This is a genomic window from Halorubrum sp. Hd13 (assembly GCF_002252755.1).
Taxonomy (GTDB): Archaea; Halobacteriota; Halobacteria; order Halobacteriales; family Haloferacaceae; genus Halorubrum.
The window spans coordinates 1-53777 of record NZ_NHOY01000105.1 but is presented as its reverse complement, the minus strand read 5'-3'; the positions used below and the strand labels follow the sequence as shown (position 1 = coordinate 53777).

60 protein-coding genes, 2 tRNA genes and 2 pseudogenes (1 of these 64 running past the window's edge) are annotated in these 53777 nt (G+C 70.6%); 35 read left to right on the top strand and 29 right to left on the bottom strand.

The features are described 5' to 3' along the window. Positions 1–11 carry the 5' end (the start) of a cupin domain-containing protein gene (locus DJ81_RS13960; protein ID WP_094590192.1) on the bottom strand. It extends 376 nt beyond the left edge of the window, so the window shows 11 of its 387 coding nt (coding positions 1–11); the start codon lies at positions 9–11; its stop codon lies beyond the left edge, outside the window. A gap of 184 nt (positions 12–195) precedes the next feature. On the opposite strand from DJ81_RS13960, the gene DJ81_RS13955 reads away from it, so the two are divergent. Continuing rightward, a complete protein-coding gene (locus DJ81_RS13955) occupies positions 196–429 on the top strand; it encodes a DUF2249 domain-containing protein (protein ID WP_094522543.1) in 234 nt (77 codons plus the stop codon). 14 nt (positions 430–443) lie between these two features. Here DJ81_RS13955 and DJ81_RS19465 read toward each other — a convergent pair whose 3' ends face one another. After that, positions 444–794, bottom strand: coding sequence for a glutamyl-tRNA reductase (locus DJ81_RS19465; protein WP_176451349.1), 351 nt, complete (start codon positions 792–794; stop codon positions 444–446). 144 nt (positions 795–938) lie between these two features. Here DJ81_RS19465 and DJ81_RS13945 point away from each other — a divergent pair, with 144 nt between their 5' ends. The 4 genes from DJ81_RS13945 (at position 939) to DJ81_RS13930 (ending at position 4677) form a co-directional block, all read left to right on the top strand. Continuing rightward, positions 939–1304: a group 1 truncated hemoglobin gene (locus DJ81_RS13945; protein WP_094522545.1), complete on the top strand. Its 366-nt coding sequence runs from the start codon at positions 939–941 to the stop codon at positions 1302–1304. A 48-nt stretch (positions 1305–1352) separates the two neighbouring features. Continuing rightward, positions 1353–2672: a phosphoribosylamine--glycine ligase gene (locus DJ81_RS13940; RefSeq protein WP_094590190.1), complete on the top strand. Its 1320-nt coding sequence runs from the start codon at positions 1353–1355 to the stop codon at positions 2670–2672. An 81-nt stretch (positions 2673–2753) separates the two neighbouring features. Further along, positions 2754–3323 carry a transcriptional regulator gene (locus DJ81_RS13935; RefSeq protein ID WP_094590188.1) on the top strand — a complete coding sequence of 190 codons (570 nt, stop codon included), beginning with the start codon at positions 2754–2756 and terminating at the stop codon, positions 3321–3323. Positions 3324–3438: 115 nt separating this feature from the next. Next, positions 3439–4677 carry an HD domain-containing protein gene (locus tag DJ81_RS13930; protein ID WP_094522551.1) on the top strand — a complete coding sequence of 413 codons (1239 nt, stop codon included), beginning with the start codon at positions 3439–3441 and terminating at the stop codon, positions 4675–4677. Positions 4678–4710: 33 nt separating this feature from the next. On the opposite strand, the gene DJ81_RS13925 is transcribed toward DJ81_RS13930, so the two are convergent. Then, positions 4711–5115, bottom strand: a complete 405-nt coding sequence (locus DJ81_RS13925) for a universal stress protein (protein WP_094527491.1) — start codon at positions 5113–5115, stop codon at positions 4711–4713. A gap of 103 nt (positions 5116–5218) precedes the next feature. On the opposite strand from DJ81_RS13925, the gene DJ81_RS13920 reads away from it, so the two are divergent. From DJ81_RS13920 to DJ81_RS13905, 4 genes are all read left to right on the top strand, one after another. Beyond that, positions 5219–6481, top strand: coding sequence for an HD domain-containing protein (locus DJ81_RS13920; protein ID WP_094590186.1), 1263 nt, complete (start codon positions 5219–5221; stop codon positions 6479–6481). 66 nt (positions 6482–6547) lie between these two features. Continuing rightward, entirely contained in the window at positions 6548–7612 is a 1065-nt protein-coding gene (locus tag DJ81_RS13915; protein WP_094590184.1) for an amidohydrolase family protein, read from the top strand. 27 nt (positions 7613–7639) lie between these two features. Continuing rightward, a complete protein-coding gene (locus DJ81_RS13910; protein ID WP_094522559.1) occupies positions 7640–8095 on the top strand; it encodes a hypothetical protein in 456 nt (151 codons plus the stop codon). A 79-nt stretch (positions 8096–8174) separates the two neighbouring features. Continuing rightward, positions 8175–8897 carry a thymidine kinase gene (locus DJ81_RS13905; RefSeq protein ID WP_094522561.1) on the top strand — a complete coding sequence of 241 codons (723 nt, stop codon included), beginning with the start codon at positions 8175–8177 and terminating at the stop codon, positions 8895–8897. A 100-nt stretch (positions 8898–8997) separates the two neighbouring features. Here the strand turns inward: DJ81_RS13905 and DJ81_RS13900 are convergent, their stop codons facing one another. The 3 genes from DJ81_RS13900 to DJ81_RS13890 all read right to left on the bottom strand — a co-directional run bounded on the left by DJ81_RS13900 (position 8998) and on the right by DJ81_RS13890 (position 10451). Then, positions 8998–9258: a hypothetical protein gene (locus tag DJ81_RS13900; protein WP_094522563.1), complete on the bottom strand. Its 261-nt coding sequence runs from the start codon at positions 9256–9258 to the stop codon at positions 8998–9000. A 76-nt stretch (positions 9259–9334) separates the two neighbouring features. Next, positions 9335–9835 carry a hypothetical protein gene (locus DJ81_RS13895; protein ID WP_094590182.1) on the bottom strand — a complete coding sequence of 167 codons (501 nt, stop codon included), beginning with the start codon at positions 9833–9835 and terminating at the stop codon, positions 9335–9337. Continuing rightward, the gene (locus DJ81_RS13890) at positions 9828–10451 is read right to left on the bottom strand and encodes a bifunctional 2-polyprenyl-6-hydroxyphenol methylase/3-demethylubiquinol 3-O-methyltransferase UbiG (protein WP_094522567.1); all 624 of its coding nucleotides are present in this window, start codon (positions 10449–10451) and stop codon (positions 9828–9830) included. Before DJ81_RS13890 ends, DJ81_RS13895 begins: the two co-directional genes overlap by 8 nt. A gap of 59 nt (positions 10452–10510) precedes the next feature. Here DJ81_RS13890 and DJ81_RS13885 point away from each other — a divergent pair, with 59 nt between their 5' ends. After that, positions 10511–11029, top strand: coding sequence for a CinA family protein (locus tag DJ81_RS13885; protein ID WP_094522569.1), 519 nt, complete (start codon positions 10511–10513; stop codon positions 11027–11029). Positions 11030–11100: 71 nt separating this feature from the next. Beyond that, positions 11101–11520, top strand: a complete 420-nt coding sequence (locus DJ81_RS13880; protein ID WP_094522571.1) for a universal stress protein — start codon at positions 11101–11103, stop codon at positions 11518–11520. Positions 11521–11555: 35 nt separating this feature from the next. On the opposite strand, the gene DJ81_RS13875 is transcribed toward DJ81_RS13880, so the two are convergent. Further along, positions 11556–11762, bottom strand: coding sequence for a hypothetical protein (locus DJ81_RS13875; protein WP_094522573.1), 207 nt, complete (start codon positions 11760–11762; stop codon positions 11556–11558). Between the two features lie 584 nt (positions 11763–12346). On the opposite strand from DJ81_RS13875, the gene DJ81_RS13870 reads away from it, so the two are divergent. Further along, complete coding sequence (locus DJ81_RS13870; protein ID WP_094522575.1) at positions 12347–13135, top strand: winged helix-turn-helix domain-containing protein; 789 nt, start codon at positions 12347–12349, stop codon at positions 13133–13135. A 109-nt stretch (positions 13136–13244) separates the two neighbouring features. Here DJ81_RS13870 and DJ81_RS13865 read toward each other — a convergent pair whose 3' ends face one another. From DJ81_RS13865 to DJ81_RS13840, 6 genes and pseudogenes are all read right to left on the bottom strand, one after another. Beyond that, positions 13245–14237 (bottom strand): MvdC/MvdD family ATP grasp protein, encoded by a 993-nt coding sequence (locus DJ81_RS13865; protein ID WP_094590180.1) that lies wholly within the window; start codon positions 14235–14237, stop codon positions 13245–13247. Between the two features lie 124 nt (positions 14238–14361). Beyond that, positions 14362–16116 (bottom strand): serine protease, encoded by a 1755-nt coding sequence (locus DJ81_RS13860; protein ID WP_094590178.1) that lies wholly within the window; start codon positions 16114–16116, stop codon positions 14362–14364. A 373-nt stretch (positions 16117–16489) separates the two neighbouring features. Beyond that, positions 16490–17222 (bottom strand): annotated as a pseudogene (locus DJ81_RS13855) (IS1595 family transposase); the annotation flags it as partial. A gap of 65 nt (positions 17223–17287) precedes the next feature. Next, positions 17288–17361 (bottom strand) — tRNA-Thr (locus tag DJ81_RS13850). Between the two features lie 68 nt (positions 17362–17429). Further along, positions 17430–17963 (bottom strand): GNAT family N-acetyltransferase, encoded by a 534-nt coding sequence (locus DJ81_RS13845; RefSeq protein ID WP_094527495.1) that lies wholly within the window; start codon positions 17961–17963, stop codon positions 17430–17432. 96 nt (positions 17964–18059) lie between these two features. Next, a complete protein-coding gene (locus DJ81_RS13840; RefSeq protein WP_094590176.1) occupies positions 18060–18689 on the bottom strand; it encodes a cyclic nucleotide-binding/CBS domain-containing protein in 630 nt (209 codons plus the stop codon). Between the two features lie 237 nt (positions 18690–18926). Between DJ81_RS13840 and udk the strand changes: the two genes are divergently transcribed. Continuing rightward, positions 18927–19625, top strand: a complete 699-nt coding sequence (gene udk / locus DJ81_RS13835; RefSeq protein ID WP_094522585.1) for a uridine kinase — start codon at positions 18927–18929, stop codon at positions 19623–19625. Positions 19626–19690: 65 nt separating this feature from the next. On the opposite strand, the gene DJ81_RS13830 is transcribed toward udk, so the two are convergent. Together DJ81_RS13830 and DJ81_RS13825 are read right to left on the bottom strand one after the other, a co-directional pair. Then, positions 19691–19894, bottom strand: coding sequence for a hypothetical protein (locus DJ81_RS13830; protein ID WP_094522587.1), 204 nt, complete (start codon positions 19892–19894; stop codon positions 19691–19693). Positions 19895–20175: 281 nt separating this feature from the next. After that, on the bottom strand, positions 20176–21612 hold the full coding sequence (locus DJ81_RS13825) for a DEAD/DEAH box helicase family protein (RefSeq protein ID WP_094527496.1): 1437 nt from the start codon (positions 21610–21612) through the stop codon (positions 20176–20178). A gap of 49 nt (positions 21613–21661) precedes the next feature. Here DJ81_RS13825 and DJ81_RS13820 point away from each other — a divergent pair, with 49 nt between their 5' ends. After that, complete coding sequence (locus tag DJ81_RS13820; RefSeq protein ID WP_094527497.1) at positions 21662–22615, top strand: alpha/beta hydrolase; 954 nt, start codon at positions 21662–21664, stop codon at positions 22613–22615. 76 nt (positions 22616–22691) lie between these two features. Here DJ81_RS13820 and DJ81_RS13815 read toward each other — a convergent pair whose 3' ends face one another. Beyond that, entirely contained in the window at positions 22692–23048 is a 357-nt protein-coding gene (locus DJ81_RS13815) for a hypothetical protein (protein ID WP_141212590.1), read from the bottom strand. Positions 23049–23298: 250 nt separating this feature from the next. Between DJ81_RS13815 and DJ81_RS13810 the strand changes: the two genes are divergently transcribed. Next, complete coding sequence (locus DJ81_RS13810; RefSeq protein WP_094522595.1) at positions 23299–24696, top strand: APC family permease; 1398 nt, start codon at positions 23299–23301, stop codon at positions 24694–24696. A gap of 86 nt (positions 24697–24782) precedes the next feature. After that, complete coding sequence (locus tag DJ81_RS13805; protein ID WP_094522597.1) at positions 24783–25013, top strand: hypothetical protein; 231 nt, start codon at positions 24783–24785, stop codon at positions 25011–25013. Between the two features lie 78 nt (positions 25014–25091). Here DJ81_RS13805 and DJ81_RS13800 read toward each other — a convergent pair whose 3' ends face one another. Further along, positions 25092–25541 (bottom strand): universal stress protein, encoded by a 450-nt coding sequence (locus DJ81_RS13800; protein ID WP_094522599.1) that lies wholly within the window; start codon positions 25539–25541, stop codon positions 25092–25094. A gap of 81 nt (positions 25542–25622) precedes the next feature. On the opposite strand from DJ81_RS13800, the gene DJ81_RS13795 reads away from it, so the two are divergent. The 5 genes from DJ81_RS13795 to DJ81_RS13775 all read left to right on the top strand — a co-directional run bounded on the left by DJ81_RS13795 (position 25623) and on the right by DJ81_RS13775 (position 31420). Further along, positions 25623–27200: an amidohydrolase gene (locus tag DJ81_RS13795; RefSeq protein ID WP_094527498.1), complete on the top strand. Its 1578-nt coding sequence runs from the start codon at positions 25623–25625 to the stop codon at positions 27198–27200. A 293-nt stretch (positions 27201–27493) separates the two neighbouring features. After that, positions 27494–28627, top strand: coding sequence for a quinolinate synthase NadA (nadA, locus tag DJ81_RS13790; protein WP_094522603.1), 1134 nt, complete (start codon positions 27494–27496; stop codon positions 28625–28627). Then, positions 28624–30291, top strand: a complete 1668-nt coding sequence (locus DJ81_RS13785) for an L-aspartate oxidase (protein ID WP_094590174.1) — start codon at positions 28624–28626, stop codon at positions 30289–30291. The genes nadA and DJ81_RS13785 overlap by 4 nt, the downstream gene beginning before the upstream one ends. After that, positions 30285–31112: a carboxylating nicotinate-nucleotide diphosphorylase gene (gene nadC, locus DJ81_RS13780; protein WP_094590172.1), complete on the top strand. Its 828-nt coding sequence runs from the start codon at positions 30285–30287 to the stop codon at positions 31110–31112. Before DJ81_RS13785 ends, nadC begins: the two co-directional genes overlap by 7 nt. Positions 31113–31168: 56 nt before the next feature. Next, positions 31169–31420 (top strand): hypothetical protein, encoded by a 252-nt coding sequence (locus DJ81_RS13775; RefSeq protein ID WP_094522609.1) that lies wholly within the window; start codon positions 31169–31171, stop codon positions 31418–31420. Between the two features lie 30 nt (positions 31421–31450). Here DJ81_RS13775 and DJ81_RS13770 read toward each other — a convergent pair whose 3' ends face one another. The 4 genes from DJ81_RS13770 to DJ81_RS13755 all read right to left on the bottom strand — a co-directional run bounded on the left by DJ81_RS13770 (position 31451) and on the right by DJ81_RS13755 (position 34257). Continuing rightward, positions 31451–32299 (bottom strand): agmatinase family protein, encoded by an 849-nt coding sequence (locus tag DJ81_RS13770; RefSeq protein WP_094522611.1) that lies wholly within the window; start codon positions 32297–32299, stop codon positions 31451–31453. Between the two features lie 7 nt (positions 32300–32306). Beyond that, on the bottom strand, positions 32307–32684 hold the full coding sequence (locus DJ81_RS13765) for a translation initiation factor IF-5A (RefSeq protein ID WP_094522613.1): 378 nt from the start codon (positions 32682–32684) through the stop codon (positions 32307–32309). 114 nt (positions 32685–32798) lie between these two features. Beyond that, the gene (locus DJ81_RS13760) at positions 32799–33083 is read right to left on the bottom strand and encodes a hypothetical protein (protein WP_094522615.1); all 285 of its coding nucleotides are present in this window, start codon (positions 33081–33083) and stop codon (positions 32799–32801) included. 1 nt (position 33084) lies between these two features. Then, entirely contained in the window at positions 33085–34257 is a 1173-nt protein-coding gene (locus tag DJ81_RS13755) for an aminotransferase class I/II-fold pyridoxal phosphate-dependent enzyme (RefSeq protein ID WP_094527502.1), read from the bottom strand. A gap of 154 nt (positions 34258–34411) precedes the next feature. Here DJ81_RS13755 and DJ81_RS13750 point away from each other — a divergent pair, with 154 nt between their 5' ends. From DJ81_RS13750 to pyrF, 5 genes are all read left to right on the top strand, one after another. Next, complete coding sequence (locus DJ81_RS13750) at positions 34412–35431, top strand: AI-2E family transporter (protein ID WP_094590170.1); 1020 nt, start codon at positions 34412–34414, stop codon at positions 35429–35431. A 94-nt stretch (positions 35432–35525) separates the two neighbouring features. After that, positions 35526–37232 carry a succinic semialdehyde dehydrogenase gene (locus DJ81_RS13745; protein WP_094590168.1) on the top strand — a complete coding sequence of 569 codons (1707 nt, stop codon included), beginning with the start codon at positions 35526–35528 and terminating at the stop codon, positions 37230–37232. A gap of 70 nt (positions 37233–37302) precedes the next feature. Then, positions 37303–38070: a hypothetical protein gene (locus tag DJ81_RS13740; RefSeq protein ID WP_094522623.1), complete on the top strand. Its 768-nt coding sequence runs from the start codon at positions 37303–37305 to the stop codon at positions 38068–38070. Beyond that, complete coding sequence (locus tag DJ81_RS13735; RefSeq protein WP_094590250.1) at positions 38028–38837, top strand: class I SAM-dependent methyltransferase; 810 nt, start codon at positions 38028–38030, stop codon at positions 38835–38837. Before DJ81_RS13740 ends, DJ81_RS13735 begins: the two co-directional genes overlap by 43 nt. A gap of 65 nt (positions 38838–38902) precedes the next feature. Next, positions 38903–39733, top strand: coding sequence for an orotidine-5'-phosphate decarboxylase (gene pyrF, locus DJ81_RS13730; protein ID WP_094590166.1), 831 nt, complete (start codon positions 38903–38905; stop codon positions 39731–39733). Between the two features lie 36 nt (positions 39734–39769). On the opposite strand, the gene DJ81_RS19330 is transcribed toward pyrF, so the two are convergent. Further along, entirely contained in the window at positions 39770–39913 is a 144-nt protein-coding gene (locus tag DJ81_RS19330; RefSeq protein ID WP_170938334.1) for a hypothetical protein, read from the bottom strand. Positions 39914–39963: 50 nt separating this feature from the next. Here DJ81_RS19330 and trmY point away from each other — a divergent pair, with 50 nt between their 5' ends. The 4 genes from trmY (at position 39964) to DJ81_RS13710 (ending at position 42255) form a co-directional block, all read left to right on the top strand. After that, positions 39964–40584 (top strand): tRNA (pseudouridine(54)-N(1))-methyltransferase TrmY, encoded by a 621-nt coding sequence (gene trmY, locus DJ81_RS13725; protein ID WP_094527505.1) that lies wholly within the window; start codon positions 39964–39966, stop codon positions 40582–40584. After that, a complete protein-coding gene (locus DJ81_RS13720; RefSeq protein WP_094590164.1) occupies positions 40565–40945 on the top strand; it encodes a CHY zinc finger protein in 381 nt (126 codons plus the stop codon). Before trmY ends, DJ81_RS13720 begins: the two co-directional genes overlap by 20 nt. Before the next feature lie 95 nt (positions 40946–41040). Further along, positions 41041–41113: transfer RNA gene (locus DJ81_RS13715), tRNA-Pro, on the top strand. A 440-nt stretch (positions 41114–41553) separates the two neighbouring features. After that, complete coding sequence (locus tag DJ81_RS13710; RefSeq protein ID WP_094522631.1) at positions 41554–42255, top strand: TVP38/TMEM64 family protein; 702 nt, start codon at positions 41554–41556, stop codon at positions 42253–42255. A gap of 23 nt (positions 42256–42278) precedes the next feature. Here the strand turns inward: DJ81_RS13710 and DJ81_RS13705 are convergent, their stop codons facing one another. Together DJ81_RS13705 and DJ81_RS13700 are read right to left on the bottom strand one after the other, a co-directional pair. Next, complete coding sequence (locus DJ81_RS13705; protein WP_094527507.1) at positions 42279–42701, bottom strand: GtrA family protein; 423 nt, start codon at positions 42699–42701, stop codon at positions 42279–42281. Beyond that, positions 42701–44149, bottom strand: coding sequence for a sulfatase (locus tag DJ81_RS13700; protein ID WP_094590162.1), 1449 nt, complete (start codon positions 44147–44149; stop codon positions 42701–42703). Before DJ81_RS13700 ends, DJ81_RS13705 begins: the two co-directional genes overlap by 1 nt. 252 nt (positions 44150–44401) lie before the next feature. Between DJ81_RS13700 and DJ81_RS13695 the strand changes: the two genes are divergently transcribed. From DJ81_RS13695 to DJ81_RS13685, 3 genes are read left to right on the top strand one after another with little or no spacing between them, the layout of a single operon-like run. Next, the gene (locus DJ81_RS13695) at positions 44402–45358 is read left to right on the top strand and encodes an alpha/beta fold hydrolase (protein WP_094527509.1); all 957 of its coding nucleotides are present in this window, start codon (positions 44402–44404) and stop codon (positions 45356–45358) included. A gap of 43 nt (positions 45359–45401) precedes the next feature. After that, positions 45402–45728: a cupin domain-containing protein gene (locus DJ81_RS13690; RefSeq protein WP_094522639.1), complete on the top strand. Its 327-nt coding sequence runs from the start codon at positions 45402–45404 to the stop codon at positions 45726–45728. Then, the gene (locus DJ81_RS13685; protein WP_094522641.1) at positions 45728–46171 is read left to right on the top strand and encodes a rhodanese-like domain-containing protein; all 444 of its coding nucleotides are present in this window, start codon (positions 45728–45730) and stop codon (positions 46169–46171) included. The genes DJ81_RS13690 and DJ81_RS13685 overlap by 1 nt, the downstream gene beginning before the upstream one ends. On the opposite strand, the gene DJ81_RS13680 is transcribed toward DJ81_RS13685, so the two are convergent. The 4 genes from DJ81_RS13680 to gnd form a co-directional block, all read right to left on the bottom strand. Next, on the bottom strand, positions 46172–48352 hold the full coding sequence (locus DJ81_RS13680) for a PGF-CTERM sorting domain-containing protein (RefSeq protein WP_249269136.1): 2181 nt from the start codon (positions 48350–48352) through the stop codon (positions 46172–46174). Between the two features lie 217 nt (positions 48353–48569). Continuing rightward, positions 48570–49478 (bottom strand): Vms1/Ankzf1 family peptidyl-tRNA hydrolase, encoded by a 909-nt coding sequence (locus DJ81_RS13675; protein ID WP_094590160.1) that lies wholly within the window; start codon positions 49476–49478, stop codon positions 48570–48572. Between the two features lie 563 nt (positions 49479–50041). Next, positions 50042–50386 carry a DUF5802 family protein gene (locus tag DJ81_RS13670; RefSeq protein WP_094522647.1) on the bottom strand — a complete coding sequence of 115 codons (345 nt, stop codon included), beginning with the start codon at positions 50384–50386 and terminating at the stop codon, positions 50042–50044. A 113-nt stretch (positions 50387–50499) separates the two neighbouring features. Beyond that, positions 50500–51405 (bottom strand): phosphogluconate dehydrogenase (NAD(+)-dependent, decarboxylating), encoded by a 906-nt coding sequence (gnd, locus tag DJ81_RS13665; protein ID WP_094522649.1) that lies wholly within the window; start codon positions 51403–51405, stop codon positions 50500–50502. Positions 51406–51501: 96 nt separating this feature from the next. Between gnd and DJ81_RS13660 the strand changes: the two genes are divergently transcribed. Next, a complete protein-coding gene (locus DJ81_RS13660; protein ID WP_094590158.1) occupies positions 51502–51978 on the top strand; it encodes a cupin domain-containing protein in 477 nt (158 codons plus the stop codon). Positions 51979–52025: 47 nt separating this feature from the next. On the opposite strand, the gene DJ81_RS13655 is transcribed toward DJ81_RS13660, so the two are convergent. Beyond that, positions 52026–53267, bottom strand: a complete 1242-nt coding sequence (locus DJ81_RS13655; RefSeq protein ID WP_094590156.1) for a threonine synthase — start codon at positions 53265–53267, stop codon at positions 52026–52028. A gap of 173 nt (positions 53268–53440) precedes the next feature. Between DJ81_RS13655 and DJ81_RS13650 the strand changes: the two are divergent. After that, positions 53441–53777 (top strand): annotated as a pseudogene (locus DJ81_RS13650) (bacterio-opsin activator); the annotation flags it as partial.

Below are 53777 nucleotides of genomic sequence, written 5' to 3'. Positions count from 1 at the left end.
GTCGCGGGCACGTCACTCACCTCCGCGGAACGAGCCGCATCGGCCGTGCGAGCGGCGGGGGCTGTTCGCGTCCTGTTCGATCGGTTGCGTCGATGAACCCGTCACGTTCGGATCCACGGGTCTCGGCGGGGTGTGGCTGTGCCCGAACGTGTTCGTCTCAACACGGATGCGGAGGCGTCGCGAACGCTCGGACGCATGCCACGACTAGACGTTCGCGACATTCCGCCGGTGAACAGACACGACCGGATCCACGAGGAGTTCGACGGGATGGAACCCGGCGAGACGCTCACCATCGTCAACGACCACGAACCGAAGCCCCTGTACTACGAGATGGCCGCCGAGGTGCCCGCGTTCGACGAGGAGCGCTACGAGGTCCGGCAGGAGGCGGCGGACGAGTTCGTCGCCGAGTTCCCGAAGGTCGAGGCGTAGGGGCGGGGTCGCGGCTACTCGCTCTCGACGTCGAACAACCGCGCGACGGCCCGAACGGCCGCCGGTTCGTCCCGCGCGGTTCCCTCTAGGGCCGACTCGGGCGCCGCCGTCAGCTCCCGGGCTATCGCGGCTCCGAGGAGACGGACCGTCTCGCGCTGCTCGTCGGTGAGGCCGCCGCGCGCCTCGAGCGACGATATCGCCTCCGCGACCTCGCGGCGCTCGATCCGCTCCGCTCGGCCCAGTATCTGCCGCCGGACGTGGTCCGGATCTTCGAAGTCGCCGTCGGCCGACTCCTCGTCGGCCGAACCGTCGTCGGGCGCTCGAACGGCCGATGTCCGTCGCGCGTCGAGCCGTTCGTGTCGCATATCGGATCGCCGGCCGCCACGCGGATCAGGATTCACCCGAACGTGTTCGACACGCACGCGTCGCCCGCCCGGCGGATCGCGGACGATATCACCGAACATGTTCTTTCGAACCAGTCTTATGCCGCAAGAAATGCGATCGAATTGATGACCGAGAGCCAATCGATCTATGCCGACATCGGCGGTCGCGAAGCCGTCGAGGCCGTCGTGTCCGACTTCTACGACCGCGTCTTCGACGATCCGCTCCTCGAACCGTACTTCGAGGGCGTCGATAGGGAGGCGCTGTACGCCCATCAGGTGCAGTTCGTCAGCGCCGTCGCCGGCGGCCCGGTCTCGTACGAGGGGGCCGACATGCGGGAGGCACACGAGGGGATGGGAGTCACGGCGGAGGCGTTCGGTCGCGTCGCGACCTACCTCGGCGAGGCGCTCCGGGAGAACGGCGTCGACGAGGGGGACGTCGAGACGATCCTCGAGGCGGTCGGCGCGCTCGAACCGGACGTCGTCGGACAGTAGCGCGGGACCGACACCCACACTCAAGTCCTCGCCGCGTGAGACCGCCGTATGGACCCCGCTCGCTTCCTGTTCGTCTCGGCCGAGGCCGCGCTGATCACCGACCTCGCCTGGCAGGTCCACCGCGAGGGCCACGAGGTGAAGTACTACATCGAGGCCGAGAGCGACCGGGAGATCGGCGACGGGTTCGTTCGGAAGACCGACGACTGGGAGGCCGAGGTCGACTGGGCCGACGTCGTCGTCTTCGACGACATCTGGGTCGGCTCCGACGTCGGCACCGGGGCGCTCGCCGCGGAGCTCCGCGAGGACGGGAACGCCGTCGTCGGCGGGACGCCGAACACCGACCGCCTCGAAGAGGACCGGGGGTACGCGATGGAGGTCCTCGAAGACCACGGCGTCAACACGATCGAACACCACGTCTTCCGCGATTTCGACGACGGCATCCGACACGTGGAGGAGAACCCCGCCCCGTACGTCATCAAACCGCTCGGCGAGGTCCAGAACGTCAAGCGGCTGCTGTACGTCGGGAACGAGGGCGACGGGAGCGACGTCGTCGGCGTCCTGAACGCGTACAAGAAGGCGTGGGGCCACCGGATGAAGGGCTTCCAGCTGCAACGCAAAGTAGAGGGCGTTGAAATCGCTATCTGCGGCTTCTTCAACGGCGACGAGTTCATCGACCAGGTCAACTTCAATTTCGAGCACAAGAAGTTGTTCCCAGGGAACATCGATCCCTCGACCGGCGAGATGGGGACTTCGATGTTTTGGGCGGGCCAGAACGAGTTATTCGAAGAAACCTTCGGCAAAATCGAAGGCTGGCTCGCCGACGAGGGGTACGTCGGCAGTATCGACATCAACTGCATCGTGAACGAGCACGGGATCTACCCGCTGGAGTTCACGCCGCGGTTCGGGTACCCGACGATCGCGTTACAGGAGGAGTCGATCGAGTCGTCCACCGGCGAGTTCTTCTACGACCTCGCGCACGGCAACGACCCCGAGGTGGAGGTCCACAACGGCTACCAGATCGCCGTGCGCATCGTGCTCCCGCCGTTCCCGTTCGACGACGAGAAGACGTACGACGAGAACTCGCGGAACGCCGCCGTGGTGTTCGAGACGGAGAGCAGGGAGGGAATCCACCTCGAAGACGCGAAGCGGGTCGACGGCCAGTGGCGGGCCGCCGGCGAGAGCGGGATGCCGATCGTCGTCACCGGAACGGGCGAGACGATGCAGGCCGCTCGCGAGCAGGCGTACGGTCGCATCGACGACGTCGTGATGCCGAACATGTACTACCGCGACGACATCGGCGAGCGGTGGGTCGACGGCGACGGCGACCGACTGCTCGCGTGGGGGTACCTCGGACCGGGCGGGGCGTGAGACAGTCGCCGTCGACCCGCCGCTCGCCCGATGGGCCGCCCCTCCACGACTTTTTAACCGTCCAGGTCTACCACTCGCGGTATGACGAAGTACTCAACGGGCGGTGGCGGCGGCGGCGACGACGGCGACGCCTGTGAGCTCTGCGGGCGGGAGACCACGAAGCTCCAGCGGGCCACGGTCGCCGGCGCGAAGCTGCTGGTGTGCTCGGACTGCCGGCCGCACGACGACGCGGGCAACGCGCCGCAGGGCGGGGGCGGCTCCGGCTCTGGCGGCAGTCGCGGCGGTAGCTCCGGGGGGAGCCCGGGCGGCGCCAGCGCCGAGTCGTCCGGATCTGAGAGCCGGAAGAAGGAGCTCGCGCGGAAGCAGGCAAAGATGTACGACTCCGTGACCGGCGACTCCAAGCACTGGGAGGAGGACGGCACGAGCTACGAGTCCGACCGCCTCCCGTACCTCGTCTCCGGCTACGGCGACGAGGTGGCGGCGGCCCGGCGAGACGCCGGGCTCACCGTCGAAGAGCTCGCGGACGAGTTCGACGTCGACGAGGACGACCTGTTCGCGGTGGAGGACGGTCGCGCCGCGACGGCCGGCGTCGGCGGCTCCGTCGTCCGGGCCTTAGAGGAGCGGTTCGACGTCGAGATCGTCGACGAGTGACCCGCCCCGGACGGTCGCCGCCCCGAGCCCGCGTCGTCCGCGGGCCGGCTCGCCCCCCGACCGACGCCGGCGCCGAGTCGAAACGACCAATCCGTCTGCGGCCGACGCCCGGACGATGAAGGCGATAAAGGACAGCGTCCACGGTCACGTCCGGCTCGGCGACCTCGCCGCCCAACTGATCGACACGCCCGCCTTCCAGCGACTGCGCCACATCAAACAGCTGTCCACCGTCAGGCTGGTGTACCCCTCCGCGAACCACACCCGCTTCGAGCACAGCCTCGGCGTCTACCACCTCGCGCGCGGCGCCGTCGAGGGGTTCGACCTCGACGACGACACCGCGGCTCACGTCCGCGCGGCGGCGCTCCTCCACGACGCCGGCCACGGCCCGTACGGGCACCAGACCGAGGGGATCATCCGGCGCGCGACCGGGCGCGACCACGACGACGTGGCGTGGCTGCTGACCGACGCGGACCGGGAGGTGTGCCAAGTCTTGGAGCGCAACGGGCTTGACCCCGAACGCGTCGCCTCGCTGATCGCGGGCGACGGCGGGCTCGGGGCGCTCGTCTCGGGCGAGCTCGACGTCGACCGCATGGACTACCTCGTGCGCGACGCCCACCACACGGGCGTCCCGTACGGCACGGTCGACACCGGACGGCTCGTCAACGAGCTCCGACTGGCGGGCGAGGGCGGCTCGGCCGGGAGCGACGGAGCCAGCGACTCCGGCTCTGTCGATCCCGAGCGGGCGGAGCTCGTGCTCGCGGAGGGAAACGTCCCGACCGCGGAGAGCCTGCTCGTCGCCCGCTCGCTGATGAACGCGGTCGTCTACCGCCACCACGTCTCGCGGGTCGCCGGCGCGATGCTGGAGCGCGCCTGCGAGCGCTACCTCGACCGCACCGACGCCGACGTTGCGACGTTCCGCCGCATGGCCGACCACGACCTGCTCGTCGAGCTCCGCGAGACCGTCCCCGAGCTCGGCCGGCGCATCGAGCGCCGCGACCTCTACAAGCGAGCGGTGTGGGTCGGGCTGGCCGACGTGCCGGCGGGAACCGTCGACGCGGGTCACGCCGAGGAGGTCGCCGCCGAGCGCGAGATCGCCGACGCCGTCGGACTGGACCGCGAGGCGGTGGTCGTCGACGTCCCCTCTCGGCCCGGGTTGAAGGAGTCCGGCTCCACCGTCGTCGTCGACGGCGTCCCGCAGCGGCTGGAGGACGCCTCAGAGCTCGTCGGCGGGCTGCGGAGCGCCGAGCGCCGCCGCTGGACGCTCGGCGTCTACTGTCCGCCGGAGCACGTCGACGCGGTCGGCGAGGCCGCGCGCGACGTGCTCGGGCTCCGGACCGTTGGCACGCGGACGTAACCCGTTCAGGCGTCCCCGATCAGTCGTCCCCGCTCACTCTTCCCGCGGCGCCGGCACCGCGAACACCGGTCGATCGCTCCCGAGGATCACGTCCTGCGTCACGCTCCCGAAGACGGCCTTCCCCGACGGTCGGCGCTTGCGCCCGGAGACGCAGATCGCGTTCGCGTCGATGTCGGCGGCGGCCGAGAGCAACTCGTCGGACGGATCGCCGCTCGCCTCGTAGTGGACGCAGGTGACCCCCGCCGCTTCGAGCGTCTCCCGGGCCCGCCGCACCGCGGACAGCTGGTGGACAGAGGCTCCCTCGGGGTTGTCTTGGAACACGTGACACAGGGTCGCCTTCGTCTCGTCGGCCGCGTGCGGGAGGTCGGCGACGGCCTCCGCCTGCGCGACCGCGCGGCTGTCGGTCGCGTTATCGATCCCGATGAGCAACTCGTACATACACCGACCTTTGCGGACGACCCTTATAAATAATAGCCGCGGTTCCCGCCGGCCGCCGCCGGCCCTCCCACTCCTTTTACCAGATGCCGACGAACCGCTCCCCATGATCACGGTCAAGGACACCGTCCACGACCACATCGAGATCGACGGTGTCGCCGCCGAGCTGATCGACACCCCCGCGGTCCAGCGCCTCCGCCACGTGAAACAGCTCGGGACGGTCCAGCTCGTCTACCCCTCCGCGAACCACACCCGCTTCGAGCACAGCCTCGGCGTCTACCACCTCGCCAGCCGGGCGCTCGACCACCTCGGCATCGCCGGGAAGCGGGCCGAGCGGATCGAGGCGGCGGCGATGCTCCACGACGTGGGACACGGGCCGTTCAGCCACAACTTGGAGTCGCTCACCCACCGCCGGACCGGGAAGTACCACGACGACGTCGGCGAGCTGCTCGCGACCGGCGCGGTCGGCGAGGTGCTCCGCGACCGCGACCTCGACCCGGACCGGATCGCCGGACTCGTCGCCGGCGAGGGGACGTACGCCGGGCTCGTCTCGGGCGAGCTCGACGTCGACCGCATGGACTACCTCGTGCGCGACGCCTACCACACCGGCGTCCCGTACGGCACCATCGACACGGAGCGGTTCGTCCGCGAGCTGACGTTCGTCGAGCGAGAGGGCGACGCGGCGGGCGTCGGCCCGGACGGAGACGGCCCGGAGCTCGTCCTCGACGAGGGGAACGTCCAGACCGCGGAGAGCCTCCTGCTCGCCCGCGCGCTGATGAATCCGGTCGTCTACACGCACCACGTCGCGCGCATCTCGAAGGCGATGCTGCGGCGGTCCGCGAGCGACCTGCTCGACGCGACAGCGACGACGGCGACCGATCTCCGGCGCATGGACGACCACGACTTCCTCGCCGCGATCCGCGACTGCCGGGCGACCAGCGAGCTCTCCCGCCGCTACGACGAGCGCGACCTCTACAAGCTGGCGGTGTGGGCCGAGTACGACGACGTCCCCGAGCGCGTTCACGAGGCGGACCGCGACGCCGAGGTCGGCCTGGAGCGCGAGATCGCCGAGGAGGCCGGCGTCGACCGCGAGCACGTGATCCTCGACGTGCCGCCGGAGCCGTCCATGCGGGAGTCGACCGCCCGCGTGACGGTCAGCGGCGAGATCCGCCGGCTGGAGCGACAGTCGCCGTTGGTCTCCGCGCTCCGGACCGCACAGCGCAACCAGTGGCGCCTCGGCGTGTACGCGCCCGAGCCGGCCACCGACCGCGTCGGACGCGCGGCCGCGGACGTGCTCGACCTCGACCCGGACGGGCTCGTGAGCGAGGTGCGCGGGGCGATGGCGACGACGCTCGACGAGTTCGAGTAGGGAGGCTGAGGCCCTCCACCGCCCCGTTCCCGTGACGTTTTAACCCCGGGCTGGCGACCGTGAGGTATGCATCTGGAGGGGACGATACTCGTCGGCGAGGCCTTCGAGCCCGTCGAGGGACGGGTGGTCGTCGACGGCGGCGAGATCGTCCGCATCGAAGAGGCGTCCGTCGAGAGCGACGACGTGATCCTCCCCGCCTTCGTCAACGCCCACACCCACATCGGCGACTCCATCGCCAAGGAGGCGGGCGAGGGGCTCTCGCTCGACGAGCTCGTCGCCCCGCCGGACGGACTCAAACACCGGCTCCTGCGGTCGGCGAGCCGCGAGGAGAAGGTGGCGGCGATGGCCCGGACGCTCCGGTACATGGAGTCGACCGGCACCGCCACCTTCCTGGAGTTCCGCGAGGGCGGCGTCGACGGCGTGGCCGCGCTTCGGGACGCGGTCGCCGGCGAGGGCGTCGCCTTCGGCGAGCGCGCGGTCGACCCCGTCGTGTTCGGCCGCGACGACCCCGATGTCCTCTCGGTCGCCGACGGCTACGGCGCCTCCGGCGCCCGCGACGCCGACTTCGACGCGGTGCGGCGGGAGACCCGCGAGGCGGGGAAGCTGTTCGGGATCCACGCGGGCGAGCGCGACGCCGACGACGTCAACCCGGCGATGGACCTCGACCCGGACTTCCTCGTCCACATGGTCCACGCCGAACAGATTCATCTCGAACGCCTCGAAGACCGCGGCACGCCGGTCGTCGTCTGCCCGCGCTCGAACCTCGTGACGAACGTCGGCGTGCCGCCGGTCCGCGAGCTCGCGGAGCGGACGACCGTCGCGCTGGGCACCGATAACGTGATGCTCGACTCCCCCTCGATGTTCCGCGAGATGGAGTTCGCCGCCAAGCTGGCCGACCTGCCCGCGCGCGACGTCCTGCGGATGGCGACCGTCAACGGCGCCGAGATCGCGGGGCTAAACCGGGGAGTCGTCGAGCCCGGCGCCGACGCGGACCTGCTCGCCCTCGACGGCGACTCCGACAACCTCGCCGGCGCGCGCGACCTCGTCCGGGCGATCGTCCGGCGGGCGGGCGCCGCGGACGTCTCGCGGGTCGTGATCGGCGGCGAGGAGATCGACCCGTCGGGAGACTGAAGCCGGTCGCGGCCGTACCGATCGGCGATGGCCACGTTCTCGCTGCTCGCCGGCCTCGCACTCGGGCCGGTCGTCGGACTGCTCGCGACGCTCGCGATGGACCGCGTGATGCCTCGGCTCCCGGAGGGGACGACGGCTCCCAGGGTCGCCGCGAGCGTGCTCACAAACACGTCGGTCGACCGGGCCCCGGAGCGGCTGGCCACGTGGGTCCACTACGTCGCCGGCGGCGGCTCGGGGCTCCTCTTCGTCGGTCTCGTCTCCGCGGTTCAGGTCGGACTCGGCGTCGGCGCCCCGGTCGCGCTCGCCGTCGCGTCGCCGGTCATGCTCGCGTTGATGATCGGCTTCTTCGCGCTCGTCCCGCTCCCGCGCGCCCGGGGAATCCCCCGGCAGCGGCTCGCGACGATCCGGCGCGACTGGGCGGTCTCGGCCGCGGTGTACGTCGTCGCCGCCGCGGTGGTCGTCGCGCTCGCGAGCGGCGTCTGACCGCGATCCGACCGCCGTTCCGCCCCTGCGACGGGCCGGGAGAGAAACGGTTTAGTCGCTGGCACCAGCCCGATCGCTCATGCACGCCATCACTCGATCCGGGTGGATCGAGGTCATCTCGGGGTCGATGTTCTCGGGGAAGACCGAGGAGCTGTTGCGCCGCCTCCGCCGGTCCGAGATCGCCGGGCAGTCGGTCGCGGTGTACAAGCCCGCGGTCGACGACCGCTACGGGGAGACGACGATCGGCAGTCACACGGGTCGCCAGTGGGACGCGACCGTCGTCGATAACGAGGGCGACGGGCCGCTGGCGATCCTTGACGACGAGCCGTACCCGGAGGTCGTCGCGGTCGACGAGGCGAACTTCTTCTCGAACGCGCTCGTCGAGGTGTGTAACGGGCTCGCCGACGCCGGCACCCGCGTGATCGTCTCCGGCACCGACCAGACGTTCCGGGGCGAGCCGTTCGAGCCGCTCCCGCAGCTCATGGCGACCGCCGAGTACGTCGACAAGCTCCAGGCGATCTGCTCGGTGTGCGGCGAACCCGCCTCACGGAACCAGCGGCTCATCGAGGGCGAGCCCGCCCACACCGAGGACCCGACCATCCTCGTCGGCGCCGAGGAGTCGTACGAGGCGCGGTGCCGCGACTGCCACGTCTTGAGAACCGGTGAGCGTCCGGACGGCGGCCGGTCGTATCTGGCCGACGAGGAGGCGACGTCCGACGAAGCGGCCGCTCCCGACACGTCGACCGACGGCGAGACGTCGACCGAACTCCCAGAGGAACCGGTGGACCCGAGCGACGACTGAGCCCAGCGACGACTGAGCCCAGCGACGACTGAGCCCAGCGACGACTGAGCCCAGCGGCGGAAACCGCGGTCGCGGTCGCTCGCGGCGGGGCTCGCCCGAGCTACTCGTCCGTCGGCTCGTCGGGCGCCTGGATCGGCCCACTGTCGTCGGCTTCGGCCGTCGCGAGGCGGTACAGCCCCGCCATCGAGACGAGCGCGAGCACCGCTCCCTCGGCTCGCGCGGCGACGTAGGCCCACTCTCGGGGTTCCGCGTCGCCCGCGTCGCGGTAGACGACCTTCGTCCACGCCCGCACGACGGGGCGCGGGGCGAGCGTCTGAACCAGTCCGAGGAAACCGACGATGAGCAGGAGCGCTGCCTTCATACGAGTCGCTTCGCCGGGCGTATTTAAAAGCGGTGTGCCGCGTGCGCACGCGGTCGTCGCGCCGCGCTGCGGGCCGTCACACCGGCTCGGCGGCCGAGAGGAACCGGCGACAGGTCGCGGCCGCCCACTCGCGGACTGGCGGCGCGTCGGACCACAGGATCGCGGCGAGCCCGGCGTCGTCGAACAGCCCGACGACGGCGCGGTCGCCGACGAGGAGGACCCCGACCGGCGAGTCGCCCTCGTGGCGGTACGCCTCGACGCCGTGGCCCGAGAGGATCGAACGGACGGCGGCGCCCGAGGGCCCGTCGAACCGATCGCTCGCGCGTCCGGTGAAGACGAGTCGCACCGTCCCCTCGACCCCGTCCGCGACCGAGCGAGCGATCGACGCGTCGATCCGCGGGACCACGCCCGCGACGGAGTCGTCGCCGGCGACGAGCCCGGAGAGCCGCGCCGCGGGTCCGGGGTCGTCACCGCGCTCGACGACAGCAACCGGGTCGTCGGACCCCGAGAGGTCGTCGCCGACGGCAGACGCCACGAGCGCGCGGAGCGACTCCCCGTGCGATCCGCCCTCAGTCATCGGCCGGCTCCCCGCCGGGCCGCGGCGGATACGACTGTCGCCCGCCGGTCGACCGGCGGGCGAGCAGGCGGGCCGTCGCGCGGCGTCGGTCGTCGGGGCGCTCCTCCGTCGTCTCGTCGTAGTACAGCACTGTCAGGCCGAGCCCCGCCCGCAGGAGTTCGTTGGCGGCGAACCGGTACCGGTCGTCGCTCGGACCGGACGGCGTCGGCGACGCGGACCGGAGGTGTCCCTCGACGAAGAGGTAGCCGCCGGGGACGAGCGCCTCGGCGAGGTCGGCGAAGCGGTCGAGCACGTGGAAGAAGCTCATCGTGATCAGCTCGTACGCCTCGCTCGGGAAGGCGTACGTGGAGACGTCGCCCAGGACCGGTTCGATCCGGTCGCCGATCCCCCGGTCCGCGGCGCGCTCGCCGATGATCCGTAGCCCCTCGCGAGAGGCGTCGAGCGCGTCGACGTCGTAGCCGGCGTCGGCTAAGAACACCGCGTTCCGGCCGGTGCCCGCGGCGACGTCGAGCGCGCGTCCGTCGGAGATCGCGGGCTCGTACGAGCGCAACACGGGCGACGGCTCCGGCTCCCGGGGATACTCGCCGGACGCAAATCGCTCGTCCCAGTCCGTCATGGGAGCGCTTGCGTCCCCCCGAGCGTAAATCCCACGGGCGTGCGGGTCAGACGAAGGGCATGGACGAGACGGAGTCGACCGCGGAGGTCCTCGGCGAACTGCTGACCGACCGCGGCGAGTCGCTCGCGGTCGCGGAGTCGCTGACCGGCGGGCTGGTCGGGTCGCGCGTGACGGACGTCCCCGGCGCGAGCGCCTACTTCGACCGGGGGTTCGTCACCTACGCGTACGACGCGAAGCGGGAGGTGCTCGGCGTCTCCCGCGAGTCGCTCGACGCCGAGGGGGCAGTGAGCGCGGCGGTCGCGGAGGAGATGGCGGCCGGCGCGCGCGATCACGCCAACACGACGTGGGCGGTCGCCACCACCGGAATCGCCGGACCGGACGGCGGCACCGCGGAGAAGCCCGTCGGGCTCGTGTACGTCGGCGTCGCGTACGCAGCGCCGTGGGGGACCGAGGCGTCGTTCGTCCGGAGCGAGCGCGTCGCCCTCGACGGGGACCGCGACGCCGTGAAACGCGCCGCGGTCGACGCCGCGCTCGACGCTTTACTGCGGGCGGTCCGAGAGATCGACGACGGGGAGTAAGCAAAGGCCCGACGCCGGTCGAGTCGTCCGAGCCCGCAAGCGTTTATTCCCGTGGCGCGTGTACGTGTACCATGGTAGAGCGCGTACTGGTGGCCATGGACGACTCAGAGCTCGCCGAACGGGCGCTCCGCTACGCGCTCGACGTACATCGGGACGCCGACGTGACGGTGTTACACGTCGTCGGCGAGCCCTCCGGGATGATGGGTGCGGCGACGGGAATCGCGCTCGCGGACGACAGCGAGGAGCGGGTCCGAGAGCTCTCCGAGGACGTGTTCGAACGGGCGGGAAAGATCGCCACGGAGTACGGTGTCGAGGTGAAGGTGGAGTCCGAGGTCGGGTCGCCGGCGAGCCGGATCGTCGAGCGCGCTGACGACTTCGACGCGGTCGTGATCGGGACGCACAGCGGGTCGCTCGCCGACCGGCTCCTCGTCGGCAACGTGGCGAAGTCGGTGTTCCAGAACTCGCCGGTCCCCGTGACGGTCGTTCGCTGACGCGGGAGCGACGGCCCGGCCCCCCGTCCGCGTCGTCAGCCGTCGATGTACGCGTGACCGACGACCGCGACGAGCAGCGCCGCGACGACGATCCACGCGAACGGTTCGACGGCGAGCAGCCGGATCGGCCGAGTCACGGACTCGTCGAGGCCGAACAGGACGCCCGCGGCGAAGACGATGGCGAGGACGAGAGCGGCGACGACCCCGGCGACGCCGAGCAGCGCGGTGTCGGTCCGGTCCATACCGCGGATCGGTGTGGGGCGTATATAAGTGACTCTCCGAGAAACGGACCCAGTTATCCCCGCGAGTCGTCGCTGACCGCGTCCCACAGCGCCGAGAGGGTCGACTCGTCGCCGGCGGCGACGTACAGGGGGCCGCCCCGGCGCGTCGCCGCTCCGGCTTCCGACGCGAACAGATCGGTGACGGCCTGCTCCTCTTCGTCCGGGTGAAACTGTGCGATCCACCTGTATCCGCCCGCGGGCGAACAGCCCCGAGTGGACGGTGGGCGCCCAGCTCGGAATCGCTCGCTTCACCGTCCCGCGAAGCGATCGGCGCATCGACTCGGCCCGCCGAGCGAGGATCGGATCGCGCGGCACGTCCCGGCCGACGATCGTAGCGACCGTGGCGGCCGCGACGTCCACGTCGCTGTCCGCGGTCGCCGGTTCCCCCGATCGACTCCGGACCGCCGAGGACATCCCACGGAGCGACAGGCCGATGAGTCACGGTCGGTGCTCCGGGTGCACGACGATTCCCGCCGACGAACGCGTAATTATTTAGATTATGTGAGGTCCATAGATTTATACGAAAAATCGTGGTACAGTTACACATGGAGGCGGCGCTCGACGAGATCGCGTATCTGGCCAACTCCGCGAACCGCGTCGCGATCCTAGAGTTGCTCCAGGAGTCGCCCCGCGGCCGTCGCGAACTCGTCGAGTCGGTCGACGCCTCCCGCGTGACCGTCGCACGCATTCTCCGGGAACTCGAAGGCCGAGGCTGGATCGAGCGGTCGGAACGGGAGTACACGACGACGCCGCTCGGCTGCTGGGTCTGTGAACGGTTCAAAGACCTAGTGGGCGACTTCGAGGCCGAACGCCGTCTCCGGGAACCGCTCCAGTGGCTCTCAAGCGAGGTCGTGACGTTCGATGTCCGGCGACTGCGGAACGCGGAGGTCGTCTTGGTGGACGGGAGCGACGCGACCGTCCTGCTCCGGGAGCTCGCGGCCTTCCACCGCGCCGGCGAACGGATCCGAGCCGTTACCTGTGCGTCGGCCCCACGGATCGTCGAGAACCTTCGGGATGTCGTCGTTGACGGTACGCGACTGGAACTCGTCGTTACGCCGGCGGTCGTCGACGCCGCCAGAAGTCATCCCCCGACGGCCCAACGAGTCAACGAACTGCTCGCCCACGCGAACGCTGACTTGTACGTCTGCGAGGAGGTCCCGATCGCGGTCTGGATCGTCGACGACACGGTCAGGATCGATCTGACCGACGACCGGAACGTGCTCAGAGGTGCGCTGGTCACCGACGACGAAGCGGTCTATGCGTGGGCCATCGACATCTTCGAGACCTGCCTGCGGGAGGCGACGCCGCTGGCCCCGGAGGAGGTGTGCGCCTGACGTTCCACCGGGCGGGCCACTGACGAGGGACGCTCTGATCCGGAGCGCGCTCCCTCGTCGCCAGGCCTCGACCGGACCGGATCGGACCGGTCCCGAAAAGTCGATTCCATCAGTGGCGGGCGGGCGGTGTCTGCGCGTCTGCCTCCGCGAGGACCCGGGCGACAGTCTCGGTGATGGGCTGACCGGTACGCTCCTCCATGAACAGCCACTGTCCCGACGGGTTGATCTCGAGGAAGACGTGCTGCCCGTCCGGTCGCCGTCGCATGTCGATCGCCCCGTACACCAGCCCCAGCCGGTCGACGTACTCCCGGAGCCGGTCGCGGATGTCGTCGGGCAGGTCGGCGGGTTCGACCCGGGCCCGATCGACGTTCATGCGGTAGTCGACGGGGTAGGCCGTCTCCTGAGAGTGGATCTCCGCCGGAAACACCTCGCCGTCAACGACCGTGATCCGGAGGTCGACGCCCGCAGGGACGTACTCCTGGAAGATGACCGGCGCGTGCCGCACGGCGGCGATGACATCCGTCTCGCCGTCCCGGAGGACGCGTGTCTCCCGCCAGGCGGCTTCGGTTCCGGTGAACGCCTTGTACATGGTCTTCGAGGCGCCGTGTGCGTCGACGAACGCCTGAGCCCGGGCCGGGTCGTTGGTGATGCAGGTCTCGGGAATTTCGAACCCGATCTGCTGGGCGACCCGTAGCTGGTAGGGCTTGCGGGCGGCCTCCTCGTCGTGGGTCGGGTGGTTCATCCATTCCGCGTCGAGCGTCCGCCAGAGGCCGCCGATCGCGGCCTGACACTCCCGGTAGGCGAACGACCGGTCGACGTTGCCAGTGAGTTCCGGCGACAGGTCGAACGGTTGGGGACGGCGCCACCAGACCGCGCCACAGTCGGCCAACTCGAGGTCGCCCAGTCGGGCGTGCAGCGCCGGCTCGTCATCGCCGTCGGCCCCGGTCCCGTCCGGGTCCGTCCGGGCGTACGTCATCGACAGGGACAGTCGCTGCGGGAACGCCGACGTGTCCAGCAGCCTGGCGGCGACGCCGCGGCGCTCGAGCCGGTCCAGGACCGCCCGCGCGTGGTCATCGTCGGCCTCGGAGACGACCAGGATCACGGGAGAGCCCTCCGGATTGGCACTCCTCGATCGTCTCCGGTCGGGGCCGGGCCGTTCCGCCGCGCCCGCCCGGCGTCACCGACCGATGACGCGACCCGTCGGTCGGGGCGGTTGCGAGCGGGCGTCACCGCTGGGACCCCTGCGAGAGGAATTGCTGGTACTCGGCGGCCAACTGACGGTACTGGTCGTTGATGGCCTGCAGTTGCGTCTGTTGTTGCTGGAGAAACTGCTGCATGTCGCTCAGGAGCTGTTCGTAGGTTGACTGCAGCTCCCCACCTCCGCCGCCAGCCGTCCGGTCGGTCCCGCCGTGGCCGTGGGGTTGACCCTGACCCTGGCCCTGTCCCGTCCCCTGCAGGTCGGCGCCGGAACCTCGGCCCACGTGATGTGGCGTCTGGAGGACGAACGGACGCTCTCCGCCGCCGGCTTTGCTCCCTCCGGCGTGCCCGAAGCCGTATCCGTATCCCTGCGGTTGCCTCTGCCCCTGTTGCTGAATCGGGCTGAACGGCATCTGTCCCAGCCCCATGTCGTCGAACTGCTTGTCTAGCCCGGTCGCCTTTCGACGGTCGATGTACGGGGAGGTGCCGCCGTCGCCGCCGCCGATCGGCGTGTCGCGGAATGGGAGCGTACCGCCCGGTTCGTCGGTGAACTTGTTTTTTTCTGGGATGTACGGTCGCGTTGGGGTGTACTCAAGACCGCCACCAGCCCCGGGAACGTCGCCACCGACACCCCCACCTTGGCCGGCGGGGTCGCCGGGCGGTTTGTCCAGCCCGGTCGCCTTTCGGTCGTCGACGTGTTTGACCGTCCCTCGGCCGCCGGTCCCTACCGGCGGATCGTTGAGGAATTTGTTCCCGCCGACCCCCTCGTCGGTGAATTTCATCTTCTCGGATGGGAAGTTCTTTTCGCTGAGGGGAATCTTCCCCTCGATCGGGTTCTTCAATGAGAACGCGGTAAGAACGTCCGACTCGTTGAGAATCGGACCGATCTTCACTCCGTGGTTGTGACCCCCGCGTCCGGCGCGGCAGCCGCCGTTGGTGTGGACGCCGACGATGGCGCCGTCGGATTCCCGGAGGACCCCCGACCCGGAACTGCCGCGGAGCGTGTCGATGTCACCGTACCCGAAGTAGTCCTCCCCAAGCTGTCCCGAGGTCGAACTCGTATGGACGTGCGTCGCCGTCCCGGCTTCGATCTTCTTCGGGCGACCCCTTGGATGCTGGATAATGCAGAGGGAATCGCCCTGCTGGACGGGCGAGGTAGCAAGCGTCGCCGACCCGAACCGGTTGCCGGGCGTCCCCGAGAGCCTGACCACTGCGTAGTCGAGTCCGCCCCTGTCGCGTTCGACGAGCTCGACGATGTCGAACTGCTGTTCCTGCCTGAGGTTCCCCGACGGGTCGACTTGGTAATTGAAGTCGACGTGCATGTTCGTCGCGATTTCGTGGGGACGGATCCGCTGGCCACCTTTCACCGGCACGCCCGGGGCGGAGTCGAAACAGTGCCCCGCCGTCAGAAACAGATCGTCGGCGACCAGCGTCCCGGTGCACCAACGATCGCCCGCGAACCTGCCGGGGTCCGAATACCGCTGGTCAAGGTCGTCGTTCCATTGGATGAGGCCGACGGGTGACTCGTGGTTGTCGACGAACGACTTCGAGACGCCCAGCGTCCCGTCGTACTGTTCGACGGGTTGTTTATCGTTCGTCGTGTCACACTGGCTCTCGACCCAGTCCATGAACGCCTCGTGATCCGTTGGATCCTCGGGGAGCCCCTCGTCCGGGATTTCCCCAACTGGCGGTTCCTCAACGGGGGACGGGTAGAGCGGCGGGAAGTCCCAACGGCCTGTGCCATCGTTGTCGTGTTCGTGGTCGTGATCTGACGGTGTTGCCATTGTCAGGTATCGACGGATCGCTGGTTCGGGCTCGGTCGGGCGCCGGTCGGGACGAACCGAGCGACTGTTCGGTCGGTGCCCCCACCCGACCGTCCCCCACGGTCTCCCCGTCAGATGAGGGTGTCTACGGATTTTTGTTGGGCCAGTATCATGTTTCGGGAGCTACACCGTTCACGACGTCTTCAGTGTACACGGCGTGATACAAGTGTCAAGAGCAGGCACGGTGTCGCGGGCCGACCCGACGTGACGCCCCACCCGATGCCTCGCGGGCCGCTTCGCGGGTGTCGCACGCGCCCGTCGCGACCGACTCCTCGACCAGCCGGTCGATCCGCCCGGTCACGAAGTGATCGGGCGCGACGGCGTTGGCGCAGACTTCATGCTCCATGCCTCGGGAGGCCGGCAGTCCGTCGGTCCGGACCTCTCCCAGCAGTTGAGAGAAGTCGTCGACCTCCTCAATAACTGGCCCGAGATCGCCCTCGTGGTCGCTTCCCTCCTGAGCTGACACCACCCGAAGCACGTCGCGGCCTGCCGCGACGAGCGTCAGTCCTCTCCCTGATCCTCTGTCCAGCGGGTGCGTCCGCCCTCTGACGACCCGCCGCGGCATGGACTCGACCGCGGCTGGTCTTTGTATTCAAATCCGGCACACACCTGGTGTGTTTCTTTGACCTGTGTTGGCCCATCGACTGTCTGGGAGCGCATTTCCCAGACAGTCGGAAATCCCCGACAGAACGCGTTTCGAACTCGCTGAGTTGGTCGTGAAGTGTCGTGTAACACGGTGAGAGGAGGGCCGCCCGGGTTATGTTTAGCAGTGTGTTAGCGTGGAGAATGAAGGCGTTGAGGAGCTCACCGAGGATGAGTTCCGAATCGTAGAATGATCGTCAGGCGGGTGGACGTGGCTTTCCAGTCACAGCGGCCACACCAGATACGGTCGGAGCCGTCGCGGGCGTGGAGGCTCTCTGCGCCGCAGGTGAAAAAGAGCGTTCTCACCAGATCTTCTTGAGACGCCGCTCGATAATAGCGTCGAGCCTCTCGGGCCGAAATTCTATTACGCCATGTTCCGCGAGTTCCGCTGGCCTCTGGCCGAAAGCGGGGCGGTTCGTTTGTATATCCGATTCTGCCCGAATAGAGGCACTAATTTTTCTGGTAACACCAGTTTACGGAAGAGCGAGCAAGCCAGGGCAGGGATTTGAACCCCGGAAGTCTCGATTACAAGTCGAGTGCATGAACCGCCCATGCTCCCCTGGCGCGGATTGGCGTACTCGGGCCTCCTATGAGTGCGTGTCGCTTTCGGCGAGCCTGACGTTCGTCCGCGGTCACTCGGTTCCGCCCGCGGACCCCCCGGCGTCGGACTCGTCGCCGACCCGCTCCGACAGCGACTTCGTCAGCTCGACGCGGTGGAGGTCGTACCCGCGACTGTCGTAAAACGCGCGGGCCCGGTCGTTGTCGGCGAGCGCCTCCAGCGCGACCGTTTCGGCGCCCGCCGCCGCCAGCGCGCGCTCGGCGGCGTCGAGGAGGTCGGCGCCGATACCCTCGCCGCGGCGTTCGGAGACCACGAACAGGTTGCTCACCGTTCCGCGGACGCGGTCGCGCTCGTAGCCCTCGCGGTCGATCGAGAAGCCGACGAAGCCGACCGGGGCGCCGTCGAGGTCGCCGTCGCGAGCGACGAGCAGTTCACCGGTGACGACGGAACGCGCGACCCACTCGCGCACCGCTGTGCGGTTCGGCTCGGCGAGCAGCGTGGAGCCGTGGCTTCGCTGGTCCTCCGCCAGCGCGACCCACAGGTCGGTGACGTCGTCCACGTCGTCGACCGTCGCCGGCGCGACCGTCGGGCGCTCGTCGTCTGACATTCGTTCGCTCGTTCGGCGCGCCGCGGGATGAGGGTACCGACGCGATCCGGTCGCGGCCGCCGGTCGGGACGACGGGAAGAGAGCCGGTCGGACGGCTCACACCTCGCGGCACTCCGGACAGATGGCCTGCCCGTTGGCGGTCACCAGGTCCGGGACGAGCGCCCCGCAGCTCTCGCAGACGCCCTGCGTCGCCGATCCCGACGCGTCCGTCGCGGCGGCATCGCTCGTCGAGTCGACGCCGCCGTCCGAGCCGAGCATCCCCTCGTCGCCGCGCCGCGTTCCGTGGAGCGACTCGTCGGCGACTGCGGCCTCGCGAGCCCCGTCGCCGGTCCGCGGTGCGCCCGCGGCGAGCGCGTCGCCGGCGGTGACGACGCCGACCGCCTCGCCGCCCTCGACCGCCACGACGCGGTCGGCCCCCTCGGAGACGAGGCGCTCCTCGACTGCCGCGAGCGAGTCGTCCGGCGTCACCGTCGGAAGGGGCGGTCCCATCACCGACCCGACCGTGGGACCGCCTGCGTCTCCCTCGCTCTGGACGTCGGCGTCGAGGAGCGCACCGAGCGCGTCCCGAGAGCCGAGCCGTCCGACTGGCTCGCCGCCGCGAACGACGACGAGGCAGTCGGTCTCCTCCTCGACCATCAGCGCCGCCGCGTCGGTCAGGCCGTCGGACTCGCTCACGCCGAGGAACTCGCGATGCATCACGTCACGAACCGTGGTGTCTGTTCGCATGGACCGTGGATCCCACGCAAACGGCTAAAAGCTGCCCCCGGTATCGTTATATCCGTTCCGACCGTAGCCAGCCGATCGGCACTGAAAACGACGGTTCCCTCGTCCCGTCGCCGCGACGCGCTCGACTCCGGATCGCGACGCACCTGGCGCCAGTTCGCGACGCGCTTGACGCCTCGCTCGGCTCGTGGCCGCGAACCGAAGAGGAGGGTTCAAACCCTCCGGCGTTCGAGCCAGCACATGACCATTCCCTCGTTCGTGATCGGGATCGCGGGAGGGACCGGCGCGGGGAAGACGACCGTCTCCCGGCTCGTCACCCGCGACCTCGGCGACAGCGTCACCCGCATCCCGTTGGACAACTACTACGAGGACCTCTCGCACCTCGACTTCGAGGAGCGACAGTCCGTCAACTACGACCACCCGTCGGCGTTCGAGTGGGAGCTCCTCCGCGAGCACCTCGAAGCGCTGCTGGAGGGCCAGTCCGTGCAGATGCCGCAGTACGACTTCGAGATCCACAACCGGAAGGCGGAGCGCGTGACGGTCGAACCCACCGACGTCATCGTGCTGGAGGGGATCCTCGCGTTGTACGACGAGGAGATAAACGACATGATGGACCTGCGGCTGTTCGTCGAGACCGACGCCGACGTCCGGATCCTGCGCCGGATCCGCCGGGACGTCATCGATCGCGGCCGCGACCTGGAGGGCGTCATCGACCAGTACCTCTCGACGGTGAAGCCGATGCACGAGCAGTTCATCGAGCCGTCGAAGAAGCACGCCGACGTGATCATCCCGGAGGGGGCCAACAGCGTCGCCGTGAACCTCTTAGAGGAGAAGCTCCGCGCCGAGGTCGAGGGCGACGCCGTTCGGAGCTGGGAGCGCGGGAGCTTGGAGGAGGAGCTCGGCGAGAAGCGCTCGCTCGACATGAACGGCGACGACTGAATCGACGGGAGCCGTCGGATCCCGGTAGCTCGTCATTTTTGAGTGGTCGCCGGAGCCGAAACGCGTCAGGACGAGAGCCAGGCGTACGTCTGGATGGCGCCGAACAACAGCGCGAGCGCTCCGTTTTCGACGATCAGCAAGACGTTGTCCGCCAGTATTGTCCGGGCGCCCACGGCGAGAATACCGAACGCCGTTGCCAGCAACAGATTGTACTTCGCGAACGCAATCCAACACTCCTGATCGAGCTCGATGAGACCGTCGCTGCCCATGCGTGCCGTTTTTTTCTCGACAGTGACAAACGACAGGGTCGACGGGGCGGTAGCGCCGAGCGACTCGCAATCACGATAGTGGACGGGCTTCGATGAGTGAGCCGCCTACGAAAGCCGAAGAATGGCTCGTGAAAGGGACACGCGTCGTGGCTCGCGGGGGCGACCTCGCGCGTGCCACTCGGCCGCGAGGCGGCCTCGCAGGCACGCGCCACCGACCGTTTATAAGCAACCGCCGCGGTCGCTCGGGTCGATGCAAATATGATCTCTCGGACGTTCGCCGTTCAGCGCCGCCGGCTCGCCACCCGTTCCTCCGCGGTCTCCGCGCTGACGACCTCGTAGAGTATCGCCCGCCCGCCGTCCTCTTTGGGCCGCAACACCCGCCCGAGCCGCTGGGTGAACTCCCGTTCGCTGCCCGACCCGGAGAGGACGACCGCGACGTTCGCGTCCGGCACGTCGACCCCCTCGTCGAGCACGTTCGCGGCGACGACGCGGCCGTAGGTCCCCTCGCGGAAGCGCTCCAAGATCTCCCGTCGCTCCTTCGCCCCCGTCTCCGCGGTGATCGCCGGAAGTAGGAACCGCTCCGAGAGCCGGTAGACGAGGTCGGTGTGGGCGGTGAAGACGATCACGCGGTCGTCGCGGTGCCGGTCGAGGATCGACTCCAACCGGTCGACCTTCCGGTCGGCGTTCATCATGATCTCGCGGGCGTCCTGTTTCGCGAGGAGGGCCTCGCGGGCCGCGGGGTCGTTGCCGGAACGCTTGACCAGTTCCCGGTAGTCGCTCCCGCTGGAGAAGGTGATCCCCGCCTCGCGGACGTACTCGACGAACGCGCCCTGCTTCTCGTCGTAGCGCTCGCGCTCCTCGGGCGTCAGCTCCACCTCGATCCGGCGGATGTCGTACGGCGCGAGGTGGTCGCCAGCGAGGTCGTCGACGTCGAGCGCGTAGACGCGGTCACCGATCAGCTCCGCGACCGTCTCGTGGGCGCCGTCCGGGCGCTCGAAGGTCGCCGTCAACCCGAGGCGCGCGGGCGCCGCGAGCAGCCGGGCGACGTCGCGGTACCCCTCGCCGCCGAGGTGGTGGACCTCGTCGAAGACGACCAGCTCGAAGGCGTCGCCGACGCCGCCGGCCTTCAGGTACGCCGAGTCGTACGTCGACACCGTGATCGCCTCCCGACGCTGCTCGCCGCCGCCGAACCGCCCGATCGGCACGTCGAACTCGCGCTCGAGCTCGCGCTGCCACTGGTCGAGGAGGTCGACCGTGGGAACGACGACGAGCGTCGGGACGCCGAGTTCGACCGTCGCGCGGATCGCGATCACGGTTTTTCCCGCCCCGGTCGGGAGCTCGAGCACGCCGCGGTCGCCCGCGTCGCGCCACGCGTCGAGCGCCTCGCGCTGGTACTCCCGCAGGTCGTAGTCGGTCGCGAGCGCGTCCGGGAGCCCCGCCTCCCGCGCGGCCCGGTCGCTCGCGTCCAGCACGTGGTCCTCGACGCTCGCGCCGGCGACCTCCAGCGCGCGGCGGATCGCGGCGTAGCGGTAGGCCGGTGCGCGGCCGGTCCCCGAGCGCGGGTCGGCCTCGACGCCCGGGAGCGGCGGGAGCGACGCGAGGGGCTCGCAGTCGGTCGATCCGGCTTCGTCGTCCGTCGACTCCTCCGAGGCGCCCCCGGCCGAGTCTCCGGCGTCGACCCGAATCGTCCCGTCCTCGTAGGTCAGCCGGACGTTCATCGCCTGACGTTGCCGACCGACTTACAAAGGGGCACCGCCTCCGTCCGCCATGCGCGCGGACGAACTCGACCCCGAACTGGCGGCCGTCGTCGACGAGATCGAGGCGCTCGGGCTCCCCGAGTGGCACGCCCTCTCCGTCGGCGCCGCGAGGCGCGTCGAGGACGAGGTGTTCTCCGGCGACCCGGAGCCCGCCGTCGCCGACGTCAGGGACCTCGCGTTCGACGGTCCCCACGGCGAACTGCCGGTGCGGGTGTACCGACCCGAGGCGGCCCTCGACGGATCGACGCCGCCCGCCCGCACCCTCGTCCACTTCCACGGCGGGGGCTGGACGCTCGGCACCCTCGACTCCATCGACGGTCCGTGTCGCGAGCTGGCGACTCGCACGGGGGCGGTCGTCGTCTCCGTCGACTACCGGCTCGCGCCCGAACACCCCTTCCCCGTCGCCGTCGACGAGGCGGCCGCGGCCGTGGAGTGGGTCGCGGACAACGCGGCGGCGGTCGGCGGCGACCCCGACCGGCTCGGCGTCTCCGGCACCAGCGCCGGGGCGACGCTCGCGCTCGCGGCCTGTCTGCACCGTCGGGAACTGGGCGACAGCGCCGTCGACGTCGCCGGCCAGTTCCTCCTCTACCCGATCGCGGGCGACGACTTCGAGACCGACTCGTACCGCGAGAACGCCGACGGCCCCTTGCTCACCCGCGCGGACATGCGGTGGTTCTACGACCGGTACCTCCGGAGCCCCGTGGACGCGCACAACCCGTTCGCGGTGCCCCTCCGCGCGGGCGACCTCGGCGGGCTTCCGCCCGCGACCGTCGTCACCGCCGGGTTCGATCCCCTCCGGGACGACGGGGCGGCGCTCGCGGAGCGGTTCGACGGTGAGGGGACGCCGGTCGAGCACCGCCACTACCCGGCGATGGCCCACGGGTTCTGCAGTCTCTCGGACCGCGTCGCCGTCGCGGAGGAAGCGCTGTCGGCCGTCGCCGGCGACGTCGAAGCGAGACTGTGACGTACGCGGTCGCTGGGAGACCGAGGACGCCCGGGGACCCCGGGAGAGGCCGTCGGCCGGTCGGTGGCCGCCGGGGTCAGACGAGGGGGATCAGCAGTTCCCAAGCCGCCGGCAGTGTCATCTGGAGGAGTCCACCGCCGGCCCCCAACGCGACGAGACCCAATGCGATCGACGCGGCCGACCCGTCTTCGTCCCCGACGTAGAACCGATACAAGAGCAGCGAGCCGGCGGCTTGCACGGTGAAAGCGCCGACCAACGCCCCGAGAGAGAGGAGCACCGGGTCGGACTGGATCGAGAACAGGGGGTACGGTGTCCTCGGTCGTATCGCGTTCGTTAGGAGTCCCCCGACGACGAAGTACAGCAGGAGACCGCCGCCGAACACCGCGGCCCCTTCGACGCCGACCTCCACGGACAGCCGGAGTGCCTCTTCCACGAGCGTCGTCCGTTCGTCCGCTCTCAGATGATTGATGAACATGTGAACACCGCCGTCCGACCGCGAGGCCCGTAGCGTCTCGTCTCGCTCGGGGCGCGGGCGCGGCGTCCGGGGAGCGAGCGAAACGATCCACAGGTGTCGAATCGTCGCCGAAACCACAAAAATATTACTGTATTGCTTTTTACCGAAAAAACCGTCTCTCTGTTGAGGATACCGAAGAAATAACCCTTTGCAAAATGGAGATGGCGTAATGAGCGAAGGAGACCTGAAACGGGACCTCGGCCTGTACTCGGCGGTGACGCTGAGCATGGGCGCGATGATCGGTGGCGGGATCTTCGTGCTCCCCGCGGTCGGATTTAAGAAGGCGGGGCCGGCGGTCATCGTCGCCTACCTGTTGGCCGGGCTGATCGTCCTTCCGAACGCACTCTCGAAGGCGGAGATGGCGACGGCGATGCCGGAAGACGGCGGTACGTATCTCTACATCGATCGCGCCATGGGCCCGCTGTTCGGCACGGTCGCGGGTATCGGTGTCTGGTTTTCGCTCGTGTTCAAGAGCGCGTTCGCGCTTGTCGGCCTCGGTGCGTACCTGCTGCTACTCGTGAACGTCCCGGCGACCCTCGTGAAGGCGGTCGCGCTCGGCCTCGGTGGAGTCGTTATTCTACTCAACATGTTCGGGACAGAAAAGAGCGGTCAGGTGCAGGGCGTCCTCGTGAGCCTCGTCGTCCTCGTGCTCGGCGCATACGTCGTCGGCGGAGTCGGGCTCTCGAACCCGGTTCAGTATTCGCCGTTCGTCAGCCACGGACTCGGTGGGATCGCCACTGCCACCGCCTTCGTCTTCGTCTCGTACGCCGGGATCGGGGAAGTCGCCTCCGTCGCGGAGGAGATCAGCGACCCCGGACGGAACATCCCGCGCGCGATGCTCATCTCTATCGGGGTGATGTTGGCCGTTTACACCGCCGTCGTGGGCGTAATCGTCGGCGTCGTCCCGGCAGATACCCTCGTTCACGGTGGTCCGACCGGCGGCACCTCCCTGACCCCGATGGCCGACGGCGCCGAGCGAGTGTTCGGAGGTGCGGGCGTGACGGTCGTCGCCGTCACCGCCGTGCTTGCACTCACCAGCATGGCGAACGCGGGCGTCTTGGGGACGTCGCGGTTCCTCCTCGCGATGAGCCGTGATTCGCTACTGCCCGAGCGGATCGGGCGGATCAGTCCACGGTTTCTGACGCCGGTGAACGCCGTGCTCGTGACCGGTGGGGTGTTGCTCACGCTCATCGCCTTCGTCCCGGTCGTGGACCTCGCGAAGCTGGCTAGCGCCTTTCTCATCCTCGTGTTCTCCTTGGAGAACGTCTCCGTGATCGTCTTCCGGGAGGTCGGCGGCGATTTCTACGACCCGGAGTTCCGCTCTCCCGGCTACCCCGTGGTACAGGTCCTCGGCGTGATCGGCGGCGTTCTGTTGATCGCCCAGATGGGGCTGATTTCCGTCGTCGGCGCCGTCGGGATCAGCGCGGGAAGTGCCGTCTGGTATCTCGCGTACGCACGCTCGCGAACCGACCGTACCGGCGCGCTGGGGACGTACTTCGACCGCGAACCGGACGCGTCGGAACCGTTGGACGAGGCCGCGGCCGTCTCGAAACGGGAAGAGGAGTGAGGGGTCGCGACGAGCGGGGCGCTCGCCGTTGCCCGGCCCGAACCCGTCGAAATGGGAATCGTTAGTAGACCGTCCGAGCGAGTGACATGGCGGGACGCTACGGTGAGTTGGACTACTCGAAAGCCACCAAGCGGAGTGTGCTGCTCGGAGTCTGTCTGTTCCTGACCGGCGCGGTCGGGAAGGCGATCATCCACGCGGGCGGGCTGCAGGTACCCGGATGGGAGGAGACCCTGCTGCTCGATCTGGAGTTCCTCGGGACGGCGGTCGCGCTTCTCTCACCGTTCGTGTTCGGGATCCTCCTCCCGCTTACCGGGTAGCGTGACGGCCGCGTCGGAGGGGCCGCGGCGTCGCCGGCTCGAGACTCGTCGCCTTCCGCCGGTGTCGTCGGGGTCGCCTCACTCCTCGACCGTCGTCTTCACGATGCTGACCGGGGCGGTCGACCGACGCGAGACGCGCTCGGTGACGGAGCCGAGCATCCGCCGGTAGTCGCCGGAGCGCGTCTTCGAGCCCATCACCGTCAGGTCGATGTCCTCCCTGTCGGCGTACCGGAGGATCTCCTCGTGGGGGACGCCGTACACCAAGTCGGTGACGACGTCGACGCCGGCGTCGCCGGCGTGGGCCGCCACCTCGTCGAGCGCCTGGCGACCGCGCTCCTCTAGCGTCTCCTCGGCGCCTTCCGAGCCGTCGACGAACTCGTCGCCGGAGTAGGCGTTGATCACGTCGCTGTCGACGACGTACAGCACGTGCAAGGTCGCGTCGTATCGGTCAGCGGCGTCGACGGCGTGGTCGATCGCGCGGTCGACGCCCTCGCTGCCGTCCGTGGGGAGTAGGATGCGGTCGTACATACGCGGCGATTCGCGGCGTCATCGAATAAATTGGTCGCCGTTTCCCGAACGGTTAACACGCTGCCACCCGCCGAACTCTCCATGACAGCGGCCGCGGATCGACTGTTCGTGAACGGAGAGGTCCACACGCTCGCGGCGCCCGACGAGACCCACGAGGCGGTCGCGGTCCGCGACGGGGCGATCGTTCGCCTCGGCAGCACCCGCGAGGTCGAGTTCCTCGAAGGGGTCGACACCGACGTCGTCGACCTCGGCGGGCGCGTCCTCCTCCCGGGCTTCGTCGACGCGCACACCCACCTGACGACGGTCGGGCGCTACCTCGTCCACGCGGACCTCTCGGCCGCCGACTCCCCGGACGAGGCGGTCGACCTGCTGGCGGAACGGGCGGCCGAGGTGGAGGCGGAGTCCGGCTCCGACGCCCCCGCCGACCCCGTCCTCGGCTACGGCTACGACGAGTCGACGTGGGCGGAGGACCGCTACCTGACGCGGGCGGACCTCGACCGCGTCTCGACGGAGCGACCCGTGGCCGCGTTCCGCGAGGACATGCACGTCGCCGCGGTCAACGGGGTCGCCCTCGACCGGTTCGCCGACGCGCTCGCCGCGGCCCCCGACGAGACGGTGCCGACCGACGCGGACGGAGAGCCGACCGGCGTCCTGTTAGAGAGCGCTATCGACCCGATCTACGAGGCGATCGAGCCCGGACCGGCCGAGACCCGGGAGATCGTCGAGGCCGCGCTCGCCGACTGCGCCGCGAAGGGGATCACCGGCTTCCACGACATGGTGCGGAACTCCCACGCGCCGCGGGCCTACCGCGATCTGGAGGCCGAGGACGAACTGACCGCGCGCGTCCGGATCAACTACTGGAGCGACCACCTCGACGCGCTCCGCGAGGTCGGCCTCGGAACGAACGACGGGAGCGACACGGTCCGGGCGGGCGCGATCAAGTCGTACACGGACGGGAGCTTCGGCGGCCGGACCGCTCGACTCTCGGAGCCGTACGCGGACGCCCCGGACGAGACCGGGCAGTGGGTCGTCGACCCCCCGGAGCTGTCCGAGACGGTGGCCGCGGCGACCGCGGCCGGCTACCAGTTCACCGCCCACGCCATCGGCGACGAGGCGGTCGACGCCGTCCTCGACGCCTACGAGGGTGCCTCCGAGACCGACCCCGGCGAGGCGCGCCACCGGATCGAGCACGTCGAACTCGCCGACGACGAGGCGATCGACCGGCTCGCGGCGTCGGGTGTCGTCGCCAGCGTCCAGCCGAACTTCCTCAAGTGGGCGGGCGAGGACGGGCTCTACGAGACCCGACTCGGGCCGGAACGGACCGCCGAGACGAACCGCTACCGCGACATGCTCGACGCCGGCGTGGCCCTCGCGTTCGGTTCGGACGGGATGCCGATGGACCCCCTCCTCGGCGTCCACCACGCGGTCAACGCCCCCGCGGAGGCGCAGCGGCTGACGGTGACCGAGGCGCTGCGCGCGTACACCCGCGGCGCGGCCTACGCTGGCTTCGACGAGGACCGGCTCGGCACGGTCGCGGTCGGCAAGCGCGCCGACCTCGTCGCGCTCGACGCGTCGCCGTGGGAGGCGTCGGACGCGATCCGAGACGTCGGCGTCGCGATGACGGTCGTCGACGGCGAGGTCGTGTACGACGGGCGCTGAACTGACGACCGGCCCGACGCCAGACGGCGGTCGCGGCGCGGTCCCCGGTCCGATCTCGTTCTGCTCCGCGGTGACTGCTGAGCGCGCGGGACGCGACGGGCGGACTCGTCGTCGCGGACGGCGGCCCGTTCGTGAGCGACGCCGCTCCGCCCGCGAGCGGCGACGCCCTCGTTCGAAGGTTGTTCCTCACGAAACCCACGACGAAGGAATCGAAACCGTTGACGGCCAATTTGAAGAAAAAATTTATACAAAACGAGCCATTGAATCTGATACTTCGCAGAGAGAACGATCGAATGCCAACACTCGAATCAACAGACATCGATACGGAGCTGAGTCTCTTCAAATACGACGGGCTCGAACCGCTTCCGGCGGAGTACCGGAAACTCGGGCCCGACGAGCGGGCGTCCAGGCTCGACGCCGCGCGCGACGCGCTCGGCGATGACGTCGTCGTCCTCGGCCACAACTACCAGCGCGAGGAAATCGTCGAGAACGCGGACTTCGTCGGCGACTCGTATCAGCTCTCGACGCGAGCGGCCGAGACGGACGCGAGTAACGTCGTCTTCGGCGGCGTGACGTTCATGGCCGAGTCGGCCGATATCGTCACCGACGAGGATCAGACGGTCCACCTGCCGTCGATGGAGGCCTCCTGCCCGATGGCCGGCATGGCCGAGGCGTTACAGGTCGACGCCGCGTGGAAGGAGCTGACCGCGGCGGCGGGCGACAGGGAAGTCGTCCCCGTGACGTACATGAACTCGTACGCCGACCTGAAGGCGTTCTGCGCGGACCACGGGGGTCTCGTTTGCACCTCTTCGAACGCCGCGGACGCCTTCGAGTGGGCCCTCGACCGGGGCGACGCGGTGCTGTTCCTCCCGGACAAGCACCTCGGGTTCAACACCGCCGTCGACCTCGGGCTCGACGACTCGACGACCGTCTGGGACCCGTGGGACCCGGCGGGACAGGACGCCGACGCCGTCGCCGACAGCGACGTGATCCTCTGGGAGGGGTACTGCCAGGTCCACGAGCGCTTCCGGCCGCGCCACGTCGACGAGGTCCGCGAGGCGCACCCCGACGCCGAGGTCGTCGTCCACCCGGAGTGCCGCCACGAGGTCGTCGAGGCCGCGGACACCGTCGGCTCGACGGCGACGATCCGAGAGACCGTCGCGTCCGCCGACCCGGGCGAGACGGTCGCCATCGGGACGGAAATCCACCTCGCGAAGCACCTCGACCGGTGGCACCCGGAAGTCGAAGTGGTTCCGCTCTGCGGCGACGCCTGCATGGACTGCAACGCGATGCGCCAGATCGACCCGAACTATCTGCTCTGGATCCTCGAAGAGCTCGTCGCGGGACGCGAGCGGAACGTGATCGAGGTCGCGTCGGCCGAGCGGGAGTCGGCGGCGACCGCGCTCGACCGCATGCTGGAGCTATGACCGGGGCGGCGACCGCGCCGCCGAACGGCGCACGGACGGACGTCCTGGTGGTCGGCGCCGGCGTCGCCGGGTGCGCGGCGGCGCTGGCCGCGGCCCGGACCGGCGCCGAGGTGACGGTGGTGACCAAGGCGAGCCGCCCGGCCGACGCCAACACGTACTGGGCGCAGGGCGGCGTGGCGGTCGCCACCGAGGACTCGGCGTCGTTCCGACGCGACGTCCTCGCGGCCGCAGACGGCGAGGCGGACCCGGAAGCGGTCGAGGCGCTCGTGAGCGAGAGTCGGGACGCGGTCGCCGACGTGCTCGTTGACACGCTCGGCGTCCCGTTCGACCGCGCGGAGGACCGGACCGGGACCGCGGACCCCGCCGACGCGCGTCTCGACGCGCTCGCCCGCTGTCGCGAGGGGGGTCACTCCGCGGACCGGATCGTTCACGTCGACGCCTCGACCGGAGCGCACCTCCTCCCGCCGTTTCTCGACTACCTCGACGGGCTCGCCGGGGTCCGTCTGCTGCAGGACACGGCGGTCCTCGACCTGCTCGGCAACGGCGCGGGCGTCGACGGCGCGCTGCTCGAACGCGGCGGTGAAACGGGAACGGTCGCGGCCGGCTCGACGGTCCTCGCCACCGGTGGTATCGGCGCCTGCTACGGCACGTCGACGAACCCGGACGGAGCGACCGGCGACGGGATCGCCATGGCGGCGCTCGCGGGCGCGACGGTCGCGGACGCGGCGTACGTCCAGTTCCACCCCACGGCGTTTCCCGGGGGCGAGGCCGCCGAGGCCGCTGACGTCGACGGCGACGCCGATCCGTTCCTCGTGAGCGAGGCCGTCAGAGGGGCCGGCGCCGTCCTCCGCAACGCGGACGGCGAGCGGTTCATGCCGGCGGTCCACGAGGACGCCGAACTCGCGCCGCGCGACGTCGTCGCACGCGCGGTCGCGGACGAACGCCGAGAGACCGGATCCGTCGTCCTCGACGTCGACGGGATCGGCTTCGCGGACCGGTTCCCGGACTTGGCGTCGATGTGCGCCGAGCGCGGCCTCGACCCGTCTACCGGGATCCCCGTCGCGCCGGCGCAACACTTCCTCTGTGGCGGCGTGGCGGTCGACGAGCGCGGACGGGCCTCGATCGACCGGCTGTTCGCCGTCGGCGAGTGTTCGCGGACCGGCGTCCACGGCGCCAACCGGTTGGCCTCCACGGGCCTGCTGGAGGGGCTCGTCTGGGGACTTCGTGCCGGCGAGACGGCCGCGGCCGAGAGCGACCCACCGGGAGCGGCTCTCTCAGTCCCCGACCTGCCGTCCGACGACCCGGAGTTGCCGACGTCGTTCGAGGCGGCGAAGTTCGATCGGCTCCGCCGAACGATGGACGAGCGATTGGGCGTCGAGCGGACCCGCTCGGGGGTCCGGAACGCGGCGGCCTCGCTGCGTCGACTGAAGGGCGAGGTCGACGCGTACGCGCGGACGCGCCGTAGCCGAGAGCTCTCGGAGCTGCGAAACGCCGTGGTCTGCGGACTGCTCATCGCGCGCGACGCCGCCGAGTCGCCCTCGGCGGGGTGTCACCGTCTGGTCGACGGCGGCGTCGCCGAAACCGATGGGGCCCCGAGATCCGACGGCGGTCGGTCGGGGTCGACCGGGGTCCGCGGTCCGCGAGGGGGTGACGAAGGGTGTTGACCGAGGCGACGATCGAGTCGTGGCTGCGGGAGGATCTCGGCCACCACGACGTGACGAACGACGTGCCGGGGGAGGCGGCCGGTCGTCTCGTCGCCACGGAAGCCGGCGTGGCGGCGGGGATCGAGGCGGCCGCGTCCGTGTTTGAGACCTCGGGCGTCGACGCCGAGCCGCTCGTCGAGTCAGGCGCCGGCGTGGCGGCAGGCGAGGCCGTCTTGTCGGTCTCCGGGCCGGCTCGGGGAGTTCTCCGCGCGGAGCGGGTCGCGGTCAACGTCGCCGGTCACGCCTCGGGCGTCGCCACGCGAACCAGCGAGGCGGTTCGCCTCGCGAGAGCGGCGACCGACGACCCGCCGACGGTGGCGGCGACCCGAAAGACCACGCCCGGGCTCCGCGGCGTCGAGAAGCGAGCGGTCGCGGCCGGCGGCGGCGACACCCACCGACTCGATCTGTCGCATATGGTCATGGTGAAGGACAATCACATCGCCGAGCTGGGCTTGGAAACCGCGGTAGAGCGGTTCCGCGAACGGTCCTCGTTCGCCACGAACGTGGAAGTCGAGGCCGAGTCGCCTCAGACGGCGGCTCGCGCCGCCGACGCGGGGGCCGACGTCGTTCTCCTCGACAACATGAGCCCGGCGACGATGCGGCGGGCCGTCGATCGCGTCCCGGAGGGCGTCCTCACTGAGGCAAGCGGCGGGATCGGACTCGACGACATCGGGGAATACGCGACGACCGGTGTCGACGTCGTGTCGCTCGGAGCGCTCACCCACAGCGCGCCCGCGCTGGACTACTCGTTTCGAACCGACGGGGACGCGAGTCCGACGTAGCCGCAAGCCCTGCCAGAAAACAGTAGTTATTAATCATGTAGTTCCTAGACGAGGGTATGGCAGAGATAGCCATCGAGTACGCGGCCGGCAGCCGCCTCCAGCCGGAGGCGGAGACGGCGCGACGACTGATCGACTCCTACCTCGGCGACCGCCCCGACGTCGACGGGGTCACCCTCTCGCCCTCCACCGATTCGGTATTCTGCGTCAGCGTCGAGGGCGATCGGATCTGGTGTACGGATCCGCGCGAGTGGATCGACGCGATGGCGGCCGTCACGGCGGCCCGCCGCCGGCTCTCCGAGCTGTCGTAGGCGGTCGGCGCCCGCGGCCGCTCGGAGCGGTCAGTCGCCGCCCGCCGCGTGGGCCCGGACGAACTCCCGGAGGAGCTTGCCGCCGACCGCCGCGGCCTGTCCGTCGTCGCGGTCGTTCACTTCGACGACGTCGAAGCCGTCGGCGCGAGCCGCGACGGCCCGGACGAGGTCGCGGGCCTCGCGGGGGACGAGCCCGAACGGCTCCATCGTCCCCGTCCCCGGCGCGAAGCCGGGGTCGAGCCCGTCGACGTCGACGGAACAGTACACCGACTCCCCCGCGAAGGGGTCGGAAGCGCCATCGCGGTCGTCTCCGGTGACCCCGTCGAGCCACGCGCGCGCTTCCTCGGGCGGCACGACCTCGACGTCGGTGTCGGCCGCGCGGTCCCACTCGGCCTCCGAGCCCGTGCGAGCCCCGACGATCACCGCCCGGTCGACGCCGAGGTCGTCGAGACACCGACGGGTGACGCAGGCGTGGCTCCAGGGGTTCCCGTCGTACGCGTCTCGAAGGTCGAGGTGTGCGTCGCAGACGACGAGGACGTCTGGATCGACCGCCTGGACGCCGGCGTAGGTGACGGTGTGTTCGCCGCCGACGAGGAGGGGGACGGCGTCGTCGAGCGCGACGCTCCGGAGCTCGGCGGCGAGGTGATCGAGGTACGCCTCGACGTCGTCCCACGTGGGGACGTCGCCGGCGTCGTGGACGTCGAGCGCGGAGAAGTAGCTGTCCGTCCTGCGGTCGTAGTCGTCGTACGTCTCTGCGAATCGCCGGACCCGGTCCGGTCCGAACCGGGCACCGGGCTGAAACGTGGTCGTGGCGTCGAGGGGAGCGCCGACAACCACGTAGGAAGCAGCCTCGCGGTCGGTCGTCGCTCCGGGGAACATGCCTCGACTACCCGACGACCTTGCGCTGACCCTCGTACTCGAGGTACTCGATGTTGTCGTCCGAGGAGAAGTCCTCGCCCTCGGGGATGCGCATCGTGAACGTCTCGTAGGTGTCGAGGTCCATGACCTGCGCGTCGTTCCCGGAGACGGAGACGACCTGTCCCTGCTTCCGCTGGATGATCGGGACCCAGACCTTCGCGTCGACCGGCTGAGAGAGCGAGCGCTTCCTGTCGTCGAAGACCCCCTTGCCCTCGACGCGCGCCTTGGCGCTCCCGTGTTTTCCGGGCTTTGCTGTGCTGTAGTGGTTGATCTTGCAGGGCGCACTGTCCATCATCACGTAGCTGCCCTCCTGGAGTTCGCGAACCTGCTTCTGCTCTCGCGGCATGCCCGCTACTTTTTTCGGGGCGGGTATAAACGGTTTGGAACGGCGCCGACGCCGGCGTTCGCCGCGGGTTCGCACCCCAGAACGAAGGGGTGCCGACCGCGGCTGCGAGCCGAGTTACGGATCCATCTCGTCGACGTACTCCTCCCGCTCGTCCTCGTCGTCCGCGTCCCCGTCCGGCGGGACGAACTGTCCGGTGAGAAGGTAGCTGGCGACGAAGAGACCGATGAACCCGACTCCGACCGCCGCGGTCGTCCGCACGACGAACGGGAAGTCGATCCACCAGAACGCGCGGTCGGCGATCGCCATGACGACGACGGCGACGAACAGCACCTTCTGCTCGTCGGTCGGGTCGCGGACGAAGCCGACCACGTCGTCTTTGATGTCGCTGAAAAAGCCCATCTCAGGCACCTCCCGCCGCGTCGACGTCCCCGCCTTCGGCGGTCGCCGTCTCGATCACGCGGCCCACCCGTTCCAACCCCTCCTCCAACTCCGACGTCGGCAGCCCGAACCCGATCCGGAAGCGGTCCGGGAAGCCGAACAGCCCGCCGGGCGCCAGCACGACGCTCTCCGTCTCGACGACGGTCCGGCAGAACGACTCGGCGTCGTCGAAGCCGTCGGGAACGGTGACGAACCCGTTGACGCCGACCGGGTCGTACCAGTCGAGGCCGTGGCGGTCCAGCCACTCCGCGACGATCGCGCGGTGCGTCTCCGCCAGTTCGCGGTTCTCCGCTAAAATCTTCGTCTCGCGCCGGCCGAGCGCCTGCTTCGCGACGTACTGGCCGAACAGCGACGGCGAGATGGTGGTGTAATCCTTCCACCGCCACGCGCGCTCGACGACCGCCTCGGGACCGGCGATCCAGCCGAACCGGAGCCCCGCGAGCCCGTACGCTTTCGTGAGGCTCGTCGTCGAGATTCCGTGGCGTCCGAAGCTCGCGACCGGGGGGTGCGGCTCCGCCGCGAGCAGTCGGTACACCTCGTCGCAGAGGAGGTACGCGTCGTGCTCGACGGCGACGTCGTAGACCGCCCGCATCGCCGCCTCGTCGTGGTACCGGCCGGTGGGGTTGTTGGGGTTGTTCACGACGATCACGGCGGTGTCGTCGCGGGCCGCGTCGGCGATCGCGTCCGGGTCGAGCCCCCACTCCGGCGGCTCCAGCTCGACGCGGGTCACGTCGCCGAACGCGTCCGGAACGGCGTGAAGCGCCTGATACGTGGGGGTGACGACGACCGCGTGGCACCCCGATCCGACGGCGGCGGAGTCGCCCGCCCCGTCGCTGCTCGGCGTCCCGTCGCCCACGCCCGCCTTGTCCCCGAGCAGCGAGAGGAACGTGAGGAAGTTCGCCTCCTGCGTCCCGCAGGTGAACAGCACCTCGTCGGCGCTCCGGCCGTACCGGTCGCCGACCGACGCGCGGAACTCCGGATCGCCGTTCGTCGGGATCACGTAGTCGAGTTTCCCCGGGTCCAGATCGAAGCGGCTCGCGTCGAGCGAGCGGATCCCGCTCTCGGCCAACATGATGTCGGCCTCGTGCTCGTACTCCGCGAACCAGCGTTCGAGGCCGAACGGGTCGATGCGCATACCCGACGTGGGAGTGGCGCGAGGTTAGTTGCTACGGTCCCTGACGGGGTGTCCGTCTCGAGCGGCTCCGCTCGAGCGGCAATCGCCGCCGTCGCCGCGCCTCCGTCCCCCGCACCGTCGGAATGACTTTCAGCCGTCGCCGCGACGGGACGCCATGATACTCTCTCGCTCTCGGGTCCTCGGCGCGCTCCTCGTCGCGACGGCCGCGATCGCGGCGTTCGTGCTGGCGGAGGTGCTCCGGACCGTCGTCTTCGCGATCACGTTCGCGTACGTCCTCTACCCGCTCCGGCAGCGACTCGTCGGTCGCGGGCTGTCGCGCCGGATCGCCTGCGCCGCGTCCACCGTCCTCGCCTTCCTCGCCGCCGCGCTCCTCGTGGTCCCGCTGCTGTACGTCCTGTACCGGCAGCGGTCCCGACTGATCGACCTGCTGGGACAGATCCCCGACGTCCTCGTCGTAGAGGCGCTGGGTCTCCGGTTCCCCATCGAGGCGGCGCCGGTGGTGTCGGCCGTCCGGATCGCGCTCCGAGACCTCGCGCTCGCGATCACCGCCGCGGCGCCGCGGCTCGCGCTCGAACTCATCGTGTTCACCATCCTCGTGTACGGGCTCCTCCTCCGGCCGGGCGCGGTCGGCACTGCCGTGTTCAAGATAGTACCCCCCGAGTACCGCGACATCCCGATGCGGCTGCACCGCCGGACGCGCACGACGCTGTACTCCATCTACATCCTCCAGGCGGCCACGGCCGCCGCGACATTCGTCCTCGCGCTCGCGCTGTTCGCGCTCCTCGGGTACCGCTCGCCGGTCCTGTTGGCCGTCATCGCCGGCGTCCTCCAGTTCGTTCCCGTCGTCGGGCCCAGCGTGCTCGTCGTCGCGCTGGGCACTGGCGACCTCCTGATCGGGGAGACGACGCGAGCGATCCTCGTGGTTGTCTTCGGGCTCGGCGTCGTCTCCTTCGTCCCGGACGCGGTGATCCGGACGCAGCTCGCCGACTGGACGGGGAAGATATCGCCCGGGCTCTACCTCGTCGGCTTCGTGGGGGGCATCCTCACCGTCGGCGCGGTCGGGATCATCGTCGGGCCGCTCGTCGTGTCGCTCCTGCTGGAGATCATCGAGATGCTCTCCGAAAACGGGGGCACGTCGACCCCGGTCGAGCCGGCGACTGGCGCGCCGAAGTGACCGGCGAGTGGCTTGCCCCCGGTCCCGACCGGACCGGTCGGCGGCCGGGCCACCGGCACGGCTTTCCCGCTCCCGACCCTCCTTTTGACAACCGATGTCCTCGACGGACCCGCCGTCCCAGACGGCCGCGCCCGCCGCGCTCGCGGACGCGCCTCACCTCTCGACGCGACGGCTCGACGACCTCGCGGATCGCGCGCGTCGCGCGGCGCCCGCGGATTCGCCAGCATCGACTGACTCGTCCGGCGACGGCGAACCGCCCGCGGACGGCGTCACGTCCGGCGAGAGCGACGCGCTCGACGTGTTCGCGCCGGCGACGACCGAGCGACTCGGCTCGGTCCCGGCCTGCGACGCGGCCGACGTCGCCGCCGCGGTCGAGCGCGCCCGGTCGGCGCAGGCAGAGTGGGAGGCAGTCCCCGCGACCGAGCGCGCGGCCCTCATCGACCGGTTCGGCGACCTCGTCTTGGAGCACCGCGAGGAGCTCCTCGACCTCCTCCAGCTGGAGACCGGGAAGTCCCGGCGGACCGCGGTCGAGGAGCTGTTCGACGTGCCGACCGGCTGCGACTACCTCGCGGACGAGGCGCCCGGCGCGCTCGCCGAGGAACGCCGGTGCGGGGTCATGCCCGGGTTCGCGACCGCGACGGTCACCTACGACCCGGTCGGCGTCGTCGGCGTCGTCTCGCCGTGGAACTACCCGCTGACGCTGTCGATGGCCGACGCGCTCCCGGCGCTCGCCGCGGGCAACGCGGTCGTGGTGAAACCCGACGAGAAGACGCCGTACGGGGCCCTCGCGCTCTCAGAGCTCCTGGAGGTCGCCGGGCTTCCCGACGACCTCTTCCAAGTCGTCACCGGCGAGGGGCCGACGGTCGGGCCCGCGCTGATCGACGCGGTCGACTACGTGGCGTTCACCGGGAGCACCGAGACGGGCCGGACCGTCGCCGAGCGCGCGGGCCGGAACCTGATCGACTGCTCGCTGGAGCTCGGCGGCAACAACCCGCTCGTCGTGCTCGACGACGCCGACGTCGACGAGGCGGCCCGCGGTGCGATCGACGCCTGCTTCTCGAACGCCGGGCAGCTCTGCCTCTCGGCCGAGCGGATATACGTCGAGGAGTCGGCCTACCGGCCGTTCCGCGACGCGTTCGTCCGCGAGACGGAGGCGCTCACGCTCGGCACGGGCTACGACTACGACGCGGACCTCGGCTCGCTGATCGACGCCGACCAGTTGGACCGCGTCCGGAGTCACGTGGACGAGGCCCGCGAGGCGGGCGCGACAGTCGAAACGGGCGGGCGTCACCGTCCGGACGTGGCGCCGTACTGCTACGAGCCGACCGTTCTGACGGGGGTCGAGCCCGACGCGACGGTCGCCTGCGAGGAGACGTTCGGACCGGTCGTCGTCGTGACGCCCGTCCCGGACGCGGCCGCCGCGGTCGCCGCCGCCAACGACTCGCCGTTCGGCCTCAACGCGAGCGTGTGGACCGGGGACCGCGAGCGCGGCGCGGCGGTCGCCCGCGAGATCGACTGCGGCACCGTCAACGTCAACGACGGCTTCCTCGCGACGTGGGGCGCGGCCGACGCGCCGATGGGCGGGTTCGGCGACTCGGGGCTCGGCCGCCGCCACGGTCCGGAGGGGATCCGGCGGTACACGGAGTCGCGGACGGTGGGGGTGTCCCGCGTCGGCCCGCTCGGCTTCCCAGACCGGATCCCGACCGACTGGTTCGTCCGCGGCGCGTTCGCCGCGACCGCGCTCGGCCGGAAGGCGAGTCGGGGCGTGCGACGGCTGAAAGCGCGGATCGGGCTGCGATAACCGGAGGGTATCGGGTCGGCGACGGCGCGGCGACCTGCGGATTCAAGACCGTCGCCCGCCACGTGAAAGCATGGCAGGACCGGACCCCGCCGAACTGCGGCGGGTCGTCGACGCGTTCCCCGCGGCGGCCGACGGCGACGCGAGCGGCCGAATCGACGACCTCCTCGACGGAACGTACGGCAGGCTGAGACGCGACTGGTACCCCGAACTGGAGCGGCTGACCGAGACGTACGCCGACGGCGACGTCCTCCGCGAGGACGTGCTCGAACACGTCGAGGCGGTGCCGTCGTTCCGCCTCTCGGACGGCGCCGCGCCCCTCCCGGAGAAGCGCCGGGCGCTCGCGGCGGCCGACGAAGCGGCCGACGAGGTGGCCGAGATCGCCGGATGGTACGCGACGCTGCGGTCGATGCTCGACGACGACCCCGACGACCTGACCCGCTTCGAGCGGCTGCTCCACGGCTTCGGCTACGTCCTCGCGCACGGGCTCTTCCTCGGCGCGTCGTCGCCGAAGCGCGTCGTCCGGCGGCTCCGGCTGGCGTACCGGTCCGTGGGCGTGAGCATCGACGGGACCGACAGCGAGGCCGGCGCGGAGCGGACCGAGTTCACCTGTCCCTACCGCGGCGTGGGCGCGCGGGTCTACGGCGAGAAGTGGGTCTGCCACGAGAAGCTCGACCGCGTCGACGACGGCTACGTGACGTATCTCGGGGAGCGGGGGATCGACTACCAGCGGCCGCGGGACTGCGACGGGAGCGAGCGGTGTTACTCCACGGTCGCGCGCGACGGGCCGGAGCTGTGGTGGCCGAAGACCGCGCCCGCGGCGGTCCGCGCTCGGTCGTGACCCGGGACCGTCGACGGTCGCGACCGCGGGCCCGAGCGGGTGAGGGGAGCGGGGCGAGCGGAGCGCGCTCGGGCGACGGCTCACCCGAGGCGGCCGACGACGAGCGCGTCGCGCGGCGGATCCAACGCGGCTACGGTGCGTGGGCGCGGGTGTACGACTGGTTCGCGCGAGCGACCGCGTCGGTCGGGGACGTGCGGACGGGGTGCGTCCGCGCGCTCGACCTCGACCCCGGAGACACCGTCGTCGAGTTCGGCTGCGGCCCCGGCGTCAACGTCCCGGCGCTCCGGGAGGCCGTGGGCCCGACCGGGCGCGTCGTCGGCGTCGACATCACCGGCGCGATGCTCGGCCGGGCCCGCGGACTGGCGGAGCGGCGGGGGTGGGAGAACGTCGAGTTCGTGCGGGGCGACGCGACCGACCCGCCGGTCCGGTCGGCCGACGCGGTGCTCGCGACGTTCGTCACGTCCCTGTTCCCCGACCCGTACGCGGTCGTGAGCGACTGGTGCGAGCTGGCCGACGCGGTCGTCGTCGCGGCGTTCGCGCCGCGGGGGAACCGACCCGCGAACGCCGCTCTCGCCGGCTTCGCGCGGGTGAACGGGCGGCTGTTCGACCTGGACTCGGACGACCCGCTCGACCGACTGGACGCGCGGACGACGGCCGCGCGGCGGGCGCTCGCGGACAACGCGGAGACGGTGACCGAGGAGCGGTACCTCTTCGGGACGATCACGGCGTACGCCGGGCACGGTCGTGCGGTCGCTCCGGGTGAGTGACGGACGACCGAAGGGAGCCCGAGCGGAACGCAACGTTTAGCGCGCCCCCGGCCGCAGTGGCGGGCATGAGCTTCTTCGAGACGCTCGCGGCCCGGATCGAGTCGACGGACAGCGTCGTCTCGGTCGGCCTCGACCCGGACCCGAGCCGGCTCCCCGACTCCGTCGCCGACGCCGACCTGCCGCGGTGGGCGTTCAACCGCCGGATCATCGACGCGACCCACGAGCACGCCGCGTGCTACAAGCCCAACGCCGCGTTCTACGAGGACGCCGACGGCTGGCGCGCGCTCCGGGAGACGATCGCCTACGCCCACGGCAGGGACGTCCCGGTCCTGCTCGACGCCAAGCGCGCCGACATCGGTAACACCACGCGGCGGTACGCCGCGGCGCTCGACGACGCCGACGCGATCACGGTGAACCCGTACCTCGGTCGCGACTCCCTCCAGCCGTTCCTCGACCGCGCGGAGAAGGGCGTCTTCGTCCTCTGTCGCACCTCGAACCCCGGCGGGAGCGACCTCCAGGACCTCGAACTCGCCTCGGGCGAGCCGCTCTACGAACGGGTCGCGGCGCTCGCGGACGTGTGGAACGCGAACGACAACGTCGGCCTCGTGGTCGGCGCGACCGCCCCCGAGGAGCTGGCCGAGGTCCGCGAGATCGTCCCAGAGATCCCCTTCCTCGTCCCCGGCGTGGGAGCGCAGGGCGGCGACGCTGAGGCCGCGGTCGAACACGGGCTCGCCGACCGCCCGGACGCCGCCGTCGACGTGGGGCTCGTCAACTCCTCGCGCGGGATCATCTTCGCCGGCGAGGAGTCGAGCCGCCCGGACGACGAGGCGACGTACTTCGGCGCCGCGGGCGACGCGGCCAAGCGGCTCAAAAAGCGGCTGAACCGACACCGGTAGGCGGTCCGTCGACGACCGGCCGGCTTCGGGGCCGAGTCACTGCCGGCGGCCCTGCGTACACTCCGTGCAGAGGCCGGCGTCGTCGCTCCAGTGGTCCTCGCAGACGGCCCGCCCGCACTGCGGACAGCCGTGGCGCGCCGGCGCGGCCTCGCAGATCTGACAGATTCCGGTAACGCTCATACGGATCGTCGGGTCGGGTCGCTTATGAGTGTCGGGGGCGACCCCCGCGTATGCGCCAGTTCGTCGTCATCGGTCACGAGGTCCCGACCGACCCGGACGAGGTCTCGCTGTCGGACCTGCCCGGCGCGGGCCGGTTGGACCTGCTCTGTCGGTGCGTCGCGAGCGGCGTCTTCCTCTCGCACGGGATCCGCGAGTCCGTGCGGGTCCACCTCGTCGTCGCCGACGAGCTGACGGTCAGCTTCGACTCGGACAGCCTCCGCCACCTCCACCCGGACGAGCGCAACGTCGCCGCGCGGATCCGAGACGCGCTCGCCGCGAAGGCGGACGCGATCGGCCACATGCCCGCGGACGTCTCGCCGGGCGTCGAACTCCGCCGGATGGGACTGGAGGCGACGCTGGACCGGCTGCTCGACGCGGGCGGCACCGGCGCGTCCGTCGACCCGACGCTCGTCCAACTCCACGAGGACGGCGACCCCCTCGTCGACGCCGCCCCGCCGACCGATCCCGTGTTCGCTCTCTCCGACCACCGCGACTTCACCGACGGGGAAGAGGAACTGCTCGCGGAGCGCGCGGAGCGCCGCGTCCGCGTCGGTCCCGAACTGCTCCACGCCGACCACGCGGTCTCGGTCGTCCACAACTGGCTCGACACCGATGGGTACGACTCCTACTGATCGCCGGACGACGACCGCGCCGGCGACCGACGACCGGTTCGCGGTCCCGCTGCGAGGCGTCGCCGTCGACTCGGAGACGCGGTGCGCGCACTGGGACGACCCCGTGGACGTGATCGCGCTCCGCTTCGGCTGCTGTGCGACGTACTACCCCTGCGACGCCTGCCACGACACCGCGGCGGACCACCCGGCCGAGCCCTGGCCCCGCGACCGCTTCGACGAGCCGGCGGTGCTCTGCGGCGTCTGCGGCGCGACCCTCTCGGCCCGCGAATACCTCGACTGTGACGACGACGCCTGTCCGCGGTGCGGCGCCGATTTCAACCCCGGCTGTCGCGAGCACCGGGACCGGTACTTCGAGGCGTGACCCGGCCGTTCGTCGGGAACCGGCCGGTCGGCGACCCGGAGCCCGCTTCCGACATTCGGAAAGGTTAAAAGAACGAACGGCCTTCTGTCGAGTGCGGGCCGGTGGGGTAGCTTGGTATCCTTCGGCCTTCGGGTGGCCGTAACCACGATTCAAATTCGTGCCGGCCCATTTTCACCCCACTTCGCAACGACGAGCGCCAGCGAGGAGTCCGTAGTGCGGTGAAGCTGCCGCCGGGCGAATTCGAATCAGGGAGCAACTCTCCGATTTGCGACCGTGATTCAATATTCGTGCCGGCCCACTTCTCCCGCATTTCACCCAGCTAGCGACCGCGTTCGGGTGACCGTAACCGCACGCCCTCGCGAGCGAAGCGAGCGAGGGACGACGAGTCGCACGCCCGGGAAGCGACCGACGGGAGCGACCCGGACCGTCTCGTCCGTATTCGAATTCGCGCCGGCCCACGTCTCCCGCATCCGTCTGTCGACCCCGCAGCGACGCCTCGCCGACCCTGGGCGGCTCGGTCCGCCCGTTTCGAACGCGGTCTCACGCTCCGCTGTCCGAACTCCGGTTTTAACAACCTTCAAGTCCACCGCTAGCCGGATACAACACGAATGAGACTCTTCGCCTCGGCGTCGGACAGACGGCGGGGGATCCTCGCGGTCGTCGCCGTCCTGCTCGCGTTCGTGGGCCTCTACCTCCTCGTCCGGGAGTACTTGGGGTTCATCACGAACGCCGAGGCCCTGCGGGTGTGGCTCCGGCAGTTCGGCGTGCTCGCTCCGCTCGTGTTCATCGCCATCCAAGCCCTCCAAGTGATCGTCGCGCCCATCCCGGGGCAGGTCGTCGCACTCGTCGCCGGCTACCTCTTCGGCCCCTTCTGGGGCACGGTCTACAGCGTCACCGGCGTCCTCATCGGGAGCGCCATCGCCTTCTCGCTCGCGAAGCGGTACGGCCGGTCGTTCGTCGAGGACGTGCTTCACCCGGACGTGGTCGCCCGCTTCGACGAGTTCGTCGACACGGTCGGCGTCCCGGGGCTGTTCGCGTTCGTCATCATCCCCGGCCTCCCCGACGACGCGATCTGCTTTTTAAGCGGTCTCACGAAGTGGAAGCTCCCCACGTTCATCGCCGTGATCAGCGTGGGTCGCCTTCCCGCGTACGTGTTCACCGTCTACGCCGGCGGCCAGCTCGCGAGCGGGCGGTTCCTCTCCGGGTTCGGGCTCATCCTCACGGTCGTCCTCGCTTCCGTGGTCGGTTACTACAAGCAGGAGGCGATCCGCGACGTCCTCGCCCGGGTCGAACCGCGGCTTCCTTTTTAAGAGGTCGCCTGACTGGTCCCGGGTCAACCCCAAGTCCACCGCCGGTCGAGGACGAACCGGTAGACCCCGCTGAGGAAGATGGCGACCGCGTTCGCGATGAGATACAGGATTCCGCCCCACTCCACGAGCGCGTAGAGGACGCCGAGCTGGATCGGGATGGCGGTCCCGCGGACGAGGTTCGTCTTCGCCAGCCCGGAGAGGTACTCGATCGTGCCCGTGTTCTGGCTCGCTTCGAACGTCCACGCGTTGTTGAACACGTACGAGAGAATGATCGTGATCTCGATGGCGACCGCCGCGCCGATCAGGTAGTTGATCCCGGCGGCGTCGACGAACAGCCAGAGCAGCCCCATCTGAATCCCCGCTGTGAACGCGCCGACGGTGACGAACCGGCGCATTTGGACGGCGATCGGTCCGCTGACGAGGTTGCGGAGGATCGCCCGGACCATCACCGATAGCCAAGCGCCTCGAGCCGGGCCTCGAGGTCCTCGTCGACCTCGTCGTCCCCGGCGGCGTCCCCCTCCCGGTCGCGGAGCTCGGCGACGTGGTCCGCGGCGATCGGCGCGAAGCGCTCGACGACGGCCAGCTCCTCGTCGGTCGGGTCCGCGGACAGGTCCTCCTGCTGGGTCGGGTCCGAGGGACGGTGGTACAGCTCCGTCTCGCCCGTGTCCGCGTTCTCGACGTACGTCCACTCGGCGTCACGGACGCTCACGAGGAGGTCGCCGTCGGCCATCGACCGCGGGATCGGCTGCTCGGTCACCTCCTCGCCGCGGACGGTCACGGAGACGACGGGCTCCTGATCGGGGTCGGCGTCCCCTCGGACCGCGGGCGTCACCGACTCCCCGCGCCACTCCGGCGGCGACTCGACGCCGAGCAGGTCGGCCACGGTCGGCGGGATCGCGTCGAGGCCGACGTGTTCGGAGACGCGCCCGCCGTCCTCGCCGGGGACGTTGACGATGAACGGGACGCGGATCAGCTCGTCGTACAGCTTCGGGTAATGCGCAAGGTGGCCGTGTTCCTGGAACTCCTCGCCGTGGTCGCCCGCGACGACGATCGCGGTCTCGTCGGCGACGCCGGCCGCCTCCAGGGCGTCGAGCAGCCGGCCCACGCTGGCGTCCACCTGTCGCACGGTCGCCTGGTACAGCGTCCGGAGGTCGCGGAGGGTCCGCTCGCCAACCTCGAGTCCGAGGCTCGTGCGGGTGTGCGCGTGGAGCATCCGGTGGGTCCCGACGAGCCCGTCGGACACCTCGCGGATGTACCGCGGCGCCGGGACGTACGGCGTGTGCGTGTCCATGTAGTGGGTCCACAGGAAAAACGGTCCGTCGGCGTCGTCGATGAACTCCGTCGCGGCGTCCTCGACGTCGAACATGCGCGAGGCGTCGAGGAAGGGGCGGTCGTCGCTCTGGCCGCTGACCTTGGACTTGAGTCGGCGGAACGGCGAGGCGAGCAGCTGGATCCACGCTTCGACCGTCGGGTGGGCCGCGAGATACCGGCTGTACCGGCTCGACCCGACGCTGGTGACGAACGGCTCGAACTCGTCGAACCCCTCGGGGTACCCCCAGTGAGACGTGAGGAAGCCGTTGGCGGCGTTGAAGCCGCCGGTTTCGATCCGCGCCTCCGAGAGCACCGAAGCCAGCGTCCGCGCGCCGGTCACGCCGATGTCGCCGTTCCGGGCGAAAACGGGTTCGGACGCGAGGATCGACGGGAACGAAAAGGGCGTCCAGTTCCCGGTCGCGAACGCCCGGTCGAACGTCGTTCCGTCGTCGGCGAGGTCGTCGAGTACCGGCGAGATCCGATCGGTGTCGTACGGTGCTATCGCGTCGGCTCGCAGCGAGTCTATCGTGACGAGAACGACGTTCGATACGGTCTCGTCCGCGTGTGAGGTGTCCGGTGCCATGTTATGCGGTGGGTGTCTCCGTCGTCGCGACGCCGCGGGACGGCCCGACCGGTCGGACCGCGAATTTTCGGCGGCCCGACTGGGGCGCGGATCTCCGTTGACGCGGTGAGCCATCGGCCGGCCCGCGTCTCGTCGAGCCGCGCGTCAGCAACACGAGTATACCCCAGAGAGCGCTTGCCAACGGCTTGAGGATTTCGATCTCGGAGACGGCGGGAGCGTAGCTATTTGCCGCGGGCCCGCGAAGGGGCAGATATGAGCGATGCGACGACCGAGGCGGTCCGCGGCGTCGACGCCCTCGACGCCGACGTCCCGGGCGACGAGATTCCCGAGTCGGTGCCGGCCGAGTCGCGGGCCGTGGAGACGAACGGCGTCCGGCTCCACGTCGTCGAGGCGGGGCCGGAAGACGGGAAGCTGCTCGTCCTACTCCACGGGTTCCCGGAGTTCTGGTACGGCTGGCACGAGGCGATCGCGACGCTCGCCAACGCCGGGTACCGCGTCGTGGTCCCGGACCAGCGCGGGTACAACCTCTCGGAGAAACCGCCGGCCGTGAGCGACTACCGGATCGACGAGCTCGCCCGCGACGTCGTCGGCATCGTCGACGCGTACGGGCGGGACACCGCCGCCGTCGCCGGCCACGACTGGGGGGCGGCGGTGGGGTGGTGGCTCGCGCTCCACCACGCCGACCGCGTCTCCGAATTCGTCGCCGCGAACGTCCCGCATCCGACCGTCTTCGAGGAGACGCTCCGGAGCTCGTGGGACCAGCGGCTCAAGAGCTGGTACGTGCTCGCGTTCCAGCTCCCGAAGCTCCCCGAGGCGGTCGCCAGCGCGGGCGACTGGCGGCTGGCCGTCCGCGGGCTCCGCGACTCCAGCAACCCCGGCACGTTCGGCGACGAGGACGTTCGTCGCTACCGCCGCGCGTGGAACCGCGAGGGCGCCTTCGAGGCGATGGTGAACTGGTACCGGGCGATCGTTCGAGACCGGCCAACTCCGGAGCACACCCGCGTCGAGGTCCCGACGCTGGTGATCTGGGGCGCGAAGGACCGCTTCCTCACCAAGCGAATGGCCGGCCGGAGCGTGGAGCACTGCACCGACGGTCGACTGGTGACCCTTGACGCCGCGACGCACTGGGTCGTCCACGAGGAGCCGCACCGGGTCGCGGAGGCGATCGCCGAGCACGCGGACCCGCTCCCGCCCGGCGCGCGCGAGTGACCTCGCCACGGACCTTTTATACCGACGGCCACCACCGTGAGGCATGACGCTCGACAGATACGCGGACGCCGTCGCCGACCTCGACCCCGCGCCGGGCGAGGTGGAGACCGCCGAGCTCGTCGTCACCGACGACGTGCTCGTCAAGGCGTTCGTCCTCGGCCCGGACGCCGCCGTCGACCCGCACGAACACGCCGACTCGACCAACGTCTTCCACGTTATCGAGGGGGAGCCGACGGTCGTCAGAGACGACGCCGAGGAGGCGCTCTCGGCGCCCGCGGTGGTCCCGAACGAGCGCGGCGAGGTCCACGGCGCGCGCAACGAGACCGACGAGCGAGCCGTGCTCACGGCGAGCCTCTGCCCGCTCCCCTGATGGACGGTGAGGTCGACCCCGAGGAGCTCGCGGCGCTTCTCGACGAAGAGGACGGAGCCGACGGCGACGCGGACGGGAGCGAGGACGACGAGGGCGGTCTCCGGATCGTCGACATCCGCGACCGGCGGGCGTTCGACCGCGGCCACCTCCCCGGCAGCGAGTGCGTTCCGTTCCCCGAGCTGACGACCCGCGTCGAGGGGCTGACCGGCGCCTCGCGGATCGTCACCGTCTGCCCGCACGGGATCGCCAGCCGGCAGGCCGCACAGCTGATCGGGAGCTACGCCGGGATCGGGGACGCGCGCGTCGAGAGCCTCCGCGGGGGCGTCGAAGCGTGGCAGCGCGACGTCGGCGAGTTAGAGACGACGGACGGGGAGAGCGGCGAGGCCGGCGAGGCCGACGAGCGCGACGGCGGGACCGACGAAGGGCCCGACGCCCCCTTCTGATCAGGGGCGGCGCCGGCCGAACGTCACGGCGGCGACGATCAGCGCGAGCACGGCGGCGACGGGACCGAACCCGGGGACGCCGTCGTCGGTCGCGCCGGCGACGGGGCCGTTCCGCTCGACGGTGACGGTCGTCGACGCCCCGTCGACCGGGCCGACGACGCTCACGTTCGCTTCCCGATCGCCGCCGATCACGCGGGTGCCTCCCGACTCCCCGAGCGTGACGTTCCGAGCGACGGTCGTTTGGTCGCCGGAATCGAGTCTGACGGGCGCGGTGGCGACCGTCTCCCCGTCGACGCGGAACTCGACGTCGGCGCCCGCGGGGAGCCTCGCGTCGTTTCCGACGGTCGCGGTGACGCGGACCGGGTCGCCGGCGGTCACGCGCTCTGCGGCGGTCGAGACGCCGCGAACCGACGGCGGCGCGGGCTCCGAGACGACGACCGTCAGCCGCTCGCCGGCGACCCGGACCGCGTGTTCGCCGGGCTCCGCGAAGGCGCGCTCGAAGCGCACCGTGGTCTCCGCGCCCGCGTCGACCGTGCCGGTCCGCGTCGCGACCGCGTCGCCGTCGACGGTCAGCGCGAGGTCGTACTCGCCCGCGACGCCGCCGGTGTTGGCGACGTCGACCGCCGCCGCGAGCGTCTCGCCCGCGACGAGTTCCACGGGGCCGCGGGCGACGGGACGGTCGCGGTACTCGCCGGTCGCCCGGACGCCGTCGTCGGCGAGGGCGTAGCCGACCTGCGCCGGCGTCTCGCCGAACGCCTCGGCGTGGGCCCCGCGGTCCCACGTCTCCGCCGTCGCCCGCGTGGTCGTCAGGCGCTCGGCCTCGGCGCGGACCGCCGCCGCGGTCTCGGCGTCGGCCCCCTCGGCCGCGGCCGCCTCGATCGCGTCGAGGATATCCTCGTTGGTGACCGGTCCGTCAGCGGCGTTCAGCTCGCGGAGGACCGTCGCCAGCGAGGCGCTCCCGTCCGTCGCGACGCGGAGCCGACGGTCGATCTCGCCCGCGACGAGCGCCCCCTTCGTGTAGTCCGGGTTCCGCTCCCACGTTCCGGGGTCGGCGAGCACCGCGGAGGCGTCGGGGTCGCGCTCGCCGCGCGCCAGCGTCCGCTCGAACTCCTCGAAGTCGGCGGCGCCGCGGTCGAGCGCGAACAGCGCGGCGTAGTAGGTCGCGCTCGCCTCGGTGATCCACCGGCCGCTCGCGTCGGTCCGGTACGCCTGCCGCGTGTGGACGTACTCGTGGGTCCAGACGTCGGTCGCGGTACCCGCCGGCTCCGCGTCCCGGACCCACAAGTCGGCGTCGCCGACCTGGAGCCCGCGGACGCCCCACCCGACGTCGCCGGTGGGCGCCGCCACCGCGAACACCGTCTCGTCGCGCGCGCCGACCTGCAGCGCGGTCGACACCGACTCGAAGACGCCGAACACCTCCTCGGGAGGCGCTTCGAGGTCGGCCGACGCGGGGACGATCAGCCGGTAGCGCTGGCCGCCGGCCTCGCGGACGTGCTCCTCGTAGGGGCCGAGGAACGCCATCGCCTGCGATGCGACTCCCTCGCCGTCGACGGCGTTCTCGCGCGTCAGCCGGACCTGTCCGTCGTACCGGCCGGTGTACGACCAGCTCGCTCTCGTCCGCGGCGTCCGGACCAGCGCCCACTCGCCCGCGTCGACGAACCGGTAGGAGCCGCGGGCGCCGAGCGGGCCCGCCTCCTCGACGGTGTCGTTCGCGTCCATCGCGTAGGTGAGCGAGGGGGTCGCCGTCTCCCCGTCCCACGCCCACGTCGATCCGTCGGCGCCGGCGTCGTCGGCCGGCTCGAAGCCGTCGGCCTCGACCGCGGCGTCGTTCGCGCTGAGGAGTGTCACTCGAAGCTCCGTGACGCGGTCGGGGATCTCCGCCCGCGTCGTGACCCCGACCGTTCCGCGTTCGTCGGTCGCGAACAGCTCGTTTCGCAGGCGGATCGCGTCGGAGTCGTCGGCCTGAGCCGTCCGAGCGGCTCGGTCGGCGGCGGACGAGACGCTCTCGCCCCCGTCGAGCGACGCGGGACCGACCGATCCGTGGGAGACGTGCTCGGCAGCGCCCGCACGCTCCCCGACCGCCGCGCTCCCGGCGGCCGGCAGCGCGGCCGCGAGCAGCATCGCGACGAGGAGGACGGCGAGAACAGACCGAACCGCGGGATCCGACCCCGACCGTGTCATGGATCCACCACCGTGCGACGCCGACAAATGCCTGTTCCTCTCGGCGGGAACACGCGTCGCTCCCGAGCCCGGACGCGAGACATAAAAAAGCCGATCGACGAGGGGGGGAGAGGGAGCGTGTGTCGTCCCTCCACGCCATAATTCGCCTTCGAGAGACATAGTTATAATCCGCATACCACCGGTCGCGGCGGACTCGCGTCCGCGTCCACGGACCGCGTCAGATCCCGTGGATCCGGGCGGTCCAGAAGTCGCGGAAGGCGTCTTCGAGGGCGGCCTTCGGCTTCCCGGTCGCGTCCGAGACGTCGGTGACGTCGGCGTGGTCGCGCACCTCGCCGAGCACGCTCCGCTCGCCGACGAGGATCACGCGGTCGACGTCGTCCGCGTCGGCGACGGCGGCCAGCTCGCGGCTCGCCTTCTTCAGGTGGTCGGCGATCTGTCCCTCGCGGCGGCGCTCGAAGCGCCCCTGCGAGAAGCCGCCCTTCGAGTGGGCCTCCTTCACGTCGGAGGTGAACCCCTCGAAGGCGACGCGCTCGGTCCCCTCGTACGTGCCCATCGCGAACGTGTCGGAGCGGACCACGGCGAAGGCGAACCGGCCGGTCGGGCGGAACCACGTCTCCGCCAGTCGGAAGGCGTCGTCCCACCGGTCGAAGGGCTCGGGCGCGATCGGGGGCGCGATCGCCGCGCTCACGGCGCCCGAGTCGTCGGCGAGGACGACCGCGGGCGCGGCCCGTCGGACGAGTCGGGCTCGGTCACCGAACCAGTCGGAGACGCTCGTCGGCACCGCGTCGTCGCTCGGGACGAAGGCCGTGAGCAGCCCCTCCGGGTCGTCGCTCTCGACCGCCCGAAACCGGTCGAGGATGTCGGTCAGGCGGTCGCCGCGGGCGTCGCTCACGCGCCGGAACTCGACGGACGCCTCCTCGCCCTCCGTCCGACTCAGTCGCTCCTCCAGCGACTCGATCCGGTGTTCGAGATCGTTGACGCGCTCCTCGGCGCGCTGGCGGTCGGCGACCGCGTCGGACCGGCGCTCCTCCTCGGCCTCGGCGCGGCGTTCGAGGTGGCGCTTCTCCTCCGCTAACTCCGCGATCTTCTCTTTCAGCTCGGCGCGCCCGAGCAGCCTGTCGATCATACCGAACCCGCGACCGCCGCCGACCTAAAAGATGCGTCTGCGGCGAGGGGACTCCGACTTCACTTATAAATAACCGCAGTGGCGCGCGCCTCCGAGCGGGCCACCGGGCGCGAGTAGCGAGGGACCGAAGGTCCCTCTGACAGCCGGCGGCTACACCGCCGGCGAGAGCGCGCGCGAGGGAGTCGGTGGTCCAGAGCGAAGCGGAGGACCACCGACAGGGCGAGAGCGAAGCTCTCGCTTGCAACCGGACGTAGTCCGGTGACGAGGCTGGGGAGGCGTGAGGCGCGGCGCGGTCGCGGAGGGCGGGACTCAAAGGGGCAGTCGCCGGCGGCTTCGCCGCCGGCTGCCAGAGGCGCTTCGCGCCTCGCTGTCGCGAGGGCGAAGCACGACGACGTTAGTACCGCAGCGAATGAGCGAACGGAGTGAGTGACTGAGCGAGGAACGCAACGAGTCGCGCGAGTCCTCGCGGCTGGGGCTTTGGAGGAGTTCAGCGTCGCTCGCCGGTCGACGACTTATAAGCTACAGACGACACCGCCGCGAAAATCGAAACCAGTACCCGAGTCTTAAGCGTTCACGTGTGGCTCCCAGCCCTCCCAGCGCAACAGCGCCTCCGCCCGATCCGCGTCCGCCAGCAGGACGTTCTTCCGGTCCGGGAGGGTCTCGTCCGCGAGCTCGTGGGGGAGCGCGAGCGTCCCGCTCGGCACGTCGTCGTCGCCGGCGACCGGGATGTGACCGGCGCCGACCTTCATCACGAGCGGCGCGTCGAGTCGCTCTACCCCCTCGCCGTCCGCGTAGAGCTGCTCGTTGACCTGCTCGTGGTCGGCCCGCCGGATGACGGCGCGGTCGCCGTCGTGGGGCTCGACGTACAGTTCCCCCAGGTAGTAGCCGCTGGAAAATCGCTCGAACATGCTATGCGTGATAACCTCTGGCACGGTAGTATATAAGCGTTACCCGGCGCGTGAGTGACGTTGATAATCGACCGCCTCGCGACGGCCGTTAAAAAATCGGAGCCGGCCGGCCGTTACGCGCCGTCCGACCGCCGCGCGACCTCGTGACGGCCGAAGCCGTACCGGAGCCGGTTGGCGAGCCGTCGAGAGAAGCGACCCTCGTTCCGCGAGTCGAACCGCTCGGCGAGCGCCTGGTAGATGAGCGGGACGGGGACCTCCTGTTCGAGCGCCTCCTCGACCGTCCACGTGCCGGTCGATCCGCCGGCGACGCGGTCGGCGACGTCGCCCAAGTCGGACCCCTCCTCGCGGAACGCCTCCTCGCACAGCTCCAGGAGCCACGACCGGATGACTGCGCCGTTGTTCCACGTCCGAGCGACCGACTCCATGTCGAGGTCGTACCGCCCCTCGGCGAGCAGCTCGAACCCCTCGCCGTACGCCTGCATCAGCGCGTACTCCACGCCGTTGTGGACCATCTTCACGTAGTGGCCCGACCCCGACTCGCCCATCCGGTCGTGGCCGTCCGGCCCGGTCGCGACCGCGTCGAAGACGGGGACGAGCGCCTCGTAGGCCCACTCGGGGCCGCCGATCATCAGGGAGAAGCCCGCCTCGGCACTGGCGGGGCCGCCGGACGTGCCGCAGTCGAGGTAGGCGGCGTCCGTCTCCTCGGCGCGCCTGACGGATTCGTGGAACCGAGAGTTCCCCCCGTCGACGACCACGTCGTCGCCGTCGAGGTGCGGCTCCAAGTCCGCGAGGGTGGCGTCGACCGCGTCGCCGGCGGGCACCATGAGCCAGATCCGCTTCTCCTCGCCGAGCCGGTCGCAGAGGTCGTCGAGCGAGTCCGCGGGCGTCGCGCCCGCCTCCGCCGCCGTCGCGGTCGCCTCCGCCGAGAGGTCGAACGCGACCACGTCGTGACCCGCCGCCAGCGACCGGTTCACGACGATCTGCCCCATCCGCCCGAGTCCGATGACGCCGAGTTCCATGCGCGAGGGGTGGCGACCGCCCGCCGTAGTGGTTCCGGTTCGGCGGTCGCAAGCGCGTTCCCCAACCGTTTTGATCGCCGCTCTCGTGCGACCACCATGCCACGAGTTAGCGAAGACGAACTCGACTGGACGGAGACGGACCGCGGCGAGACCCGGTTCCGGCGGAAGCAGCTCGCCGAGGCGGCCGGCGGCGAGGGGATCGGCTGTAGCCTCTACGAACTCCCGGCCGGGGCGAAGTCGTGGCCGTACCACTACCACACAGCCAACGAGGAGGCGCTCTACGTCCTCGCGGGCGAGGCGACCCTGCGGCACGACGGCGAGATGTACGCGATCGAGGCCGGTGATTACGTCGCGTTCGCGGCGGACGAGTCCGGCGCCCACCGCGTCGTCAACGATGGCGACGAGCCGGTGCGGTACCTCGCGCTGTCGACGATGACCGAGCCCGACGTGACGGTGTATCCCGACTCCGGCACGTTCGGGGTCTACGTCGGCTCGCCCCCGGGCGGCCGCGAGGAGCGCTCGTTGGAGGGGTACTACGAGACCGACGGCGACGTCGACTACTGGGAGATGTGAGCGGTGCTCGACCGACGAAGCGGCGTCGCCGCCGGTCGCTCGGGCGATCAGACGTCCTCCGCTCCGCTCTCGGCGGCCGCCTCGCGCTCGCCGAGGTGCGCTCGGAGCGCGTCGACGTCCTTGTTGCCCGCGCCGGTGTTCAGCAGGACGACGGTGTCGTCGGGGCCGAACTCACCGGACTCCGCGAGCGCGAACGCCCCCGAGACGGCGGCCGCGCAGGTCGCGCCGACCTCCAGCCCCTCCGTCCGGGCGACGTCGACCGCGGCGTCGAGGATCTCCCGGTCCGTCGTCGCCACCGCCCCGCCGTCGGACTCCCTGACCGCGTCCAGGATCAGGTGACTCGCGCCCGGGTCCGGGATCGCGATCCCGTTACAGACCGTGTCGACCTCGTCGTCGGGGACGGGCTCGTGGCTGTCGGCGCCCGCCTCGTAGGCGTCGACGACGGGCGCACAGCCGGCCGCCTGCGCGGCGTACATCGGGACGAGCCCGTCGGTCCACCCCAGATCGCTGACCTCGCGGGCCGCCTTGTGCATCCCGACCAGCCCGACGCCCCCGCCGGTGGGGTAGACGACGCCGTCGGGCGCCTCCCAGTCGAGCTGTTCGAGGAGCTCTAACGCCATCGTCTTCTTCCCCTCGTGGCGGTACGGCGTGACGAACGTCTTCGTCGAGTACCAGTCGGGGTGGTCGTCCATCGCCTCGGCGTACGCGGCCCCGGCGTCGCCGATCTGAGAGTTCCCGTCCATCGGGCCGGCCACGGTGAGCTCCGCTCCGTGGACCTCCGTCATCGCCTTCTGCGTGAATCCCGCCCGCGACGGGAGGAACACGTGCGCGTCCAGGTCCGCCCGCGCGGCGTACGCGGCCGCCGCCTGCCCCGCGTTGCCGGCGCTGTTCAGCGCGACCGTCTCGGCGCCGTGCTGGCGCGCGGCCGTCATCGCGAGCGACTGCCCGCGGTCCTTGAACGTCCCCGTCGGGTTCGCGCCCTCGTCTTTCAGCAGGACCCGCCCGACGCCCATCGCGTCGGCGAGCGCGGGACACTCGACGAGCGGCGTCGCGCCCTCCCCGAGCGACACCGCGGTCTCCGGCGCGAACGGGAGCAGGTCCGCGTACCGCCACATCGACTCGAAGGGCCGCTCCGCGAGCGCCGCGGGCGTCAGGTCGATCCGGTCGTAGTCGTACGCGGGGTCCAAGATCCCGTCGCAGTCGGGACAGCGGTGGGTCGCCGTCGCCGCGTCGAACGTCTCCCCGCAGTCGACACACGAGAGTCCAGTGAACGCGTCCGTCGTCTCCATGTGGGGCCGGTCGGCCGCGCTCGACTTCGATGCACCGATCTCGACGATCTCGGGCCGCCGACCGACTACTTAAGATCGAAACGAATGAAGGGACACCGGGAGGGAGCGAGGCGCCGTACCGTCAGACGAATGTCAAGAAACGACGGCACGAAGGCCGCCGCGAGGGGGAACCGATGAGCCGGACGCGACTGCGGCTCGACCTCCCCGCCGACTCCTGGCTCGGCGAGGCCTCCCGCTCCGCCCCCGACGCGTCGCTCCGGGTCACGGGGACCGTGGCGGGGGACGAAGGCGACGTCACCGGGCTGGCGGCGAGGGGGATCGGCCGCGTCGAAGCCGTCGAGGCCCTCCGCGGTCACGACCGCGTGGACGACGTCGATATCGTCGGAGAGAGCGAGGCGGAGACGGTCGCCCGCGTGGCCGCCCCGCCCCCGTCGTACGTCGCCGCCGCCCGCCGGGCCGGCGTCCCGACCGAGTCGCCGGTCGAGGTCGCCGACGGTCGCGCGACCCTCG

Bases quoted from the DNA above. Each gene is read 5' to 3' on its own strand.
- DJ81_RS13955 (WP_094522543.1), top strand. From the start codon at position 196: ATGCCACGACTAGACGTTCGCGACATTCCGCCGGTGAACAGACACGAC.
- DJ81_RS19465 (WP_176451349.1), bottom strand. From the start codon at position 794: ATGCGACACGAACGGCTCGACGCGCGACGGACATCGGCCGTTCGAGCG.
- DJ81_RS13945 (WP_094522545.1), top strand. From the start codon at position 939: ATGACCGAGAGCCAATCGATCTATGCCGACATCGGCGGTCGCGAAGCC.
- DJ81_RS13940 (WP_094590190.1), top strand. From the start codon at position 1,353: ATGGACCCCGCTCGCTTCCTGTTCGTCTCGGCCGAGGCCGCGCTGATC.
- DJ81_RS13935 (WP_094590188.1), top strand. From the start codon at position 2,754: ATGACGAAGTACTCAACGGGCGGTGGCGGCGGCGGCGACGACGGCGAC.
- DJ81_RS13930 (WP_094522551.1), top strand. From the start codon at position 3,439: ATGAAGGCGATAAAGGACAGCGTCCACGGTCACGTCCGGCTCGGCGAC.
- DJ81_RS13925 (WP_094527491.1), bottom strand. From the start codon at position 5,115: ATGTACGAGTTGCTCATCGGGATCGATAACGCGACCGACAGCCGCGCG.
- DJ81_RS13920 (WP_094590186.1), top strand. From the start codon at position 5,219: ATGATCACGGTCAAGGACACCGTCCACGACCACATCGAGATCGACGGT.
- DJ81_RS13915 (WP_094590184.1), top strand. From the start codon at position 6,548: ATGCATCTGGAGGGGACGATACTCGTCGGCGAGGCCTTCGAGCCCGTC.
- DJ81_RS13910 (WP_094522559.1), top strand. From the start codon at position 7,640: ATGGCCACGTTCTCGCTGCTCGCCGGCCTCGCACTCGGGCCGGTCGTC.
- DJ81_RS13905 (WP_094522561.1), top strand. From the start codon at position 8,175: ATGCACGCCATCACTCGATCCGGGTGGATCGAGGTCATCTCGGGGTCG.
- DJ81_RS13900 (WP_094522563.1), bottom strand. From the start codon at position 9,258: ATGAAGGCAGCGCTCCTGCTCATCGTCGGTTTCCTCGGACTGGTTCAG.
- DJ81_RS13895 (WP_094590182.1), bottom strand. From the start codon at position 9,835: ATGACTGAGGGCGGATCGCACGGGGAGTCGCTCCGCGCGCTCGTGGCG.
- DJ81_RS13890 (WP_094522567.1), bottom strand. From the start codon at position 10,451: ATGACGGACTGGGACGAGCGATTTGCGTCCGGCGAGTATCCCCGGGAG.
- DJ81_RS13885 (WP_094522569.1), top strand. From the start codon at position 10,511: ATGGACGAGACGGAGTCGACCGCGGAGGTCCTCGGCGAACTGCTGACC.
- DJ81_RS13880 (WP_094522571.1), top strand. From the start codon at position 11,101: ATGGTAGAGCGCGTACTGGTGGCCATGGACGACTCAGAGCTCGCCGAA.
- DJ81_RS13875 (WP_094522573.1), bottom strand. From the start codon at position 11,762: ATGGACCGGACCGACACCGCGCTGCTCGGCGTCGCCGGGGTCGTCGCC.
- DJ81_RS13870 (WP_094522575.1), top strand. From the start codon at position 12,347: ATGGAGGCGGCGCTCGACGAGATCGCGTATCTGGCCAACTCCGCGAAC.
- DJ81_RS13860 (WP_094590178.1), bottom strand. From the start codon at position 16,116: ATGGCAACACCGTCAGATCACGACCACGAACACGACAACGATGGCACA.
- DJ81_RS13845 (WP_094527495.1), bottom strand. From the start codon at position 17,963: ATGTCAGACGACGAGCGCCCGACGGTCGCGCCGGCGACGGTCGACGAC.
- DJ81_RS13840 (WP_094590176.1), bottom strand. From the start codon at position 18,689: ATGCGAACAGACACCACGGTTCGTGACGTGATGCATCGCGAGTTCCTC.
- udk (WP_094522585.1), top strand. From the start codon at position 18,927: ATGACCATTCCCTCGTTCGTGATCGGGATCGCGGGAGGGACCGGCGCG.
- DJ81_RS13830 (WP_094522587.1), bottom strand. From the start codon at position 19,894: ATGGGCAGCGACGGTCTCATCGAGCTCGATCAGGAGTGTTGGATTGCG.
- DJ81_RS13825 (WP_094527496.1), bottom strand. From the start codon at position 21,612: ATGAACGTCCGGCTGACCTACGAGGACGGGACGATTCGGGTCGACGCC.
- DJ81_RS13820 (WP_094527497.1), top strand. From the start codon at position 21,662: ATGCGCGCGGACGAACTCGACCCCGAACTGGCGGCCGTCGTCGACGAG.
- DJ81_RS13810 (WP_094522595.1), top strand. From the start codon at position 23,299: ATGAGCGAAGGAGACCTGAAACGGGACCTCGGCCTGTACTCGGCGGTG.
- DJ81_RS13805 (WP_094522597.1), top strand. From the start codon at position 24,783: ATGGCGGGACGCTACGGTGAGTTGGACTACTCGAAAGCCACCAAGCGG.
- DJ81_RS13800 (WP_094522599.1), bottom strand. From the start codon at position 25,541: ATGTACGACCGCATCCTACTCCCCACGGACGGCAGCGAGGGCGTCGAC.
- DJ81_RS13795 (WP_094527498.1), top strand. From the start codon at position 25,623: ATGACAGCGGCCGCGGATCGACTGTTCGTGAACGGAGAGGTCCACACG.
- nadA (WP_094522603.1), top strand. From the start codon at position 27,494: ATGCCAACACTCGAATCAACAGACATCGATACGGAGCTGAGTCTCTTC.
- DJ81_RS13785 (WP_094590174.1), top strand. From the start codon at position 28,624: ATGACCGGGGCGGCGACCGCGCCGCCGAACGGCGCACGGACGGACGTC.
- DJ81_RS13775 (WP_094522609.1), top strand. From the start codon at position 31,169: ATGGCAGAGATAGCCATCGAGTACGCGGCCGGCAGCCGCCTCCAGCCG.
- DJ81_RS13770 (WP_094522611.1), bottom strand. From the start codon at position 32,299: ATGTTCCCCGGAGCGACGACCGACCGCGAGGCTGCTTCCTACGTGGTT.
- DJ81_RS13765 (WP_094522613.1), bottom strand. From the start codon at position 32,684: ATGCCGCGAGAGCAGAAGCAGGTTCGCGAACTCCAGGAGGGCAGCTAC.
- DJ81_RS13760 (WP_094522615.1), bottom strand. From the start codon at position 33,083: ATGGGCTTTTTCAGCGACATCAAAGACGACGTGGTCGGCTTCGTCCGC.
- DJ81_RS13755 (WP_094527502.1), bottom strand. From the start codon at position 34,257: ATGCGCATCGACCCGTTCGGCCTCGAACGCTGGTTCGCGGAGTACGAG.
- DJ81_RS13750 (WP_094590170.1), top strand. From the start codon at position 34,412: ATGATACTCTCTCGCTCTCGGGTCCTCGGCGCGCTCCTCGTCGCGACG.
- DJ81_RS13745 (WP_094590168.1), top strand. From the start codon at position 35,526: ATGTCCTCGACGGACCCGCCGTCCCAGACGGCCGCGCCCGCCGCGCTC.
- DJ81_RS13740 (WP_094522623.1), top strand. From the start codon at position 37,303: ATGGCAGGACCGGACCCCGCCGAACTGCGGCGGGTCGTCGACGCGTTC.
- pyrF (WP_094590166.1), top strand. From the start codon at position 38,903: ATGAGCTTCTTCGAGACGCTCGCGGCCCGGATCGAGTCGACGGACAGC.
- DJ81_RS19330 (WP_170938334.1), bottom strand. From the start codon at position 39,913: ATGAGCGTTACCGGAATCTGTCAGATCTGCGAGGCCGCGCCGGCGCGC.
- trmY (WP_094527505.1), top strand. From the start codon at position 39,964: ATGCGCCAGTTCGTCGTCATCGGTCACGAGGTCCCGACCGACCCGGAC.
- DJ81_RS13720 (WP_094590164.1), top strand. From the start codon at position 40,565: ATGGGTACGACTCCTACTGATCGCCGGACGACGACCGCGCCGGCGACC.
- DJ81_RS13710 (WP_094522631.1), top strand. From the start codon at position 41,554: ATGAGACTCTTCGCCTCGGCGTCGGACAGACGGCGGGGGATCCTCGCG.
- DJ81_RS13705 (WP_094527507.1), bottom strand. From the start codon at position 42,701: ATGGTCCGGGCGATCCTCCGCAACCTCGTCAGCGGACCGATCGCCGTC.
- DJ81_RS13700 (WP_094590162.1), bottom strand. From the start codon at position 44,149: ATGGCACCGGACACCTCACACGCGGACGAGACCGTATCGAACGTCGTT.
- DJ81_RS13695 (WP_094527509.1), top strand. From the start codon at position 44,402: ATGAGCGATGCGACGACCGAGGCGGTCCGCGGCGTCGACGCCCTCGAC.
- DJ81_RS13690 (WP_094522639.1), top strand. From the start codon at position 45,402: ATGACGCTCGACAGATACGCGGACGCCGTCGCCGACCTCGACCCCGCG.
- DJ81_RS13685 (WP_094522641.1), top strand. From the start codon at position 45,728: ATGGACGGTGAGGTCGACCCCGAGGAGCTCGCGGCGCTTCTCGACGAA.
- DJ81_RS13680 (WP_249269136.1), bottom strand. From the start codon at position 48,352: ATGACACGGTCGGGGTCGGATCCCGCGGTTCGGTCTGTTCTCGCCGTC.
- DJ81_RS13675 (WP_094590160.1), bottom strand. From the start codon at position 49,478: ATGATCGACAGGCTGCTCGGGCGCGCCGAGCTGAAAGAGAAGATCGCG.
- DJ81_RS13670 (WP_094522647.1), bottom strand. From the start codon at position 50,386: ATGTTCGAGCGATTTTCCAGCGGCTACTACCTGGGGGAACTGTACGTC.
- gnd (WP_094522649.1), bottom strand. From the start codon at position 51,405: ATGGAACTCGGCGTCATCGGACTCGGGCGGATGGGGCAGATCGTCGTG.
- DJ81_RS13660 (WP_094590158.1), top strand. From the start codon at position 51,502: ATGCCACGAGTTAGCGAAGACGAACTCGACTGGACGGAGACGGACCGC.
- DJ81_RS13655 (WP_094590156.1), bottom strand. From the start codon at position 53,267: ATGGAGACGACGGACGCGTTCACTGGACTCTCGTGTGTCGACTGCGGG.